Origin of the sequence: Desulfospira joergensenii DSM 10085 (genome assembly GCF_000420085.1) — a bacterium.
Classification (GTDB): domain Bacteria; phylum Desulfobacterota; class Desulfobacteria; order Desulfobacterales; family Desulfobacteraceae; genus Desulfospira; species Desulfospira joergensenii.
Map to the genome: position 1 here is coordinate 2072679 of NZ_ATUG01000002.1, position 57399 is coordinate 2130077.

General features: G+C 51.4%; 60 protein-coding genes (2 of these 60 running past the window's edge). 43 read left to right on the plus strand and 17 right to left on the minus strand.

What is annotated here, in order from left to right; translation table 11 throughout:
• The 6 genes from gatA to F608_RS0122425 form a co-directional block, all read left to right on the plus strand.
• On the plus strand, positions 1-1059 hold the 3' portion of the coding sequence (gatA, locus tag F608_RS0122400; protein WP_022667945.1) for an Asp-tRNA(Asn)/Glu-tRNA(Gln) amidotransferase subunit GatA. It extends 414 nt beyond the left edge of the window; the window shows 1059 of its 1473 coding nt (coding positions 415-1473); its start codon lies off the left edge, out of view; its stop codon occupies positions 1057-1059.
• A 12-nt stretch (positions 1060-1071) separates the two neighbouring features.
• Positions 1072-1257 carry a hypothetical protein gene (locus tag F608_RS0122405; protein WP_022667946.1) on the plus strand — a complete coding sequence of 62 codons (186 nt, stop codon included), beginning with the start codon at positions 1072-1074 and terminating at the stop codon, positions 1255-1257.
• A gap of 5 nt (positions 1258-1262) precedes the next feature.
• Positions 1263-3107 (plus strand): DNA mismatch repair endonuclease MutL, encoded by a 1845-nt coding sequence (mutL, locus tag F608_RS0122410; RefSeq protein WP_022667947.1) that lies wholly within the window; start codon positions 1263-1265, stop codon positions 3105-3107.
• Between the two features lie 335 nt (positions 3108-3442).
• The gene (locus tag F608_RS0122415; RefSeq protein WP_027363025.1) at positions 3443-4711 is read left to right on the plus strand and encodes an alginate export family protein; all 1269 of its coding nucleotides are present in this window, start codon (positions 3443-3445) and stop codon (positions 4709-4711) included.
• Positions 4712-5159: 448 nt separating this feature from the next.
• Complete coding sequence (locus F608_RS0122420) at positions 5160-6683, plus strand: FG-GAP repeat domain-containing protein (RefSeq protein ID WP_208599546.1); 1524 nt, start codon at positions 5160-5162, stop codon at positions 6681-6683.
• A gap of 295 nt (positions 6684-6978) precedes the next feature.
• The gene (locus F608_RS0122425) at positions 6979-8253 is read left to right on the plus strand and encodes an OmpP1/FadL family transporter (RefSeq protein WP_022667950.1); all 1275 of its coding nucleotides are present in this window, start codon (positions 6979-6981) and stop codon (positions 8251-8253) included.
• A gap of 512 nt (positions 8254-8765) precedes the next feature.
• Here the strand turns inward: F608_RS0122425 and F608_RS33035 are convergent.
• Both F608_RS33035 and gatB read right to left on the minus strand, forming a co-directional pair.
• Positions 8766-9419, minus strand: coding sequence for a hypothetical protein (locus F608_RS33035; RefSeq protein WP_022667951.1), 654 nt, complete (start codon positions 9417-9419; stop codon positions 8766-8768).
• 12 nt (positions 9420-9431) lie between these two features.
• Entirely contained in the window at positions 9432-10859 is a 1428-nt protein-coding gene (gatB, locus tag F608_RS0122435) for an Asp-tRNA(Asn)/Glu-tRNA(Gln) amidotransferase subunit GatB (protein ID WP_022667952.1), read from the minus strand.
• 158 nt (positions 10860-11017) lie between these two features.
• Here gatB and F608_RS0122440 point away from each other — a divergent pair, with 158 nt between their 5' ends.
• From F608_RS0122440 to amrB, 6 genes are all read left to right on the plus strand, one after another.
• The gene (locus F608_RS0122440; RefSeq protein WP_022667953.1) at positions 11018-11209 is read left to right on the plus strand and encodes a DUF2065 domain-containing protein; all 192 of its coding nucleotides are present in this window, start codon (positions 11018-11020) and stop codon (positions 11207-11209) included.
• A complete protein-coding gene (gene queA / locus F608_RS0122445; RefSeq protein WP_022667954.1) occupies positions 11209-12285 on the plus strand; it encodes a tRNA preQ1(34) S-adenosylmethionine ribosyltransferase-isomerase QueA in 1077 nt (358 codons plus the stop codon). The genes F608_RS0122440 and queA overlap by 1 nt, the downstream gene beginning before the upstream one ends.
• Positions 12286-12455: 170 nt before the next feature.
• A complete protein-coding gene (gene tgt / locus F608_RS0122450) occupies positions 12456-13577 on the plus strand; it encodes a tRNA guanosine(34) transglycosylase Tgt (protein ID WP_022667955.1) in 1122 nt (373 codons plus the stop codon).
• Positions 13578-13601: 24 nt separating this feature from the next.
• Entirely contained in the window at positions 13602-13949 is a 348-nt protein-coding gene (gene hypA, locus F608_RS0122455; RefSeq protein ID WP_022667956.1) for a hydrogenase maturation nickel metallochaperone HypA, read from the plus strand.
• A 169-nt stretch (positions 13950-14118) separates the two neighbouring features.
• The gene (gene hypB, locus F608_RS0122460; RefSeq protein ID WP_022667957.1) at positions 14119-14784 is read left to right on the plus strand and encodes a hydrogenase nickel incorporation protein HypB; all 666 of its coding nucleotides are present in this window, start codon (positions 14119-14121) and stop codon (positions 14782-14784) included.
• Positions 14785-14973: 189 nt separating this feature from the next.
• Entirely contained in the window at positions 14974-15840 is an 867-nt protein-coding gene (gene amrB / locus F608_RS0122470) for an AmmeMemoRadiSam system protein B (protein ID WP_022667959.1), read from the plus strand.
• On the opposite strand, the gene gltX is transcribed toward amrB, so the two are convergent.
• Positions 15819-17222: a glutamate--tRNA ligase gene (gene gltX, locus F608_RS0122475; RefSeq protein ID WP_022667960.1), complete on the minus strand. Its 1404-nt coding sequence runs from the start codon at positions 17220-17222 to the stop codon at positions 15819-15821. The two genes, amrB and gltX, sit on opposite strands and share 22 nt — an antisense overlap.
• Positions 17223-17441: 219 nt before the next feature.
• On the opposite strand from gltX, the gene rpmF reads away from it, so the two are divergent.
• The 16 genes from rpmF to sat all read left to right on the plus strand — a co-directional run bounded on the left by rpmF (position 17442) and on the right by sat (position 30715).
• Positions 17442-17627, plus strand: a complete 186-nt coding sequence (gene rpmF, locus F608_RS0122480; RefSeq protein ID WP_022667962.1) for a 50S ribosomal protein L32 — start codon at positions 17442-17444, stop codon at positions 17625-17627.
• Positions 17628-17650: 23 nt separating this feature from the next.
• On the plus strand, positions 17651-17884 hold the full coding sequence (gene acpP, locus F608_RS0122485) for an acyl carrier protein (RefSeq protein WP_022667963.1): 234 nt from the start codon (positions 17651-17653) through the stop codon (positions 17882-17884).
• 25 nt (positions 17885-17909) lie between these two features.
• Positions 17910-18353: a ribose 5-phosphate isomerase B gene (gene rpiB / locus F608_RS0122490; protein ID WP_022667964.1), complete on the plus strand. Its 444-nt coding sequence runs from the start codon at positions 17910-17912 to the stop codon at positions 18351-18353.
• Positions 18354-18491: 138 nt separating this feature from the next.
• Positions 18492-19769 carry a serine hydroxymethyltransferase gene (locus tag F608_RS0122495; RefSeq protein ID WP_022667965.1) on the plus strand — a complete coding sequence of 426 codons (1278 nt, stop codon included), beginning with the start codon at positions 18492-18494 and terminating at the stop codon, positions 19767-19769.
• Positions 19766-20230: a deoxycytidylate deaminase gene (locus tag F608_RS0122500; RefSeq protein ID WP_022667966.1), complete on the plus strand. Its 465-nt coding sequence runs from the start codon at positions 19766-19768 to the stop codon at positions 20228-20230. Before F608_RS0122495 ends, F608_RS0122500 begins: the two co-directional genes overlap by 4 nt.
• Before the next feature lie 9 nt (positions 20231-20239).
• Positions 20240-20746 (plus strand): transcriptional regulator NrdR, encoded by a 507-nt coding sequence (nrdR, locus tag F608_RS0122505; protein WP_022667967.1) that lies wholly within the window; start codon positions 20240-20242, stop codon positions 20744-20746.
• Positions 20733-21833 (plus strand): bifunctional diaminohydroxyphosphoribosylaminopyrimidine deaminase/5-amino-6-(5-phosphoribosylamino)uracil reductase RibD, encoded by a 1101-nt coding sequence (gene ribD / locus F608_RS0122510; protein WP_022667968.1) that lies wholly within the window; start codon positions 20733-20735, stop codon positions 21831-21833. The genes nrdR and ribD overlap by 14 nt, the downstream gene beginning before the upstream one ends.
• 11 nt (positions 21834-21844) lie before the next feature.
• Complete coding sequence (locus tag F608_RS0122515) at positions 21845-22507, plus strand: riboflavin synthase (protein WP_022667969.1); 663 nt, start codon at positions 21845-21847, stop codon at positions 22505-22507.
• 62 nt (positions 22508-22569) lie between these two features.
• Positions 22570-23775, plus strand: coding sequence for a bifunctional 3,4-dihydroxy-2-butanone-4-phosphate synthase/GTP cyclohydrolase II (locus F608_RS0122520; RefSeq protein ID WP_022667970.1), 1206 nt, complete (start codon positions 22570-22572; stop codon positions 23773-23775).
• A gap of 154 nt (positions 23776-23929) precedes the next feature.
• Positions 23930-24406 carry a 6,7-dimethyl-8-ribityllumazine synthase gene (ribH, locus tag F608_RS0122525; RefSeq protein ID WP_022667971.1) on the plus strand — a complete coding sequence of 159 codons (477 nt, stop codon included), beginning with the start codon at positions 23930-23932 and terminating at the stop codon, positions 24404-24406.
• Between the two features lie 4 nt (positions 24407-24410).
• The gene (gene nusB / locus F608_RS0122530; protein WP_022667972.1) at positions 24411-24815 is read left to right on the plus strand and encodes a transcription antitermination factor NusB; all 405 of its coding nucleotides are present in this window, start codon (positions 24411-24413) and stop codon (positions 24813-24815) included.
• Positions 24816-24833: 18 nt separating this feature from the next.
• Positions 24834-25454 carry an MBL fold metallo-hydrolase gene (locus F608_RS0122535; protein ID WP_022667973.1) on the plus strand — a complete coding sequence of 207 codons (621 nt, stop codon included), beginning with the start codon at positions 24834-24836 and terminating at the stop codon, positions 25452-25454.
• The gene (pabB, locus tag F608_RS0122540; protein ID WP_022667974.1) at positions 25451-27739 is read left to right on the plus strand and encodes an aminodeoxychorismate synthase component I; all 2289 of its coding nucleotides are present in this window, start codon (positions 25451-25453) and stop codon (positions 27737-27739) included. Before F608_RS0122535 ends, pabB begins: the two co-directional genes overlap by 4 nt.
• A 223-nt stretch (positions 27740-27962) precedes the next feature.
• On the plus strand, positions 27963-28658 hold the full coding sequence (locus tag F608_RS37195) for an OS_HP2 family (seleno)protein (RefSeq protein ID WP_279615102.1): 696 nt from the start codon (positions 27963-27965) through the stop codon (positions 28656-28658).
• Positions 28659-28676: 18 nt separating this feature from the next.
• Positions 28677-29309: an HAD family hydrolase gene (locus F608_RS0122560; RefSeq protein WP_022667978.1), complete on the plus strand. Its 633-nt coding sequence runs from the start codon at positions 28677-28679 to the stop codon at positions 29307-29309.
• A gap of 128 nt (positions 29310-29437) precedes the next feature.
• Positions 29438-30715 (plus strand): sulfate adenylyltransferase, encoded by a 1278-nt coding sequence (gene sat, locus F608_RS0122565; RefSeq protein ID WP_022667979.1) that lies wholly within the window; start codon positions 29438-29440, stop codon positions 30713-30715.
• 110 nt (positions 30716-30825) lie between these two features.
• On the opposite strand, the gene F608_RS0122570 is transcribed toward sat, so the two are convergent.
• The 12 genes from F608_RS0122570 to ffh form a co-directional block, all read right to left on the minus strand.
• On the minus strand, positions 30826-32499 hold the full coding sequence (locus F608_RS0122570) for a Na/Pi cotransporter family protein (RefSeq protein ID WP_022667980.1): 1674 nt from the start codon (positions 32497-32499) through the stop codon (positions 30826-30828).
• Between the two features lie 300 nt (positions 32500-32799).
• The gene (locus F608_RS0122580) at positions 32800-35061 is read right to left on the minus strand and encodes an inorganic phosphate transporter (RefSeq protein ID WP_022667982.1); all 2262 of its coding nucleotides are present in this window, start codon (positions 35059-35061) and stop codon (positions 32800-32802) included.
• 233 nt (positions 35062-35294) lie between these two features.
• Positions 35295-36140, minus strand: a complete 846-nt coding sequence (gene rsmI, locus F608_RS0122590; RefSeq protein ID WP_022667983.1) for a 16S rRNA (cytidine(1402)-2'-O)-methyltransferase — start codon at positions 36138-36140, stop codon at positions 35295-35297.
• 3 nt (positions 36141-36143) lie between these two features.
• Complete coding sequence (locus F608_RS0122595; RefSeq protein ID WP_022667984.1) at positions 36144-36509, minus strand: YraN family protein; 366 nt, start codon at positions 36507-36509, stop codon at positions 36144-36146.
• The gene (locus F608_RS0122600; RefSeq protein WP_022667985.1) at positions 36506-37111 is read right to left on the minus strand and encodes a ribonuclease HII; all 606 of its coding nucleotides are present in this window, start codon (positions 37109-37111) and stop codon (positions 36506-36508) included. The genes F608_RS0122595 and F608_RS0122600 overlap by 4 nt, the downstream gene beginning before the upstream one ends.
• A gap of 17 nt (positions 37112-37128) precedes the next feature.
• Entirely contained in the window at positions 37129-37479 is a 351-nt protein-coding gene (rplS, locus tag F608_RS0122605) for a 50S ribosomal protein L19 (protein ID WP_022667986.1), read from the minus strand.
• Between the two features lie 53 nt (positions 37480-37532).
• The gene (locus F608_RS0122610; protein ID WP_022667988.1) at positions 37533-38099 is read right to left on the minus strand and encodes an RNA methyltransferase; all 567 of its coding nucleotides are present in this window, start codon (positions 38097-38099) and stop codon (positions 37533-37535) included.
• 9 nt (positions 38100-38108) lie between these two features.
• On the minus strand, positions 38109-38867 hold the full coding sequence (gene trmD / locus F608_RS0122615) for a tRNA (guanosine(37)-N1)-methyltransferase TrmD (protein ID WP_022667989.1): 759 nt from the start codon (positions 38865-38867) through the stop codon (positions 38109-38111).
• A complete protein-coding gene (gene rimM, locus F608_RS0122620; protein ID WP_022667990.1) occupies positions 38864-39415 on the minus strand; it encodes a ribosome maturation factor RimM in 552 nt (183 codons plus the stop codon). The genes trmD and rimM overlap by 4 nt, the downstream gene beginning before the upstream one ends.
• A gap of 3 nt (positions 39416-39418) precedes the next feature.
• A complete protein-coding gene (locus F608_RS0122625) occupies positions 39419-39649 on the minus strand; it encodes a KH domain-containing protein (RefSeq protein WP_022667991.1) in 231 nt (76 codons plus the stop codon).
• A 68-nt stretch (positions 39650-39717) separates the two neighbouring features.
• Positions 39718-39966 (minus strand): 30S ribosomal protein S16, encoded by a 249-nt coding sequence (gene rpsP / locus F608_RS0122630; RefSeq protein ID WP_022667992.1) that lies wholly within the window; start codon positions 39964-39966, stop codon positions 39718-39720.
• A 10-nt stretch (positions 39967-39976) separates the two neighbouring features.
• Complete coding sequence (ffh, locus tag F608_RS0122635; RefSeq protein ID WP_022667994.1) at positions 39977-41302, minus strand: signal recognition particle protein; 1326 nt, start codon at positions 41300-41302, stop codon at positions 39977-39979.
• 93 nt (positions 41303-41395) lie between these two features.
• Here ffh and rlmN point away from each other — a divergent pair, with 93 nt between their 5' ends.
• On the plus strand, positions 41396-42439 hold the full coding sequence (gene rlmN / locus F608_RS0122640) for a dual-specificity RNA methyltransferase RlmN (RefSeq protein ID WP_022667995.1): 1044 nt from the start codon (positions 41396-41398) through the stop codon (positions 42437-42439).
• 859 nt (positions 42440-43298) lie between these two features.
• On the plus strand, positions 43299-44024 hold the full coding sequence (locus tag F608_RS0122650) for a hypothetical protein (RefSeq protein ID WP_022667997.1): 726 nt from the start codon (positions 43299-43301) through the stop codon (positions 44022-44024).
• Positions 44025-44165: 141 nt separating this feature from the next.
• Here F608_RS0122650 and F608_RS0122655 read toward each other — a convergent pair whose 3' ends face one another.
• Positions 44166-45194 carry a hypothetical protein gene (locus F608_RS0122655; RefSeq protein ID WP_022667998.1) on the minus strand — a complete coding sequence of 343 codons (1029 nt, stop codon included), beginning with the start codon at positions 45192-45194 and terminating at the stop codon, positions 44166-44168.
• Positions 45195-45218: 24 nt separating this feature from the next.
• Here F608_RS0122655 and nth point away from each other — a divergent pair, with 24 nt between their 5' ends.
• Both nth and F608_RS0122665 read left to right on the plus strand, forming a co-directional pair.
• Positions 45219-45863: an endonuclease III gene (gene nth, locus F608_RS0122660; protein WP_022667999.1), complete on the plus strand. Its 645-nt coding sequence runs from the start codon at positions 45219-45221 to the stop codon at positions 45861-45863.
• Between the two features lie 122 nt (positions 45864-45985).
• Positions 45986-46777, plus strand: a complete 792-nt coding sequence (locus F608_RS0122665; RefSeq protein ID WP_022668000.1) for a PAS domain-containing protein — start codon at positions 45986-45988, stop codon at positions 46775-46777.
• 85 nt (positions 46778-46862) lie between these two features.
• Here the strand turns inward: F608_RS0122665 and F608_RS0122670 are convergent, their stop codons facing one another.
• Complete coding sequence (locus F608_RS0122670) at positions 46863-47063, minus strand: hypothetical protein (RefSeq protein ID WP_022668001.1); 201 nt, start codon at positions 47061-47063, stop codon at positions 46863-46865.
• Positions 47064-47863: 800 nt separating this feature from the next.
• On the opposite strand from F608_RS0122670, the gene F608_RS0122680 reads away from it, so the two are divergent.
• The 11 genes from F608_RS0122680 to F608_RS0122730 form a co-directional block, all read left to right on the plus strand.
• Positions 47864-48376, plus strand: coding sequence for a 4Fe-4S dicluster domain-containing protein (locus F608_RS0122680; protein ID WP_022668004.1), 513 nt, complete (start codon positions 47864-47866; stop codon positions 48374-48376).
• Positions 48377-48393: 17 nt separating this feature from the next.
• A complete protein-coding gene (locus F608_RS0122685) occupies positions 48394-50553 on the plus strand; it encodes an FAD-dependent oxidoreductase (RefSeq protein ID WP_022668005.1) in 2160 nt (719 codons plus the stop codon).
• Between the two features lie 159 nt (positions 50554-50712).
• Complete coding sequence (locus F608_RS0122690; protein WP_022668006.1) at positions 50713-50922, plus strand: hypothetical protein; 210 nt, start codon at positions 50713-50715, stop codon at positions 50920-50922.
• A gap of 34 nt (positions 50923-50956) precedes the next feature.
• Positions 50957-51406, plus strand: a complete 450-nt coding sequence (locus F608_RS0122695) for a CBS domain-containing protein (protein ID WP_022668007.1) — start codon at positions 50957-50959, stop codon at positions 51404-51406.
• Positions 51399-52157, plus strand: a complete 759-nt coding sequence (locus tag F608_RS0122700) for a 2Fe-2S iron-sulfur cluster-binding protein (RefSeq protein ID WP_022668008.1) — start codon at positions 51399-51401, stop codon at positions 52155-52157. Before F608_RS0122695 ends, F608_RS0122700 begins: the two co-directional genes overlap by 8 nt.
• On the plus strand, positions 52154-52528 hold the full coding sequence (locus F608_RS0122705; RefSeq protein ID WP_022668009.1) for a hypothetical protein: 375 nt from the start codon (positions 52154-52156) through the stop codon (positions 52526-52528). Before F608_RS0122700 ends, F608_RS0122705 begins: the two co-directional genes overlap by 4 nt.
• 22 nt (positions 52529-52550) lie before the next feature.
• Positions 52551-54245: a sulfite exporter TauE/SafE family protein gene (locus tag F608_RS0122710; RefSeq protein WP_022668010.1), complete on the plus strand. Its 1695-nt coding sequence runs from the start codon at positions 52551-52553 to the stop codon at positions 54243-54245.
• A 141-nt stretch (positions 54246-54386) separates the two neighbouring features.
• Positions 54387-54980, plus strand: coding sequence for a hypothetical protein (locus F608_RS0122715; protein WP_022668012.1), 594 nt, complete (start codon positions 54387-54389; stop codon positions 54978-54980).
• Entirely contained in the window at positions 54964-55449 is a 486-nt protein-coding gene (locus tag F608_RS0122720) for a hypothetical protein (protein ID WP_022668013.1), read from the plus strand. Before F608_RS0122715 ends, F608_RS0122720 begins: the two co-directional genes overlap by 17 nt.
• Positions 55446-56936 carry a two-component system sensor histidine kinase NtrB gene (locus F608_RS0122725; RefSeq protein WP_027363029.1) on the plus strand — a complete coding sequence of 497 codons (1491 nt, stop codon included), beginning with the start codon at positions 55446-55448 and terminating at the stop codon, positions 56934-56936. Before F608_RS0122720 ends, F608_RS0122725 begins: the two co-directional genes overlap by 4 nt.
• Positions 56937-56964: 28 nt before the next feature.
• Positions 56965-57399: the 5' portion of a sigma-54-dependent transcriptional regulator gene (locus F608_RS0122730; RefSeq protein ID WP_022668014.1), read on the plus strand. Its footprint extends 951 nt past the window's final position; only the first 435 of its 1386 coding nucleotides appear in the window; it begins with the start codon at positions 56965-56967; its stop codon lies off the right edge, out of view.

The window sequence follows — 57399 nt, forward strand, 5'->3', positions numbered from 1 at the left end:
AAGACCCGGAACCCCTGGAACCGGGATCATGTCCCCGGCGGTTCCTCCGGGGGATCTGCCGCAGCCGTGGCCGCCCGGTTCTGCAGCGGAGCCCTTGGAACCGATACCGGGGGCTCCATCCGCCAGCCCGCCTCCCACTGCGGTGTGGTGGGGCTGAAACCCACCTACGGCCGGGTGTCAAGATTCGGCATGGTGGCATTCGGATCTTCCCTGGATCAGATCGGGCCCCTTACCCGGGATGTCAGTGATGCCGCTCTGATGCTGAACCTGATCGCAGGCCATGATCCCAGGGATTCCACCAGCGCCGACAGGGAGGTGCCCGATTTTACCGGGGCCATGGCCGAAGTTGAAAAAAACTCCCTCAAAGGAATGAGGGCCGGGATCCCCAAAGAGTACCTGGGTATGGAAGGGATTGATCCCGAAGTGAGCCGGGTCTTTGAACAGGCAAGGAAAACCCTGGAGGATCTCGGGGTGGAGGTGATCGAGGTTTCCCTGCCCCATTCCGAGTATGTGGTGGCCGCCTATTATATCATTGCCCCCTGCGAGGCCAGCTCCAACCTGGCCCGGTTTGACGGGGTGAGGTACGGTTTCCGGTCGGAAGGCCGGGATGATCTCATCGATATGTACAAGCACACGAAATCAGAAGGGTTTGGTCCCGAGGTGCAAAGACGGATCATCATCGGTACCTATGCCCTTTCGGCCGGGTATTACGATGCCTATTACGGCCGGGCCTCCCAGGTCAGAACCCTGATCATGGAGGATTTTTCAAGGGCCTTTGACCAGTGCGACATCATCCTTTCCCCTGTGGCCCCTACACCGGCCTTTAAGATCGGAGAGAACACAGACGATCCCCTGACCATGTATTTGAGCGATATCTTTACCCTCTCGGCCAACATGGCCGGGGTTCCCGGGCTTTCGGTTCCGGCCGGTTTTTCATCTTCAGGACTGCCCATCGGGTTCCAGATGATGGGAGCCCGGTTTGATGAAATGTCCTTGCTCAGGGCCGGGTACGGTCTGGAGCAGGCACTGGATTTGAAACAAAAATTCCCCGAACTATAGGAGGAGGAAAAGATGTCCAATATTCAGCCCCAGGGAGAAGCCTTGAAAAAGGCCATTGAGTGGATATCGGAAAGGCGGAAAAAAGAACCGGATCTCAATCCCAGCCGCCTGGCCGATGAGGCTGCCCTGCAGTTTGACCTGAGCCCCAGGGATTCCGAGTTTCTTCTCCGGTTCGTAAAAGAGGATGAAACCGGGTAACTCCCATGGCTGAAATCCGGATTCTACCTGATATCCTGTCCAATCAAATCGCTGCCGGAGAGGTGGTGGCGCGGCCGGCCTCCGTGGTCAAGGAACTGGTGGAAAACAGCATCGACGCGGGAGCCCAAAGGATCAGCGTGGAAATCGAAAACGGCGGGAAAAGGCTGATCCGGATTTCGGACGACGGGGCAGGGCTCACCCGGGACCAGGCCCTGCTCTCCATTGAACGGTACGCCACCTCAAAGATCTTTACCCGGGAGGATCTGTTTTCCATTGCCACATTCGGATTCCGGGGGGAGGCCCTTCCCTCCATTGCCTCGGTGTCCAGGTTCTGCCTGGTCACCCGGACCCGTGACAGCGATATCGGCACCCGGATCGATATCTCCGGGGGCAGGCTCTCGGATGTCTCCGATACCGGTGCCCCTCCGGGAACCATGGTGGAGGTGAAGAATCTCTTCTTTAACACCCCGGCCCGGCGTAAATTTTTAAAATCACAGGCCACGGAAACCGGCCACATCGCCGATACCCTGTCCGGCATGGCCCTGGGCAATCCCGGTATCGGGTTCAGGCTGATCATCAATCAAAAACAACTTAAGAATTTTCTGCCGGGCCAGAATAAGTTGGAGCGTTCCCGGGCCGTGCTGGGAAAAGATGCGGCAGACAGGCTTTTCAGACTTGAGGCCCAGGAGAACGATATCTTTGTGACCGGCACCTGTACCCATCCTTCGGTGACCCGGTCCGCATCCTCCCGGATATTTCTCTTTGTCAACAACCGCCTGGTCTATGACCGGGGGCTTATCGCCGCCGTGTTCCAGGGATACCGGGGCCGGATCATGAAGGGGAGGTTTCCCATGGGCACCGTTTATGTCCGCCTTCCCTTTGACCAGGTGGATGTGAATGTTCATCCCTCCAAGCGGGAAATCAAGTTTTTACATCCAGGCCCGGTATACCGCCTGGTGACCCGGGCTGTGGAAAAGGCCCTGGCCCAGGCCCAGGAAAATGTGATTCAATATGCTGGCCAGGGACGGGCAGATTTTACGGACGAGGCGGCTCAGCCCCCAGGGGAAAATGGTCCCCGTATCCCGTTTGATTCCGGACCGGATCCCAGGTCTGCAGAAAACAAACCCTTTGCCTGGCATGGAGCCGGCCTTCCGGAAAAGGTGGAGCAGGCCCCTATCCAATGGGGAGCCAGGGAATCGTACAGGGAGCCCCTGGAAGCTTGCCCTCCTGACCCCCCTCTGCCCCGGGAGCCGGAAAAAAGGGAAGGGGACCCGGAGGACCGGATACGGATTCTCGGCCAGGTCATGAATACCTATATCCTGGCGGAAAAACATGGCTCCCTGATCATGGTGGATCAGCATGCCGCCCATGAGCGGATCGTCTACGAGCAATTGAAGAGACGCCACCAGAGCCTTTCCGTCCAGAGCCAGACCCTTTTGGCCCCTGAGACCCTGGAACTGGGCCACCGGGAGGCCGACCTTCTGTCCGGGGTTCTGGACGATCTGTCCGGCCTGGGGCTTAAGATCGAGCCCTTTGGCCCTGCGACCTTTGCCGTCCGGGCGGTTCCCGCCCTGATCGCGGAAAAGGATATACAAAGTCTGGTTCTGGAGATCGTGGACAGCCTGGTGAATAAAAAGGATTCTGTTTCCGGCTGGTTGGAGGAATGCCTCATCTCCATGGCCTGCCACACAGCGGTCCGGGCCAATAAGGAGATGAATCCAAGGGAAATGGAAAGCCTGCTCCAGGAGCTTTTCACCTGCGACAACCCCATGCACTGCCCCCACGGCCGGCCCACTCTGGTCTCCTTTGATCCGGCCCGCATGGAAAAGATGTTCAAGCGTCAGGTCTGAACCATAAAAATTCTTCACGCGCCTTCTGCTCTTTCTGGCGGATGAATCCTGTTGAATTTTTGTTTCACTACGAAGAGCACAAAGATCGCGAAGGGGTTTTGGGGGAAATTCAGGGCAAATCAGCGTGAAACATGCAGGGAATAAGGAATTTTTATAAAAAAATCCTTTTTTTAACTTGACCCGGGGAATGAATTTGCATATAACCATGGTAATTTCGCTAAGGGTAGCGGAATATGCCTTGCTGCCGGGTGTTCCGGTGCGGGGTTTTAAATGTAATTTTTTTTGTCTTCTTTTTAAAAGGAAGGGAAGATGGAAAAAAAGAAAAGGAGAAAAAGATGAAAAAATTAGCTGTTGCGATTTTCGTGGCCCTTCTGGGCCTCGCATTCACCGCACCCGCCTTTGCACTGGAAAACCAGTTCGGCGGTTACTGGCGTGTGAGAATGTTCAACCAGACCGATTTTGACGGTCGGGACAATCAGGATGGTATCTCTACTGCAGCCACTACCGGTCATATCGAAACGGATAGTACTGACCCCGCCTATGGAACTATGGTTCTGGATGACCCAACTGTTACAAACGCAGATGCCCAGAAAGTAGACACCAGAACCCGTCTGTATTACACAGCTGTTATCAATGACAACCTCAAGTTCGTCAACAAGTTTGAAATGGACGCTGTCTGGGGTGATTCCACTACTTACGGTGATATCGGTGCAGATGCCGTGTCAGTTGAAGTGAAAAATTCCTACGTTGATTTCAACTATGCCGGTGCCAACTTCAAAATTGGTACCCAGGGCGGAACCCTGCATCGTGGATTCCTTTTTGCCGATGACTTCTCCGGTATCACAGCTTCCATGAACGGTTTTACCTTTGTCTATGCCAAGGTTATCGAAACTGGTGACGGTCCGGGTGAAGAAACCCAGATGTATTCCGGTATCTATGGTTTTGATCTTGACGGTGTTAAAATTGCTCCTGCCTTCACCTATGTAGATGAAGCCAATGGTGACGAAGCCTGGTACCTGGGTGTCGACGTTGATGCCATGCTGGGTGGCGCATCTGTCTGGGGTACTTTGATCTACAACGGCGGTGAAAGAGGAACTGCTGATATTGAAGCTTGGCTGACCGCAGCCGGTTTCTCCATGTCCATGAACGACATGGTCGGTATCCATGGTCAGGCTTTCTATGCAACTGGCGAAGATGCTGATACCGATATTAACGGTTTTCAGGATGCTACCACTGGTGCTTCCTACTACTGGGCTGAGATCATGGGTTACGGTGAGTTTGATACCCAGGTATCCGCTGGTATCCCTGTTGACGGTGATATCATTTCCGGTATTTATGCCATCAACTTTGGTATGACCTATGCTGCCAGTGACAAACTGAAATTCACCGGTGACCTCTGGTATGCTGCTCTGACTGAAGACGATGCCAACGGCCAGGACGATCTGGGCGTTGAAGTTGACCTGGTTGCCGACTATGCGCTTGTTGAAGGCATGAACGTTAAATTGATTGCCGCTTATCTGTTTGCCGGCGATGCTACCACTGGTGGCGGATCCAACGACGAAAATCCGATGGAAATCGGTACTATGTTCAGCATCAGCTTCTAAGTCTGACTTAGAGTTTATCTGACTGAATAGTCTTTATGAACCGGGTGTATGAGTTGTTTCATGCACCCGGTTTTTATTTTTAAGCTGTCGACTATCGGCAAAAAACGGCCTGGAACTGCCAAAGGCTGCCTTTATTTTATGCAGATAAGAAGTTGATCCTGAATTTTATTGACAAACAACTGCCGATCCCTGGAAACATTTTAATCGATCCATATCCTTTTTCTTAAGACCTTCCTTGGAAACGCTCCCCTTGTCAGAGGTTCCGTATTTTGTAATCTTTTGCCACTTTTTAATCTTCAGATTGGGGAATCCTGAAAAAGCTGTCTATAGCAGATTCTGTTTATTATATTCCTGAATTGCCAGTGGAAAAACAGCTTGTGAGGCATGAGAAGATGTGGTAGGGTAGCAGGCTGTAATTATTTGATAAACTATAAAATATAGGTGTTTCATGAAGGCGACTTGGTTGCGGTTTAATGTTTTGATCCTGGCTGTTTTATTCAGCTTTCTCCTGTCAGCATCTGCCTGGGCAGAAGTAAAAAAGTTCATGGTAACTCCCATCAGAATTACTTCCCAGGAAGATCTTGGTTTTCTTGAAAAAGGCATCCTCAGGATGCTGGAGGCAAGGCTGAACATCCCTGACCATGCTTCTGTAGTGAAATCTTCCGAGCCAGCCGATTATATTGTAGAAGGGTCAGTTCTGATTTTCGGAGATCAGGTCAATACGGAAATCAAACTGATCAATGCCGCTTCAAAGGAACTCGAGATCGGTTTCAACGAGGTGGGCACCCAAAAAGGAGATGTGCTCAAGCATATTGATCTGTTTACGGAAAACGTCAGGACTCAGGTTCTGGGAATCGCTCCTGCTTCCGGTCTGAAATCCCCCGTGCAGCAGGGTGGATACCAGCAGGTATACCAGGGACCCCGGAATCCTGAAATGTGGCGGGGGCCGGCTCTGAAAAAGGAAATCCAGAGCATCGCTGTGGTCGACATTGATGATGACAAAGAAAATGAAACCCTGATCCTTTCTGACAATGAGCTGGAGATTTATAGGAGGACCCGGGAGGGATTTGCGCCTTTGTGGCAGGGCAGCCTGGATAATTTAGATGTAAAGCATCTTTTTGTGGATGTCATGGATCTGGATAACGACGGGCAGAAAGAGATATTCATCACCGGGGTCCATGAAAAAAATCTGATTCCGGCTTCCTTTATCTATCATTATGATGCCTCCGGATTGACAAAAATCGCCGGCTATCTGAAGTATTTCCTGCGGGTGGTGGATACCAAAGACGGTCCCGTGCTTCTGGGACAGAAGACCCAGGGTAAAGACGAAAGAATGCTGAATACAACAGTTTACCGGATGATCATGGATCAGACCGGTTCAGGCCTTATGACTTCGGATATCTCCTATCCCTTTGCCGAGAATGTTTTTGGAATGGCATTTGGTGATTTTATGAACACGGGGGAAGAGAGTACGGCTGTCCTTGGTCGCGATGGAGTGATTTCAATTTATTCTTCCGAAGGCGCACAAGTCTACAGGGGAAGCGAGGAATACGGGGGAACCCGGGCGGCCATTGATTACAAGGGGATACGCTATACCAAGGACGACGGTATGGTCATGGACAAGCTGTATCTTCAGCAGAGGATCTTTGCCGCAGATCTTTACCAGGAGGGGAAGACCAGTATTGTGGTCGTCAAGAATGTGGACGAGGCAATGGGGCTGCTTGACCGGACCCGGGTTTATCGGAAAGGACATATCGAGTCTCTCCAGTGGAACGAAATCGGCCTGATCAGTCAGGGCCGGACCCAGACCATATCCGGATATATCAGCGATTATACCATTGCTGACATGGACAATGACGGCAAAAAAGAGATCGTCTTTTCCGTGGTGGATCCCACCAAACTCCTGGAGGACAAGAGAAGCCGGATTCTGAGCCAGAGCTTTATCGTGAAAGGCGTCAAGCAGACGTTTTAATGGCACAAAACAACCATAGTGAAGGTTTTGGAGAATCTATAGTCAAAAGCTTTTTAAACTAGGAAAACATCTCTAAAACCCTGTTATGCTTGAAATAAAAAACCTGCCTTTTAGGCGGGTTTTTTATTGAACTGACAAAAAACATTGTTTAGTCAATAAAACGCTTGACATGGGCTCGAACCCAAGATAAACACCTAAGGTAGACAGGCTTCCACAGCCTTGTTTTGCTTGCGGATACGGTCGTTTAAAAGGAGCGGCCACAATATAACAGCAGGTTTTCAAAAGGGAGGAAGAGATGAGGAAAAACATCGTTCAAATCTTGGCACTGGCACTGATTTTAGGGTTTTTACCCCAATTGGCCCTGGCAGGGGGGGTGGATAACAAGCAGAACTGGTCTGCGGCTTATGCTTCAGGCCCCAGCCGGAACGCCGCCATTGACGGGGCCGATATTGCCGCTTACAACCCGGCCGGTATTGTTCACCTTCCGGACGGCCTGACCTGCGAAATTGATGCCCAGTTTATCAACATCAACTATGACCATACCATCGACGGGACCGATTACAGTGTGGACGGCTGGCCCATTGTTCCTTCCCTTTTTACCATCTATAAAAAGGACAAATGGGGATTTTACTTCACTTTCAACGTCCCTGGCGGCGGAGGAGAAGTCGAGTATGAGCAGGGAAACATTATTACTCAGAAAATAGCCAATCAATTTGGGGGGGCTGCTGCGTTTACCAATCAATATGCTTATGTTGAAAGTATTGATTACGGCCTAACAACCGGCTTCTCCTACGCCTTTACCGATAAATTTTCATTTTCTGCCGGTTTAAGAAGGGTGAATACAGAAAAGGATGTCGACCTTCACGGAACCACTGTTGTTCCCGCTCTGATTGCAGCGAACGGCGGCTCTTCTCAGGTTGTCGGCAAGTATGAGCAGGAAGCTGAAGGATATGGTGGAGTTTTTGGGTTGAATTATAAATTTAACAATACCATTAATTTTGGCTTGAGATATGAAACCAAGGTTAGTTTGGATTGGGATACAACAATCCCGGGCGACACATCACCGCTTGGTACAACCCTTTTGACTGCAAATAACAGAGAAGATGGCAAAAGTTATGCCAGGGATCTTCCTGCAGTACTTGGTCTGGGTATGGAATGGAAGGCAACCGATAAGCTGACGGTCAAACCTTCTATTACCTATTATTTTGAAGAATCTGCCGACTGGGGGGATCAGAACAACAAAATCGGGCACGATTCATATGATTTGGCTTTGAGTTTGGCCTACCAGATCAATGAAACATGGTCGGTATCCTGCGGCTATATGTACACCTCCAACGGAATGGATCCCAATGAATACGGCATCATCGAGCAGATGAGCCCGCCGCTGGATTGCAATACCTTTGCCGTTGGCGGAAAATACCGGTACAATGAGAGACTGGCCTTTACCTTTGGCGCCATGGGCAGCTTCTATGAATCCGAAACCGCCAGGGCTGCTGGCACAGCCCCTGAAACCGAATACAGCAAAACCAATTACACCACTGCCGTGTCTGTGGAGTACAGATTTTTCTAAACTGAAAACCTTCAGTTGAAGCGATTAAAGGCAGGTCCGAAAGGGCCTGCCTTTTTTCGTCTGGAGCGGAAAGCCTAAAGTCAAAAGCCGGGGGAAAAGGGAAGGCGGATGGTAACTTTCGAAAGTCTGTATCCTGTTTTATAGCTGTTCTCAAAATAACATTTCGATTCATGCCGGCAGGAGCAAAGATATTGCGCTCATTCTCGAAAATCATCCATAATTTTCTCCGAGGGGGGATCCCTTCTCCAGCGGCTTCCTGCCAGCCGAAGGAATCCAACCCGCCAAAACCTCTGCTCCTCCCAGAGTCTGAGCTCAGTCCAAATGTAAGATAAAAATAAAGGAACATCCTTTTGAGAACCGCTATAAAACCCCTTTATCAACACGATATGTGGTGTAAAAGCTTTGTAGGGATTATAATCATAGTCTATAGGCTTCGATCGATTTTCAAAGGCAATAAAAAAGCACCTGCCGCTGCAGGTGCTTTTTTATCTTTTTACTGAGTTGCCTGTGGATCAGAACAGATACTTCCAGATCTTCCACCCGTAGGATTCTTTGGTTTCCTGCCAGTTTGGATTCTGCATCATGTATTCGGGGTTTTTCCTTTTCATTTTTTCAATATTGGCCTGGCGCTCCTGTTCGATCTTGTCCCAGGTCAGGGTGTCCCGCTGAAAGACTTTTTGATTAATTGTGGCGGCGATCCGGTCTACCTTGTCGATAAGGTTATCGCTTTTTTCAGAGTGCTGGGAAAAGGCCATGAATCTTTTGTTGGCAATATCAAAGATCTTGGTATCAATGCTGAAGGCATTATCGAACTGGGTGATGCTCCCGGTAAGAATAAAATCACTCTGCAGGGTTTGGGCAATTTCTGCGATCTGTTTGTCATCCATTTCAATGCCGGATGAATACCCAAATGCCGCCAGTTTTTTGTCAATTTTGTGCTGGGGCAGGACCATGACATTATCCCGCCATGAGAGCCTTGAATAGAGCATGTGAAGGATGCCCTTGCGGACCGGGGCCATGTCCTGTGCGGCATTGATCTCAAAGGGAACAATGGCGACGGTTTTTAATCCGTCTTTGGCGGCAAAAAGGTTCTGGCCGCCAAAAAGGACCATTGAAAAAAGGATAACAGCCGGGATAACCGGATAAAGGTGGTATTTGGTTTTCAAAATAATCTCCGTTTAAAGTTTTGATTTCAACAGGGGAGCGACCACTTTCGGGTCAGCCTTGCCCCGGGATTTTTTCATGATCTGTCCCATGAAAAAGCTGAACAATTTGGTCTTTCCCTGTCTGTAGGATTCTGCTTCGTCCGGGTTTTCGCTGATGACCTGGGAAACCATGGCTTCCAGTTCCGTCTGGTCGGAGACCTGTTCCAGGCCCTTTTCACGGACAATTTCCATTGGATCTCTGCCGGATTCGGCCATCTCTTCAAAGACCTCTTTGGCGGCCCGGGCATTGATGGTCCCTTTTTCCAGCAGTTTGAGCAGTCCGGCAAAGGCCGGTGCGGAAACCGGGGAAAGGGAAATGTCGATTCCCCTGGAGTTGAGCAGCCCCAGCAGGGTGGTCATGGTCCAGTTGGCTGCCTGCTTGATGTCTTTGAGATCTGAAATAGTCTCCTCAAAAAAATCGGCAAGATCAATGCTTGCCGTGAGTACGCCGGCATCATATTCGGAAAGTCCGTACTGGTCTGTGAACCGTGATTTTTTCTCGTCCGGCAGTTCAGGCATGGCGTCTGAAACCGATTGGATCCACTCTTTATCCACGATGAGCGGGACCAGGTCGGGATCGGGAAAATACCTGTAGTCGTGGGCCTCTTCCTTGCCCCTCATGGAAAAGGTCTTGTTTTTGGAAGGATCCCAGAGCCGGGTTTCCTGGATCACGGTCCCTCCATCGTCCAGAACGTATGACTGGCGCTGGATTTCGTAAAGAATGGCCTTTTCGACATTTTTAAAGGAGTTCAGGTTCTTGAGTTCGGTCCGGATGCCGAATTCTTCCTGTCCAGCGGGACGCAGGGAGATATTGGCGTCGCACCTAAAACTTCCCTGTTCCATGTTTCCGTCGCAGACATCAATATATCTTAGGATGGCATGGAGTTTTCTCAGGTAAGCCCCGGCCTCTTCAGCGCTCCGGATATCCGGCTCACTTACGATTTCGATGAGGGGGACCCCGGTGCGGTTGAGATCCACCATACTCCGGGCCCGGACCGGGTCATGGATCAGCTTGCCGGCATCCTCTTCCATGTGAATCCGGGTAATGCCGATCCGCACGGGACCCCGGCTTTCGGTTTCAATGTCCAGGCGGCCGTGTTCGGCAATGGGGGCTGCATACTGGGAGATCTGGTATCCCTTGGGCAGATCCGGGTAAAAGTAATTTTTTCTATCAAACCGGCTTTCCCGGGCAATGGTGCAGTTGGTGGCAAGGGCCGCCTTGATGGCAAAGGTAACGGCCTGTTTGTTCAGAACGGGCAGGACTCCGGGCATGCCCGTACAGACCGGGCAGGTATTTGCATTTGGGGATCGGCCGAATTCGGTGGAGCAGGAGCAGAAGATCTTGGTCCTGGTTTTCAGCTGGGCGTGGACTTCAAGACCGATAACAGGTTCATACGCCATAAATATCTATTTTCCTATGCTTTTTTTAATTCTTTGTTGCGTAAACATTCTTTATACCGGCAGGCTGTGGATTTGGCAATATTTTTTGCAAGTCTTTTTAATTTTGTTCATCCTGTGCTATATTTGCGAGCCTAAAACTTTTTGAGGATACTCTATTCATGAAATTTTTTCTTTGCGTCCTGGGCATGGTCATGATCGTGGAGGGCCTGCCGTACTTTGCCTTTCCCAACCGGATGAAGGAGATGGTCCAGGTGATCCTGAGTCTTGATGAACAAAGGCTCAGGCGCTTCGGCTTCTTTCTCATGCTGGCAGGGCTTGGCGTGGTCTACCTTGCCATGGGGGCTGTCTGATGTATCTTCTGTCCGACTATGATTATGATCTGCCCGAGGAGAGGATCGCCCAGGTTCCCTGTGAGAATCGAAGCCGGTCACGGCTCATGCATCTGCGCCGTTCGGATCATGGGATCTCCCACTCCCGGTTTGAGGATCTGGCCGGTCTGCTGAAGCCCGGGGACCTCCTGGTGGTCAACAATACCCGGGTGGTTCCGGCAAGGCTGTTCGGAAAAAAAGAGACCGGGGGAAAGGTAGAGGTCTTTGTTCTGGATTATGCCCGGGGCATGGAACGCCTGGAGCAGACCGGTTTTTTCCAATGCGACTGCCTGGTCCGGGCATCCAAGAGTCCTAGGGCCGGGGCAGTACTGGAGTTGGGATCCGAAGAAGGATATGGAATGCAGGCCCGTGTGGAGCAGGTCAAAGGCAATCTGTTCGAGATCCGGTTCCTGGGCGGCAGGGACTTTCCTGAATTTTTAAAGTCTACGGGACAAATTCCCCTGCCTCCCTATATTAAAAGGGATGGATCTTCCAAGGAGCATGGAAACGATGGGGAAACCTATCAGACCGTCTATGCCCGGACCGAAGGGGCCGTAGCCGCCCCCACGGCCGGGCTCCACTTTACCGATGAACTGATCCAGACCCTTGGCGCAAAAGGTATTGAACTGGCATCCCTTACCCTCCATGTGGGATACGGAACCTTTGTGCCGGTAAGGTGCAAGGATATCCGGGAGCATGAAATCCATTCGGAGCTGTTTTCCCTGTCCCCTGAAACGGCGGACAAGATCAACCGGGCCAAAGAGGAGGGAAGAAGGGTGATTGCCGTGGGCACCACATCGGTCCGGACCCTGGAGTTTGCTGCCGATGAAAAAGGATTTGTCCAACCCGGTTCCGGGAGCTGTGATCTCTATATCTATCCGGGATTTCGGTTCAAGTGTGTGGACGCAATCATCACCAATTTCCATCTGCCAAGGTCCACCCTGCTCATGCTGGTATCGGCATTTTATGACCGGGAGAGGATGATCCGGGCTTATGAAACCGCAGTTGAGGAGAAGTATCGGTTTTTCAGTTATGGGGATGCCATGCTCATCGAATGATGGGTATTTGGATGAAATCTCACCCATTTGCGGCGTTGCCGCAGGACTTTAAGATCCTCACGTACAGCACAGTACGCTCCGGTCTTAAAGTCCCTTGCGCCTTGCATATGGGCAAGCCTTTATCCAAATACAATTGCAAGATTTATAAAAATGATCAATTTAAGGAAAGTATGCTGGAGTTTAAATTATTACAGCCGGAACAGGAAGAGGGGAACGGCCGGGCCAGGCTCGGGAGAATAAAGACGGTCCGCGGGATCATTGAGACCCCCATTTTCATGCCCGTGGGTACGGTGGGGTCTGTAAAGGGCATATCCAAAGAAGACCTGGATCACTGCGGGGCCCAGATCATCCTGGGCAATACCTACCATCTTTATCTTCGGCCGGGGTGTGAGGTCATTGAGCACATGGGCGGCCTCCATGAGTTCACCCGGTGGCAGCGCCCCATGCTCACCGATTCCGGGGGGTTCCAGTTTTTTTCCCTGGCCAAGCTGGCCAAATTCACGGACGAGGGAGTGGCTTTTCAGTCCCACATTGACGGGTCCCGCCATTTTTTCTCCCCGGAAAAGGCCGTGGAGATCCAGATGATCCTGGGATCGGATATCATGATGTCCCTGGACTGGTGCATGGGATATCCGGCCACTGAAAAAGAGGCCAGGGAAGCCCTGGAAAAAACGACCCGCTGGGCCGAGCGGGGATATGATTCCTGGCAGGCCAGGGGAGGGGGGAATAACCTTTTCGGCATTGTCCAGGGCGGGATGTTCAAGTATTTGAGATCCCTGTCTGCCGAGCAGATCACAGGCATTGATTTTCCCGGATTTGCCATCGGCGGCCTGAGCGTGGGGGAACCCACCGAGATCATGTACGAGATGGCAGACCATACCCTTCCTTTGCTCCCCGGGGATAAACCCCGATATATCATGGGGGTGGGAACCCCGGAAAACCTGGTGGAACTGGTGGGACTGGGATGCGACATGTTCGACTGTGTCATGCCCTCCAGAAACGCCCGGAACGGACAGCTGTTCACATCCCGGGGAACCATTAATATCCCCAATGCCAGATACCGCATGGACAAGGCCCCCCTGGATGAGGAATGTAAATGCTATACCTGCCGTAACTACTCCAGGGCATATCTCAGGCATCTATACAAATCCCGGGAGCTTCTGTCCTATCGCCTGAACACCATTCATAATCTCTATTATTATCTTGACCTCATGGAAAAAATGCGCCATGCAATAGGGGAGGGGCGGTTTCTGGAATTTAAAAAGGAATTCTACGCCAAAAGAGAGATATAAGAATTTAAGATCGGAGAAGAGGATATGCATGAAATGGGCATCGCCCAGCAATTGGTCCAGATCGCATTGGATGCCATCCCGGATGATATTGAAGATCCCAGGATCGAGGCCCTGAATCTGAGAATCGGAAAACTGGCCTCGGTGGTGGAGCACAGTCTGACCTTCTGCTTTGAAATCATTACCAAGGATACCCCCCTGGAAAATGCCCGGCTGGTAATTGAGGCGGTTCCGGTGAGAATCAAATGCAAAACCTGCGATCACCAATGGGAGGCAGATACTCCCATGTTCCGATGCCCCAAGTGCGAGGACGGGGAGATTGAGATGATTTCGGGAAGGGAGATTGATATTACATCCATGGAACTGGCGGATTAATCGGTGTTTGAACGAAACCTCACCCATCTGCGGCGTTGCTTCAGAATTTTAAGATCCTCATGTACACCAGTACACTCCGGTCTTAAAATCCTTTGCGCATTGCATATGGGCAAGTTTTCGTCCAAACACTGGGGATTGATCAAATAATACTTTTAAGGGGTAAAAATATATGGAAATCAAGATTCAAAAACGGGTATTGGAAAAGAATGAGACCGAGGCGGACAAAAACCGGGCTTATTTCAAGGAAAACAATGTCTTTGTCCTGAACATGATGTCCTCGCCGGGCTCTGGGAAAACAGAGACTTTGTGCAAGTCCCTGGGCCGCCTGATGCCGGGGATCCGTACCGGGGTGATTGTGGGAGATATCTGTACGGCCAATGATGCGGACCGGCTCAAGGTTACCGGAGCCAAGGTGATCCAGATCAATACGGATCAGTTCGGGGGGGACTGCCATCTGGCAGCCCATATGATTGACACATCTGCCAGGGAACTGGGGTGTGAAGACCTGGATCTGCTCATCGTCGAGAACATCGGAAACCTGGTCTGTCCGGCAGAATTCGACATCGGCGAGGATGCCCGGGCCGTGGTGCTCAGCGTCACCGAGGGAGAGGACAAACCCCTGAAATATCCCCTGATGTTCCAGGTGGCCGATATTGCCATTCTCAACAAGGTGGACCTTCTGCCCTATCTTGATTTTGATGCCCCCCTGGCTGTGGAGAATATGAAAAAGGTCCATCCGGGCATGCCCGTTTTTGAAATATCCGCAAAAACCGAGCAGGGGCTTGACCCCTGGCTGGAGTGGCTCAAGTCCAAAGTCAAAGAAAAAATTGGATAGCGGAAACGTCCACTTTTGTCCGATTTCGGCGTTGGATAAAAATTTTAATCCCTCCGGTTAAAATTTTTATCCGCCTTGAACTCGAACAAAATTAAACCTTTTCCTGAAAGGCATGAACGATCGGGAAAAAGGAATGTATTCCGCTTTTGCCTTTCGGCTTTGGGCTTTTGACTGAAAAAAGGAGGCATCATGGAAACAAAAAAAATGGCCTTTTCAGGCTCATGGTATCCGTCGTCGGCAAGCGAATGCGAAACCTCCATTGAAAAGTTCTTAACTGAAGGCGAGGGGCCCCTGCAGGGGGAATTCCTGGCCGGGATCGTCCCCCATGCCGGCTGGTTTTATTCGGGCTCCATTGCCTGCCGGGTCATTGCCAGCCTTCAGCCCCGGGACGGGGAAGAAGTGGATACCATTGTCCTTTTCGGAGCCCATATGCACGAACAGTCCGAGCCCTTTGTCATGGCTCAAGGGCTCATTGAAACCCCCCTGGGCCGGATTGAAGTGGACGAGGAACTGGCAGGGAGTCTGGCGGCCGGTGCCGGCATCCAACCCCTGACCCCGGGCCGGTTTCCCGATGAAAACACCCTGGAGCTTCAATACCCTTTTATCAAACATTTTTTTCCCCGGGCCCGGATCCTGGTCTGCGGGGTGGCCCCTTCTTTTCTGGCTTCTGTTATCGGCAGAACTTCGGTGGAAGAGGCCCAAAACCTGAACCGGTCCATCCGGGTGATCGGATCCACGGACATGAGTCATTACGGGCCTGATTTCGGATTCACCCCGGCCGGAATTGGTCAGAAGGCCGTGGACTGGGTGACGCAAGAAAACGATGCCGGGGCAGTCAAGGCCATGAAGACCATGGACGAAGATAAGATCATCTCCCAGGGGCTGGCCCGCAAGAATATGTGCTGCCCCGGAGCTGCGGCGGCCGCGGCCGCAGCCGCAAAAAAAATGGGCGCAGTCAAGGCGGTTGAACTTGACTACGCCACGAGTTTTGAAAAATCCAGGTCAGATTCTTTTGTGGGATATGCAGGGGTGGTTTATTCCAGGCCCTTGATATAGTCCATTGCCTGGTGGATGCGGTCCACGGTCTTCTCCCGGCCCAGGGCCAGGAGCATCTCAAATATCCCGGGACTCACCGTGGTGCCGGTGACGGCCACCCTCAGGGGCTGGGCAATCTTGCCGAATTTCAGGTCAAGATCTTCCATGATTTTCTTGAATACATTTTCCAGGTTCTCCTGGGTATAGGCATCCAGGGCCTGGATGGCAAGGGCAGCGGCTTCCAGCATTCCCTTGATTTCAGGGGTAAGGAATTTTTTGGCCGCCTTTTCATCCAGCTCAACCTTGTCCAGATAATAGAATCCGGCCCCCTGGGCCATTTCCTTCAGGGTCTTGCTCCGGGGCTGCAGGGTTTCAATGATTCCGTGGGTGAATTCATCGTCCCCGGCGTCAATGCCCAGCTCCTTGAGGTGGGGGATGAGATGGGGGGCCAGTTCCCGGGGGCTCTGGGCCTGGATGTGCTTGGCATTCAGGGCGTTCAGCTTGTCCATGTCAAACATGGATGCGGACCGTCCCAGGTGTTCCAGGTCGAATTTTTCGATCAGGTCCTCCCGGGTGAAGAACTCCTGGTCTCCGTGGGACCAGCTCAGGCGGACCAGGTAGTTGATCACGGCATCGGGCAGATATCCCATGTTTTTGTACTCTCCCACGGACATGGCGCCGTGGCGTTTGCTCAGGCGGGACTTGTCCGCTCCCAGAACCATGGGGACATGGCCAAAGACCGGAAGGGCGGCGCCCAGGGCCTGGTAAATCAGGATCTGTTTGGGGGTGTTGATGAGATGATCATCTCCCCGGATAATGGTGTTGATTCCCATGGTCAGGTCGTCGACCACCACGGCCAGGTTGTACATGGGAGAGCCGTCGCTTCTCTGGATGATGAAATCATCGATTTCCGCATTCTGAAAGGCCGTGCTTCCCTTGACAATGTCCTCCACAACGGTTACGCCCGAGTCTGGTGTGCAAAGGCGGACCACGCTGTTTTCCCCTTTGGAAATTCCTCTTTCCCGGCATCGGCCGTTGTACATGGGTTTTTTCCCCTGGGCCTTTGCCTGCTCCCTCATTTCATCCACCTCTTCCGGGGTGCAGGTGCAGTAATAGGCATGGCCCGAGGCCACCAGTTTCTCAATATACTCTTTGTAGATCTCGTAGCGCCGGGTCTGGAAATAGGGACCTTCATCCCAGTCAATGCCCAGCCATTCCAGGGATTCAAGGATGGCGGCCGTGGATTCATCCGTTGACCTGGCCTGGTCTGTATCTTCTATCCTGAGGACGAATTTCCCTTTGGTCTTTCTGGCAAAAAGCCAGTTGAACAGAGCGGTCCTTGCCCCGCCGATGTGAAGAAAGCCCGTGGGCGACGGGGGAAACCGGGTGATGATCGTATCCATATGTTCTTCCTCTTAAATTGTCAGTTCGGTAAAAAAATAGAAGCCCTAGGTATCATAAAAAGGGGAAATGGGCAATCAATTCCAAAACCAATTCCTGAAAAAATCTTGACTATTTCAATGGATTGGGGTAAATAGATTTGTTTTGTCGGATTTGAATGTGTGTAAGAATCTGAAATAAAATTAGTGGAATAGAGAACATATTAAATTGAGGAGAGAACCATGGCAGTACCCAAACAGAAAAGCTCCAAGGCAAGGGGCAGGAAAAGAAGAACCCATTACAAAACCAGCGCGCCCACAATCACCCTGTGTCCGGAATGCCAGGAGCCCAAGCTTCCCCATGTGGCCTGCCCCGAGTGCGGGATGTACAAGGGCAGAGACGTCACTGCCTCGAGTGAAGACGAATAAAAATAGAAGATAGGAGCCTTAGCATGACAATCGAGACCAAAGTGCAGAAGGTGATTGCCGAGAAGATTCCTGATATTGATATAGATGATGTGGTTCCCGAAGCCTCCCTGATTGAAGATCTTGGTGCAGACTCTTTGACCATTGTGGAACTTGTCATGTCAATGGAGGAAGTTTTTGAAATTGAAATTGATGATGATGATGCCGAAGGCCTGGTGACTGTCCAGGATGCCATCGATTTCATCAAAAAAAAATCTTAATAGAATATAAGGGGATCGGTCAGACATGAGCCGGGAAAACGCCATCATCATCGGAAGTGATCACGCGGCCCTGGAGTTGAAGGAAAAAATCAAAAAATTTCTTTTAGACAAGGGGGTTTCCGTGGAAGACGCCGGTACCCACAGTCCGGCATCGGTCAACTATGCGGATTACGCCAAGAAGGTGGCAGGGGCCGTGTCCCGGGGCGAGTTTCCCAGGGGGATTCTGCTCTGCGGAACCGGTCTGGGCATGTCCATGGCAGCCAACCGGTTTAGCAATGTAAGGGCTGCCCTTTGCTCCGATGTTTTCAGTGTAAAGATGAGCCGGCTCCACAACGATGCCAATATCCTTGTTCTGGGGGGGCGTATCCTGGGGGATATTCTGGCCTTTGAACTGGTTCAGACCTGGCTGGATACCGAATTTGAAGGGGGCAGGCACCTGGACCGGATTGAGTCCCTCGACCGGAATTAGGCCGGAAATAGGACCGGATACAGGCGTTGAAACGAGCCGGGCCGGCCCGTGAGACAAATACGAAAGATTGATCCGGGAAGAAGAATCCAGGCCTGAATACAAACAATTCAAATCCTGCCGGATGGAAGAGTGAGACAAATGGGAAACCAAGACATTTTGGGAAAACCCGGAAAGAACTCTGAACTTTCCGGAATTGATCCGGAAATTTCACGAATTATTGAAAACGAGGCCGTCCGCCAGGAACTGGGCCTGAACCTGATTGCGTCGGAAAATACGGTGAGCCGGGCTGTTATGCAAGCCCAGGGATCGGTCCTGACCAATAAATATGCCGAAGGCTATCCCAGCAAAAGATACTACGGCGGCTGTGAGTTTGTAGACCAGGCCGAGGAGCTTGCCATATCCCGGGTCAAGGAATTATTCCGGGTGGAATATGCCAATGTCCAGCCCCATTCCGGTTCCCAGGCCAATATGGCGGCCTATTTCGCTCTTTTGAATCCCGGCGACCGGATTCTGGCCATGGATCTTTCCCACGGCGGCCACCTTACCCACGGAGCCGAGGTCAGCTTCTCCGGCAGATTGTACGATTTCTGCCATTACGGGCTTTCACCGGATACGGGGACCATTGATCTGAACCAGGTGGAGGACCTTGCCAAAAAACATAAGCCCAGGCTCATCGTGGCCGGGGCCAGTGCCTATCCCCGGATCATAGACTTCAAGGGATTTTCCCAGATTGCAGCGGCCACAGGCGCTCTGTTCATGGTGGACATGGCCCATATCGCGGGTCTTGTGGCCGGCGGGGTTCATCCGTCTCCCGTGGGTCTGGCCGACGTGATCACCTCCACCACCCACAAGACCTTACGGGGACCCAGGGGCGGGCTGATCCTCTCCTCGGAAAAACTGGCAAAGAAAATCGGTTCCCAGATCTTTCCGGGCATCCAGGGAGGTCCTCTCATGCATGTCATCGCGGCCAAGGCCGTGGCCTTTAAAGAGGCCCTGGCACCCGGATTTGCCCAATATCAGGCCCAGGTCGTCAAAAATGCATCCATCCTGGCCCGGGTTTTAATGGACCGGGGATACAAGCTGGTCACCAATGGTACCGACAATCACATGGTATTGGTTGATTTCAGCCAAAAAGAGATTACGGGAAAAGAGGCCGAAGAGCGGCTGGGCCGGGCCAATATCACGGTGAATAAGAACACGGTCCCCAATGAACGCCGGGGACCTTTTGTGACTTCCGGGATAAGGATCGGGGTTCCCCTGGTGACCTCCAGGGGGATGAAAGAGGAGGCCGTTAAAAAGATCGCCCAATATATCTGCGATATCCTGGATGGTGAAGCCGATGTTGAAAAAGTCAAAGTCAAGGTCAAGGATCTCTGTCTTCAGTACCCCCTCTACCCGGAGAAAAATCAGGTATGAAAAATGACAAACGGCCGTCCTGGCATGAGTACTTCATGGGGATTACAGACCTTGTGGCCGGCCGGGCCACATGCACCCGCCGCAAAGTCGGGGCCATACTGGTCAAGGAAAAAAGGATATTGTGTTCAGGGTACAACGGCGCCCCTGCCAAAGTCCCCCACTGCAGGGAGACCGGGTGCCTCAGAGAGAAACTCAATGTCCCGTCCGGAGAAAAACATGAACTTTGCCGGGGGGTTCACGCCGAACAGAATGCCATTATCCAGGCGGCCTTTCACGGGATTCCCCTCCAGGGTTCCGTGCTTTACTGCACCAACCAGCCCTGTTCCATCTGCGCCAAGATGATCATCAACGCCGGTATAAAAAAGGTATACTTCAAGGACGGCTACGACGACACCCTGACCCTGGAGATGTTTGACCAGGCCGGGGTGGAGATGATCCGCCTGGAAGAGCCGGAAGGGTAGGAGACTGCCATGAAATGCCCCTATTGCGGAAATATGAATACCCGGGTGATCGATTCCCGTCCGGGCAAGATCGAGTTTGAGGTCCGCCGCCGGAGGGAGTGCCAGGAGTGTTTCCAGCGGTTTACCACCTACGAGCGCATCGAACAGACCCCGGTCATGATCATCAAAAAGGACAACCGCAGGGAAGAGTACGACCGGGAAAAGGTCCTCAAGGGCATTAAAAAGGCCTGTGAAAAAAGGGCCATCTCCATTGATCTCATGGAAGATGTGGTGGATGCCATTGAAAAGGAGCTAAGGGACGGCAGCGAACGGGAGGTGGCCTCCTCGGTTGTGGGAGAAAAGATTATCCAGGCCTTGAAAGAGGTGGATGACGTTGCCTATGTGAGGTTTGCCTCTGTCTACCGGGAGTTCAAGGATGTGGCGGATTTTATCCAGGAGCTCAAAGGCCTGATTCCCAAGGAGTGCCAGCCCATCGAATTTGACCAGATGTCGGGAAAGGCCGATGACGGATCATGATTACATGCGCAAGGCCCTGGCCCTTGCCTTAAAGGGAAAGGGCTTTACCTCTCCCAATCCCTGTGTGGGCGCTGTGGTGGTCAGGGACGACCAGGTGGTGGGTCAGGGATGGCACCATGGAGCCGGCATGGACCACGCAGAAGTCGAAGCCATTGAGGATGCCCGGGGAAAAACCCGAAACGCCACCATCTACGTTACCCTGGAACCCTGCAACCATTTCGGAAAAACTCCCCCCTGTACCCGCAAGATCGTTGAAAGCGGGATCTGCCGGGTGGTGGTCGGGTGCAAAGATCCCAATCCCTTTGTGAGCGGCGGCGGAATCCAATACTTAAAAGAGCAGGGAATCGAGGTGAAATCCCAAGTCCTGGAGGACCAGGCCCAGACCCTGATCGAAGACTTTATCTGGTATACCCGGAATGACAAACTGCCCTTTGTGATCCTGAAGAGCGCCGCCACCCTGGACGGACGCATTGCCACCTCCACGGGAGATTCAAAGTGGATCACCAACGAGGCGTCAAGGGCCCATGTCCACCGTCTCCGTCACGAAGTGGACGGGATTCTCATCGGCTCCGGTACCCTCCATGCCGACGATCCTTCCCTCACTGCCCGGATTCCGGGGCAGAAGACCAAAGATCCCCTCCGGGTGATTCTGGATACCCGGCTGAATATCCATGAAAACGCCAGGGTCATTACCCAGGAATCCGAGGCCAGAACCATAATTGTCTCCGGCCCCAATCCGCCAAGAGAGAAAAAAAAGCGCCTGGAGCAAAAGGGAGTTCAGGTCTTGGAAGTCGGTCTGAAACAGGGCAGGCTTGATTTAAATGAACTCATGATTAGGTTAGGAAAGATGTCTGTCATGAGCCTTTTGATCGAAGGCGGAGGGCAGGTGGCATCATCGGCATTGAAACAGGGCATCGTCAACAAGGTCTGTTATTTCATGGCTCCGAAGTTTTTAGGGGGAAGTGACGGAATCCCCGTGTTCGGCGGCAAAGGCCCTGAGAAGATCAGCCAGGCCTTTTCATTGAAAAGGGTCCGGGTGGACCGGTTTGATGAGGATATTCTGGTCCAGGGATATATAAAAGGATAGGAACCATAAGATTGTTTACCGGCATCATCGAAAGCTTCGGCACCATTAAACGGGTTGAGTCGGCAGGGGAAGGAAAGATCCTGCAGATCGCCACGGATCTTGAACTGTCCGATACCCGGATCGGGGATTCCATTGCCGTGAACGGGGCCTGTCTTACGGCGGTCCGGCTGGGAAAGAACGATTTTTCAGTGGACGTGGCACCGGAAACCATTTCACGGACGACCCTGAAAACGGCCAGTGCCGGTACCCGGGTCAATATCGAGCGGGCCATGAGGCTGTCCGCCCGGATAGACGGCCACCTGGTATCCGGCCATATTGACGGAACCGGAATTGTTAAATCCCTTACCTCCAGGAGCAATGCCCTGATCCTTGAGGTGAGTGTGGACCCGGATCTGGCCCGGGACATGATCGAAAAGGGCTCCGTGGCTCTGGAGGGCATCAGCCTGACCCTCAACCGGTGCTGGGATACAGGGTTTGAAGTCAGCATCATTCCCCATACCGCCTCGGTGACCACCATCGGACTGAAAAGAATCGGGGACAGGGTCAATATTGAGACGGATATGCTGGGCAAGTACGTCCGGAAAATTTTGACGGGAAACGTCTTAAAAAACCGGATGGGAAAGCCGGACCAGGGAATTTCTATGGAAACTCTGGCCAAAAACGGATTTTTATAGATCAAACTTGAACAGACAGAATAGAACGGGAAGCATCAATTTTTATTTAAGGATTATATACAATGCCGCATTTGACAATCGACCAGGCAATTCAAGATATTAAAAACGGAAAAATGGTCATTCTTGTGGATGACGAAGACCGTGAAAACGAAGGGGACCTGACCATGGCTGCCGAGGCCGTGACCCCAGAGGCCATTAACTTCATGGCCAAATACGGGAGGGGCCTGATCTGCCTTTCCCTGGATTCAAATATCGCAGACCGGCTCGACCTGCCCATGATGGTGGATCAGAACACCTCCCAGTTCCAGACCGGGTTTACGGTTTCCATTGAAGCAAAAAAGGGGGTGACCACCGGGATATCAGCGTCTGACCGTGCCACCACCATTCTCACGGCCGTGGCCGATGACACCACCCCGGCGGACATTGCCCGGCCCGGCCATATTTTTCCTTTGCGGGCCAGGGACGGCGGGGTCATGGTCCGGGTGGGACAGACCGAGGGGTCCGTGGACCTGGCCAGACTGGCCGGGATGAAACCGGCGGGGGTCATCTGTGAGATCATGGATGATGACGGCACCATGGCAAGGATGCCTTCCCTGGAAAAATTTGCCAAGGAGCACGGCATCGGCATCTGTACCGTGGCCGACCTGGTGAATTACCGCCTGAAAACCGAAAGCTTTGTGAAACGGGCCGCCGAGACGGTCATTCCCACCCGCATCGGAGGGGAGTTCAAGATCATCGCCTATGAAAACGATCTGGACAGCCTGACCCATATCGCCCTGGTCAAGGGGGAGATTGATTCGGAAAAGCCGGTTCTGGTCCGTGTCCATTCCGAGTGTATGACCGGGGATATCTTTTCATCCCTGCGCTGCGACTGCCAGGAACAGCTCTACCGGGCCATGTCCATGATTCAGGATGAAGGTGCCGGTGTGATCCTCTATCTCCGCCAGGAAGGCAGAGGAATCGGACTGGTCAACAAACTCAAGGCCTACGAATACCAGCGTCAGGGCATGGATACCGTTGAGGCCAACGAGGTGCTGGGATTTAAGGCAGATATGAGGGATTACGGGGTCGGGGCCCAGATGCTGGTGGATCTGGGGGTAAAGAAAATCAGGCTTTTGACCAACAATCCCAAGAAAATGGTCGGCCTTGACGGATACGGGCTCTCTCTTATCGAGCAGGTGGCCATTGAGGTGGAACCCAATCCCCACAACCAGGGATATTTGAAATGCAAGCAGGCCAAGATGGGGCATCTGCTCCATATGAAATAGTATTTGAACAAAAGCTCACCCATCTGCGGCGTTGCCGCAGAATTTTAAGATCCTCACGTACTCCAGTACGCTCCGGTCTTAAAATTCTTTGCGCCTTGCATATGGGCAAGCTTTCGTCCAAATACGGTGACCAACAATAGATAAAGGAAGAAAAATGCCTCAGATTATAGAAGCCGGGCTCCAGGCCCAGGGAAAGAAATTCGGAATCATTGTTTCCCGGTTCAATGATTTTATCACTTCCAAACTGGTGGAAGGGGCCGTGGATGCCCTGATTCGAAGCGGGGCCGATGACAAGGATATCGACCTGATCAAGGTGCCGGGCGCCTTTGAGATCCCCCTGGCCGCCCAGAAGCTGGCCGGCCTGAAACGCTACGACGCGGTCATATGCCTCGGGGCAGTGATCCGGGGGGCCACCACCCATTATGATTATGTCTGTGCAGAGGTATCCAAGGGTATTGCCGCCGTCAGTCTCGAGGCCGGCATCCCGGTGATGTTCGGTATTCTGACCACGGAGACCATTGAACAGGCCATTGAAAGATCCGGCACCAAAGCCGGAAACAAGGGCTTTGAAGTGGCCCTGGGGGCAATTGAAATGGCAAATCTCAACGCTGCTCTGAACGGAGTGGAATAGGATTATGGGTGACCGCAGGCAGTCAAGGGAACTGGCCCTCCAGGCCCTGTTTTTCCTGGACATCAATAAGGCGGACCAGGGACTTGAAGCCTTTTGTGATGAAAGGACAGAGGAACTGACCGACAATGTAAAACCCTTTTTCATGGACCTGGTCCAGGGCGTGACCAAGGGCATGGATGAGATTGACGACCTGCTGAACAGATATTCCAAAAACTGGAAATTATCCAGGATGCCGGTGGTGGACAGGAATATCATGCGGATCGCCGCATTTGAAATTTTGAAAAGGCCGGACATCCCCCCCAGTGTTTCCATCAATGAGGCCGTTGAAATCGGAAAGAAATACGGCACCCGGGATTCCGGACCCTTTATCAACGGAATTCTGGACAGGATCAGGCTGGAATTCGAATAAATTGAGCAGGAGGCTGTTTTGATTATAAAGAAACTTGAAGTCGGACCGATTATGGCGAATTGCTATATTCTGGGATGTGAAGAGACCAATGAAGCGGTTGTGATCGACCCGGGGGACGAGGCTGACAAGATCCTCATGGAACTGGCCAAATCTGAGCTCAAGGTAAAATATCTGATCAACACCCACGGTCATTTTGACCATGTGGGGGCCAATAAGCGGATGAAAGAAGCGACCAATGCAGTTCTGGCCATCCATCCCGGGGATGAGCCCATGCTCGGGGAGTTGTCCCGTTCAGCATCCATGTTCGGACTGGCAGCGGAAAATTCCCCTCCGCCGGATCTGCTGCTCAACCACGGGGATGAGGTCTCCTTTGGAAAGATCACCCTTCGGGTCATCCACACACCGGGCCACTCCAGGGGAGGGATCTGTCTCTATACCCAAGGCCATCTTTTCGCCGGTGACACCCTGTTTGCCGGCTCCATTGGCCGGACTGATCTTCCGGGCGGAGATTACGATACCCTGATCTCCAACATCAAGGAAAAACTCCTGGATCTTCCAGAGGATACAGTGGTCTATACCGGACATGGCCCGGAAACCAGCATCGGCAATGAAAAGCGAATGAACCCCTTTATCCGATGAACGGGTTTGTCAGGAGCCTGCCGCGCATCACCCGGGTGTGGCAGGAAGAGATCCGGTTTGAACTGCCCTTTGAAAAAATCGGGGCCTGCTTTGCCCATGATCCCGGAACCCTGGTCCTGCTCTCCGGTTCCGACCTGGATTCATCCCAGACCCATATCATGGGAATGGATCCCTGGCTTGAACTGAGGGGCAGGGGAGAAGAGTTTTTCCTTTCCACAGGGGGGAAATCCCACAGGATTGAAGGGGATATCTTTTCCTTTCTCAAGGAACTGACCTCTCATTTCAGGCTTCCCGAAAAATTCGGTTCCTTTCAGGACCTTCCCCTTTGCGCCGGCCTCATGGGATATTTTGCCTATGATTTAAAGGACCGGATCGAGGACCTTCCCAGAACCTGCCGGGACACCCATCTCCCGGATATCTGCCTCTACGCCCCTTCCCTGATCCTGGTCCAGGATCGGTCTTCGGAGCGGATTGTTTTGTCTGTGCCCGTACCTGAAGATGTGGATTTTGATTCATATAGAGACAGGATCCGGTCCCGGTTTTTTCAAAGGATCTCAGGGTTCTCCCCCCAGGGGGAAGAAACGCCGTTTTTTGTGGACGGACGGGGGTTCAGGTCCAGTTTTACCAAACCCGAATATATTCGGGCTGTAAAAAAAATCATCCAATACCTCCGGGAGGGGGATATATACCAGGCCAACCTGTCCCAGAGGTTTGAGACCCGGTTTTCCGGGGACGCCTATGCTCTTTTCCTTCAGTTGTTCAAAAAAAACCCGGCCCCTTTTTTTTCCTTTGTCCATGCCCGGGACCATAAGATCATATCCACCTCACCGGAGCGGTTTGTCCGGGTAAAGGGGAAAAAAGTGGAGACCCGGCCCATCAAGGGGACCATTGCAAGGGGAAAGACCCCCCAGGAAGACGAGGAAAAGGGCAGGGCGCTTGCCTCCAGCATCAAGGACGATGCAGAACTGACCATGATCGTGGATCTCATGCGCAACGACCTTTCCCGGGTCACCCGGCACGATACCGTGGTCGTGACCGAGCATAAACGGCTGGAACCCTACGACAATGTCTTTCATCTGGTCTCTGTGGTCACCGGCGAACTGGAACCGGACAAAACCTGTGTGGACCTGCTCAAGGCGGTTTTCCCGGGCGGCTCCATCACCGGGTGCCCCAAGATCCGCTCCATGGAGATCATCGATGAACTGGAATCGGTGAAACGCCATGTCTATACCGGATCCATCGGGTATCTCAGTTTCCATGATACCATGGATCTTTCCATTGCCATCCGCACGGCCACGGTAAAGGATCAGAGCCTCTACTTCAGTGTGGGCGGAGGCATTGTCTATGATTCTGACCCGGAAAAAGAGTTCCAGGAAACCCTGGACAAGGGAAAAACCCTGTTGGACATCCTGGCCCGGGCCTCCCAGGACAGGGAATTCTTCAGCCCCAGGGCCTGGGTGGCCGGAAAACTGGTGGACCAGGACCGGGCAATGATTCCGGCACAGGATCCCGGGTTTCAATACGGGGCCGGGCTTTTTGAAACCGTCCGGGTGGAAAAGGGAGATCCGCTTTTTCTGGAAGAACACATCAAGCGTATGGAGCAAAGCTGGAGATTTTTGTTCCACTCTTCTCCTCCGGATATTACCTGGCCCCGGGTGGTGGATCTTCTGATCCGGGAAAACTGCCTGGAAACCTCAACCGCGGCGGTTAAGCTGATGATCAGCCTGGCCGATGGGGGGCGGACCGGTGAAAACCAGGCGGTCCCGGCGGCCTTTGCCCGGCCCTATGCTCCACGGCCCGTCCTGCTGGAAAAACAGGGCCTGGACCTGGTTACCTTTCCCCATCCCCGGCAGACCCCCCTGGCCGGCCATAAGACCCTGAACTACCTCTTTTATGAACAGGCAAGGATTCATGCCCTGGAAAAGGGAGGGGATGAGGCCCTGATCCTCAATCCGGATCTTACCGTATCCGAGACCAATACCTGCAATATCCTGATCCGGGACGGAAGAACTCTTATCCTGCCTCTCTCCGTCCATGTGCTTCCCGGCATCACCCAGAAGGTGGTGGCGGACAGGCTGGAAACCCTGGGGGTTGAACTTGTTTCACGGCCGGTTCCTGCCAAGGATTTTTCCTCATATTCCGATATCCTCCTGACCAATTCCCTGGTGGGGGCTGTGAGGGTTCTCCATGTGGACGGACGCGAAATTCGTCACGACCCGGATTTCTGTGAACAGATCAACGGGATCCTGGAAAAAGCCCGTGGAAATCGGAATGGACAGGGGTGATCCTCTGCTGATTCTTCATGGGGGCCGGGTCAGAGGAGAACGGGGATAAGAGGGAAGAAGAGATTACCGAAATATAATGTTTTTCTAGGGTTTGGAATGGCTTTTTCCGGCAGATCAGGGTTGAATTTCGGGCAAATTCCATATACTCTGTCATAAAATTTTCCGGAAAATTGAGAATCCCTGAAAATTTGAGGAGAATGACGATCAAATGAGAACAGAAACAATGAAAAAAATATGGATAATTCTATTTATTTTTTCTTTTGCCGCCCTTTTCAATATCCCCTGTAATGCCTCTCCGACGGCAGTGCTGGTGGATCCGGTGTTTCAATTTCAGCCCCTGCCCGAGGGGCAGGTCCTGACCCATGAATTTATCGTAAAGAACCAGGGGGATACCCCCTTGAATATCACAAAGGTCGTACCTCCCTGAGGCTGTGACAGCCGTGCCTATGACAGGCAGATTCCCCCGGGAGGGGAGGGGAAAATAAAGATCGGGATCAAGACGGCGGGATACGGCGGAAAAACCATGAGCAAGAGAATCCTGGTGCAGACCGATGACCCGGCCCATTCAAAGATCTATCTGACCATTCGGGGAGCCGTGGAAAAAATTGTGGACATCCATCCGAAGACAGTGAGTATGAAGGGGGCTCCCGGGGAGGAATTGGAGACAATCGTCACCATCACGCCCATGGAAAAATATCTCTTTTCCATTCTGGATCTGAAACAGCAGTTTAAAAAGAACATCACCGCTGAACTGATCCAGCCCAACGGGGACGACCGGTCATGGAAAGTCAGGATAAAAAGCAATTCCCCAAAACCTGACACCCTTTATGAGGTCATCACCCTGAATACGGACAGCAAATACCGGCCCAGCCTGAGAATCAGGGTCTATGCCATTTACAGTGGCCAGAAAAAATCCTAACTGGAACCTCTTTTTCCCATGAATATTTCCAAAATCAAGGCGGTTGTATTTGATTGTGACGGTGTGCTCTTTGACACGGGCCTGGCCAATCGAAAATTTTATGATGAAGTGCTGGATAGATTTGATAAACCCGGTCTGACCCGGGAGCAGTTTAAAAATGTCCACATGATGACCGTGGGTGCGGCGGTGGAGTACCTTTTCCCCGAGCTTGAAGATCTCACTCCGGTCTATACATGTTTGAAACAGATCGGTTATCACAAGTTTATTCCGGATATGAAGATGGAAGACGGACTGGTTTCCCTGCTGGAAAAAATAAAGAAAAGGGGATGGGTCCGGGGGATTGCCACCAACCGGACCGATACCATGGAAAAAGTTCTTAAAGAGTTTCATCTGGATCCCTATTTTGATATTGTCGTGACGGCCCGGGATGTGGATAAGGCCAAACCCCATCCGGATGAATTGATTAAAATCATGGACCATTATGATTTGAGTCCCCATGAAATGGTCTTTCTCGGAGATTCAGACTTTGACCGGCAGGCGGCCCGGCGAGCAGGAACCTGGTTTATTGCCTTTCGACAGTCTTCCCTTGATGCGGATGTCCATGTGGATTCCATGGACGGGCTAGGAGATGTTTTACGGTTAAATGAATAAAATTCTTGACAAAATTCTCAATCATCATTAAATCTTACGAGATTTTTATTTGTGATTTTTTATAAATGTTTGGGTAAACATTTATTTTGTTATAGGTTAAATTAACATAAACTAAGGAGAGTGATTGAATGTCTAAATTAGTTGCCCCTCATGGCGGAAAAGGCCTTGTGATTTGCAAGCTTGAAGGCGCTGAGCTGGAAGCAGAACTGAAAAAAGCAGAAGGTCTTAAAAAAATTGAGATTTCTTCCCAGGTAAAAGGTGACCTGATCATGCTGGGTATTGGCGGATTCAGCCCCTTGAACGGTTTCATGACCAAGGCCGACTGGAAAGGCGTGTGTGAAGACTTCCTCCTGGCCGACGGTACTTTCTGGCCTGTGCCCGTAATGCTGGATGCTGCCAAGGACGATGCCGCCGATATCAATGTCGGTGATGAAATTGCCCTGGAAAGAGGCGGCGAAATCTACGCCACCATGAAGATCGAAGAAAAATTCGAGATGAGCGAAGACGATAAAAAATGGGAATGTGAGAAAGTATACAAGGGCCACGGCGAAGAGTCTGCAGATGACGTCTTCTGGAAAATCGCCATGGAAGATCACCCCGGTGTCCAGATGGTTATGGCCAGAAAAGAGTTCTGCCTGGCCGGCCCTGTAAAAGTCCTTTCCGAAGGTGAATTCCCTGAAAAATTCAAGGGCGTATACCTGACTCCCACAGAGACCCGCGCCATCTTTGATGAAAGAGGCTGGGCAAACGTGGCTTCCATGCAGCTGAGAAATCCCATGCACAGATCCCATGAGCATCTTTGCAAGATCGCTTTGGACGTGTGCGACGGTGTTCTGATCCATTCCCTCATCGGTAACCTGAAACCCGGTGACATCCCGGCAGAGGTTCGGATCGAATGTATCGACACCCTGATCAAAGATTATTTTGTTCCCGAGCATGTGGTCAACGGCGGATATCCCCTTGACATGAGATATGCCGGTCCCCGTGAAGGCCTTCTCCATGCCACCTTCCGCCAGAACTACGGTGTAAACAGAATGATCATCGGCCGTGACCATGCCGGCGTTGGTGACTTCTACACCCTGTTTGAAGCCCAGGAGATCTTTGATACCATTCCCCAGCCCGAAGGCGAAGGCAAGGCCCTGCTTTGCGAGCCCCTGAAAATCGACTGGACCTTCTACTGCCACAAATGCGACGGTATGGCTTCCATGAGAACCTGCCCCCACGGCAAGGAAGACAGAGTTATCCTTTCCGGTACCAAGCTGCGTCATGCCCTTTCCAACAACGAGGAAGTGGTTGACCATTTTGGCCGGGAAGAGGTATTGGTTCTTCTGAGAAAATACTATGCATCCCTGACCGAGAAGGTTGAAGTCAAACTTCAGAGTCATGCAGAAGGAAGCAAGATGTAATTGAGATTAAATCTCTTCAGATTTAATCAGGGTATATAAGAAAAACGGCCTTTCCCGATCGGGAAAGGCCGTTTTTGTCTGGGCCCCGGGGGAGAGGTGGAGGAGAGGGATTAAATGATCCGATCCACTCCAATGGCGATATTATAACAATAGTCTCCCATTTTTTCATAGCTTGAGACCAGGGAGATGAAAAAGACTCCGGCATCCACAGAGCATTCCACGTTTCTGAGCCGCTGGATATGGTTGGACCGCATATTCTCCCGCATCTGGTCGATACGGTCTTCAAAGCCCAGGGCATCTTCGTAAAATCCTTCGGGTTTATCCTTCATCCCTTCAACGATATGGTCCAGGAAGAGGTTTGCCTGCCCGGAGATATCGGTGAGATCCCTGAGAGCCTCACCGCTGAACCGGATATTGGCATCGTAGACCTTTTCAAGCATCTTGGATATGCTTTCCATGGCATCTCCGATCCGCTCGATGTTATTGGTGATCCGCATCATCTCGGAAATTTCTTTGGCTTCGGGTTCATTGACCTCTCCCTGGTAGATAGTGGTCAGATAGGAAATGATGATTTTCTGGCAGTCGTCAATATGGGTTTCAACGGCCTCCCGCTCGCCTAAAATATCGTCGTCCCGCCGGGTCAGACAGGTGGATATCTTCATGTTGTTCATCCGGACGTAGTCGGCGTAGTTGATAATTTCCCCCTTTACCTTGGCCAGGGCGCCAATGGGGGAATCCATAAAGCTTGCATCAAACTGGGGAAGTTTATACCGTTCTTTTGAATCTTTTGTCCTGGGGGAGATCAATATGGTGAACCGGACCAGTTTGGGCAGCAGTACCAGAAAGACGATGGCATTGATCACGTTAAACAGGGTATGGCCGTTGGCAATATATCTGGCCACATTGACATACTCGTTGTTGACCGCATCCCCCACGGGCCCGGCCCCCATTTTCAGGGTGAGTGTTTTTACGATTTCCACAAAAAAGGGAAAAATAACAAGGATAATACAGACCCCTGCCACATTGAATATGGTGTGGGCATTGGCGGTTCTGTGGGCCTCTGCGTTTCTGGAGCCCAGGGTTGCCAGCTGGGCCGTGATGGTGGTCCCGATATTTTCCCCCAATACCAGGGCCAGGGCCGTGGGAAAACTTAAGAGACCGGAGGTGGCCAGGGCCATTGTCAGTCCGACCGTGGCCGATGAAGATTGAACGGCCACGGTGAGCAGGGCTCCCATGGATACACAGAGTAAAATCCCTCCGATGGTGTCCGTGGAAAAGGTGGTGAAAAAGGAGATAAACTGGGGATCGGTTTTAATGGGGGCCAATCCGTTTTTCATGACGCCCATGCCAAAGAAAAGCAGGCCGAACCCAAGGATGATATCACCGATATGCCGGTATTGGCGCTTCTTGGAAAAATACTTTAATCCCACACCCAGGGCAATGGCCGGCAGAGCCGCTTCGGTCAGTTTAAATGCAATGAGCTGCCCGGTGATGGTGGTGCCCACATTGGCCCCGATAACCACCCCGACCGCCTGTTCAAGGGTCATGATTCCGGCACTGACAAATCCGATCAGCATTACCGTGGTGGCGGATGAAGACTGGACCATGGCCGTTACCCCGGCACCGGTGATACAGCCCAGAATTCGATTGGAGGAAATTGCTTCTAAAATGCTTCTGATCTTTTGACCGGCAGTGGCCTGGAGCCCTTCGGTCATCATTTTCATGCCGAGAATAAACAACCCCAGCCCGCCCAGCGTTTGGATCAGTATCCCTGCTATATCCACCCGTTCCTCCCCTAAGATTTCCCGGCTAACCCGAACCTAACACAAATCTAATCGATCCTTAATAATTGGGCACTGGTATACTCTAATTCGATAAATATTTCAATCCGGAGAATGCTCTTGGATACAAGACCGGGGGAATTTGATTAACCCTTTTTCCAATGGGGTGTTGCATTAGGTAACGGGTTTCAAGCCATGGAAATAAATTGGGTTTTCAGGGAAAGGTTAACCTGCCGGCTGAAAATAAAAAAGGCCGGTATCAAAAATATACCGGCCTTTTTTATTTTTATCAGGGATGAGTTCTTATTTGCAGGCTTTCTGGGGATCATCCAGGGGAAAGGCCTCGTTAAAGATCTCCAGCAGTTTTACCGTCTGTTTGGCCATCATTACGCAATTGCCTGAAATGGCATAGAACATGATGCTCAGCCGGGTTTTGGAGGATTCTTCACGGATCCGTTCGATCTGATTGGCATTGTAATCATCCACAAGTTCCCGCAGATAGTGGAATTGGGCTCCGATATGATGGCAGTCCACAATATTTTTTTTGCTGAAGGCCATTTCCACCTGTTCCAGGATATAGAGGATTATCTTTTTGATTTCCTTGAGTTCTTCGATCTGGGCCGGCAACAGTCCCTTATGCCTGTTGGCCACATGCATGGTGCAGCGGATCACCGTATCCCGGTGCCCGTCGGACAGTTTCTGCAGGCGCCGTATGATCTGGTAGTAGTTGTAAGACACCTCGTTTTCTTCCCTCTGCAGAAGGCGGAGCACCTTAAAGATATTGGCAATGATGATATTGGTGCCCATCTGGAACTGCTTGGTCTTTTTGCGCTGGGCCCGAAGACTTTCCAAATCTTCTTCAAACAGGGCATCAAAGGTGATAACAAAGGACTCTCTGATCCCCCTGAGCTGGTAGGCCAGGTGGTCAAAGGTCTTGGATACGGATTCCTGGAAATCTTCCACTTTTTCCAGGTGGAAGATATTCATTTCCTCTTTGGTTTTCTCATGGCCCTCATGGCGTTTTTTGTTTTTCCATATCATGAATCCCACAAATGCCATGAGGCAGATAATTCCGGGCAGGTTAAAGTGATAGATGATATTGGCTGCAATAAAGGAGACCACAAAGGCGATCAGGGCGGTCATAAACCATCCGCCGACCACGGTAAGAACGCCCGTGATCCGGTATACCGCACTTTCCCTTCCCCAGGCCTGGTCGGAAAAAGAGCTGCCCATGGCCACCATAAAGGTGACATAGGTGGTTGACAGGGGGAGTTTAAGGGAGGTGGCAAAGGAAACCACGGCCGAGGCCACCATCAGGTTTACAGAGGCCCTGATAAGATCAAAGTGGGGTTTTTCCTTGATGGCCACGTGAACGGTTTCCGACTTCGGGGTTATCCGGGCGGCAATGGCCTTGCGGACGGCATGGGGGGTAAGGGTCCTGACGGAATTGAAAAGGCTGTCAAAAAGATTGACAATACGTCTGGACAGCCAGACCGATTCAAAGCGTTCCATGCCCTCATCCTGCTGGCCCAGGCTGATTTCGGTTTCAGTTACGGTTCGGGCTTTTTTGGATATCCACAGGGTGATCACCATGATGGTTCCGGCAATGAGCATGATACTGGTCTGGGACTGCACCTTTTTGCTCAGGGCCTCCATGGTCACGTTCATGGGATCTGCCGAGGCCAGGGCGTTTTGAAATGCATTCAGTCCTGCCAGGGGCACACCGATGAAATTGACCAGGTCATTGGCGGCAAAGGCCATGGCCAGGGCAAAGGTCCCCACCAGAACAATGAGCTTGAGAATATTCACCCTGAATATACTTAAAAGAATCTGGAAGATCACGGCGGAAACCACAAATATGCCGGCCATGATTGCCAGGGAGTTTCCTTTTATCCAGGTTACGGTCTGGGCATCCATGAAAGTGGCCCCTTTGGAGCCCTTGACCAGGATGAAAAAGGTGATGGCGGTCATGGCCATCCCTCCCCACAAGGCCCCGTAGCGTTTCAGGCGCTCTTCATAGTCAAAGGTAAATATCATCCGGGAGATAAACTGCATAATCGCCCCGGAAGCAAAAGCCACCACAATGGACAGGAGGATTCCGCCCACAATGGCCATGGCCTTTGCCGTATTGATATAATCCCACAGGCCCAGGCCGTTGCTTGTCTGGGCCATGATTTTCAGAAAGGAGAGGGCCACCGCGGCACCCAGAAGTTCGAACACGATGGATACCGTGGTGGAGGTGGGAAGTCCGTGGGTGTTGAACAGGTCCAGAAGAAGGATATCCGTGATCATGACCGCCAGAAAAATCGTCAAAAGCTCGGGCATGGTAAAAAATTCCGGATGAAAAATTCCCTTTCTCGCCACTTCCATCATGCCCCCGGAAAAGGTGACCCCGGCCAGGATGCCCAGGCTTGCAATGATGATTATGGTCAGAAAGGGTGCCGCTTTGGATCCAATGGATGAATTTAAAAAATTCACCGCATCATTGGTGACTCCGACAACCAGATCAAAAATGGCAAACAGGATCAGCATCCCTGCAATGACATAGTAGATTTCAATGCCCATGGCGTTATTCAGGTCCTTTTATCTTGGAAAAATGCTCCATATGGAAAAATGGATGAAAATGAATATGGTCTAATTTAAGATGTGATTTAATGATTTTCTTGTATCTTGCTAACCTTGGCCTAATAATCAGGCCTGTTTTTAAGCTAGTTCAGCCGATTTTTCAAGATCTCGGCTCATATCCTAACACAATCCTAATAATTGGGACAGGAACTATTTTTTGGGAATGAAGCCGGTTATGAAGCGGTGTTTTTGAGGCTCAGAATCGTATCGTAGACGGTCTTTTTGGAAACATTAAAGGTGGCGGCCAGTTCTTTTGCCAGGTCCGAGGTTTTCGGATTTTCTTTTAATCTGTCCAGGATGACGGCCTCCAGTTCATCCGGGGAAAGAGAATTCTGGTCCGGGTCCTGTCCCTGGATAAAAAGAACGCATTCGCCCTTGACCTGGTCCCGGGTCTCAAGACAGAGCAATATCTCGGACAGGCTGCCCCGCAGGTACTCTTCATGGCGTTTGGTCATTTCCCTTGTCAGACAGGCATTCCGGTTTCCAAACAGATCAACAGCCCTTTTAAGAAGAGTCTTGATCCGTTTGGGGGATTCGTAAAACACCAGGGTGGCGGTCTGGGGTTTCAGGCGGTTGAGTGCCTGGTTCATCCTGGCCTGTTTCCTGGGCGGGAAGCCGCAGAATAAAAAAGAATCCGTGGGCAGTCCTGAAACGCTTAACCCGGCAATGGATGCACTGCATCCGGGCACCGGTATGACAAAAATATCATTTTCAGCAGCCAGCCGGACCAGTCTGTATCCGGGATCGGAAATGCAGGGGGTTCCGGCATCGGTTATCAGGGCAATGTTCTTCCCCTCTTGCAAATGGCTGAGGATCTGACCCGATCTTCTCTCTTCGTTGTGTTCATGGCAGGAAATCATGGACGTCCGGATCCCGTAATGGTCGAGAAGTTTTTTTGAATGACGGGTATCCTCGGCAGCAATGAGGTCTGCCTCCTTAAGAATCCGGATCGCCCTAAAGGTCATGTCCTCCAGGTTTCCCAGGGGGGTGGCCACAATATATAAGGTGCCTGGTTTCAAAATTTATCCGGCCTGGAATGCATTGGGAATCAGGTTGATCTGCCAGTCTCCGTTGGAAGGGATCATTTCAATCACATCAAACCGGGCCCTCTGATCCGTGAGTTTCTGTTCTTTGAGGAAAAAAGAGGCTGTGTTGATGATTTTTTTTTGTTTGGCCGGATTGACTGCCTGCCTGGGCAGGGCCTTTTGGATTTCACTCCGGGCCTTGACTTCAATAAAGCATAAGACATCCTTGTCCCGGGCAATGATATCGATTTCTCCGAACCGGGTTTTATAATTGGTCTCGACAAGAATGTAGCCCTGTTTTTTCAGATATCGGGCGGCCTGTTTTTCACCGCTTTTGCCCAGGTCCTGCCTGGCCCGGCTCATGGGGCCTTTACTCCTCGGAAGGTTTTCCGGTGTACGGGACAGGGCCCGTGTTCAAGGATGGCCTGTTTGTGGGCCTTGGTGGGATATCCCTTATGCTTTGCAAATCCGTAAACCGGATAGGTCCTGTCCAGATCCTCCATGATCCGGTCCCGGGTCACCTTGGCGATGATGGAGGCCGCGGCAATGGAGATGCTTCTTGAGTCCCCCTTGACCAGGGCCTGCTGGCCGATTTTCGACTCCGGGTCCATGTCCAGGGTGAACTTGCCGTCGATGAGCAGAAAATCAGGAAGAATGGCAAGCTTCTCTGCGGCCCGTTTCATGGAAAGCAGGGATGCCCGGAGGATATTGATCCGGTCGATCTCTTCATGGTCGCAGATGCCCACCCCCCATGCAAGGGCCTGGGCCTGGATGACCGGAAAGAGGGCGTCTCTTTTTTTAGGGGATAATTTTTTGGAATCGTTGATGCCCGGACAGTGGAAATCCGGGGAAAGGATTACAGCAGCAGAAACGACAGGGCCGGCAAGGGGTCCCCTGCCGGCCTCATCCAATCCTGCGATATGCCTGTATCCTCTACCTGTTAAATCCTTTTCAAACTGCCACATGGGAGTCGAAACAGGGTTTAGGCAAAACGTTTTTCTTTGATCCTGGCGGCTTTTCCGCGCAGGTTTCTCAGATAGTAGAGCTTGGAGCGGCGGACCTTGCCCCGGGTAACCACTTCAATTTTGTCGATAATCGGGGAATACAGGGGGAAAATTCTTTCAACCCCGACACCGCCGGAAATTTTTCTTACAGTAAACCGGGCGCCGGCCATTCCTTTTGTTTTTTTGATGACCACACCCTGGAATACCTGGATGCGCTCTTTCTCGCCTTCCCTGATCTTAACATGCACTTTTACGGTATCCCCTGAATCAAAATCGGGGATATCAAGGCGCATCTGTTCTCTTTCCAATTTTTCTATTACGTTTGTCATGTTTCCTCCTGGTTCCTTTCCTTTCGGCTGAACAACCCAGCCGTACTGAATGTTCAGTCGTTGGTAATCCTGTCTAAATATATGGATGCAGCAGACCGGACAGAAAGGTGATTATATGCCCCCGGGCCGTTAATGGGTGCAAGCCTCAGATTGCATGAATCGATAAACCCTTCTGTCAGCCCCCATGCCGTGCCAAAGGCCAGAACATGGGATGCATTGTTCTTTAATCTTGTCTTCAGTTCCCGGGGGGTGATGCAGTCTCCAGAATCTCTGGCACTGGTGGCAATGGTCACCACCTCCCGATTGTCTTTTTTTTCAATTTCCTCCAAAGCCTGTTCAAAGGTCCGGGTGACCCGGATCATTTCAAGGGCTTCTTTCCTGGAGGGGTTTAGCTCTCCTCCCTTTCCATGGGTCCAGTGCCGGATGATCTGGTCTGCCAGTTCAACCTGGTCCTCAAAGGGCGTCACCACGTAATATCCCCGGACGCCGAAGGTCCGGCAGGCCCTTGCAATATCATGGAGATCCATGTTGGTCAAGGCCGATCCGATTTCCATGTTTTTCCGGTTCATAACCGGATAATGGACCAAAGCCAGATAAAGGTTGTCCGCAGGGGCTGCCATTCAGGGTCTCTAGACCGATTCTCCGGCCAGGGCCTTCAGTTCTTGGGCCCATTGGAGCAGGACCTTTTTTTCCTCTTTTGACGGCCGGGTCTGTTCGAACAGGTCCGGCCGGTTCAAAAAGGTCCGGGTCAGCCCGGATTTCAGCCGCCATTGGGCCACTTTTCCATGGTCCCCCGAAAGAAGGACCTCAGGAACCTTGATTCCCTCAAAACGTTCCGGCCGGGTATACTGGGCATGTTCAAGCCGGCCGTCCACAAAAGAATCTGCAAGGGGCGAGGCTTCACTTCCCAAAACTCCCGGGATCAGACGGGCCGTTGAATCAATAATGGCCATGGCTGCCAGTTCTCCCCCTGTCATAACATAATCCCCGATGGACATCTCCTCATCCACAAAAAGGGAATGAACCCGTTCATCAATTCCCTCATACCGGCCGCAGACAAAGATCAGGTCCTGATTTTCCTCTGCCATCCGGCAGGCGTCTTCCTGGTTAAACCGCTTGCCCTGGGGGGTCATGAGGATCACCTTTGCCCGGGGGGATTTTTCCCGTGCAGACCGGATTGCCCGGCCAAGGGGCTCGGGTTTCATAACCATTCCGCTGCCTCCCCCATAGGGCCTGTCATCCACTGTCCTGTGCCGGTCCGTGGCAAAATCCCGGATATTGATGCTCTCTCCGGAAATCAGCTTCCTCTCCATGGCCCTGCCGATCATGCCGTGGTCAAAAAAAACCTCCACAAGTTCGGGGAAAAGGGTCAGCACTGTGAACTTCATTGATCAATCACCTGATCAAATCCCGGAGGAAGCCGTGTCCCCATGATCTTATTCTCCATGTCCACGCTCTTAACAAAGTGACGGTGCATGGGAATCAGGGCCTCCCGGCCGGTTTTTTTGTCCTTGACCACCAGAATATCATTGGCCCCGGTGGGGAAGATTCTCTCAATAATTCCTAAACTTCCCAGGTTCTCATCGATCACCTCAAGGTTGTAAAGATCTTCCCAGTACCAGGTATCTTCCTCAAGTTCAGGAAGTTCGTCCCTGGGAATCAGAATCTCCCACCCGATAAGCTCTTCGGCATCTTCCCTTGTATCCACACCCTTGAAGGCCAGGAGAAGTCCTTTTTTTCTGGGGGAAACCTTTTCAATGGTAAAAGACCTGCATTCCCCGGAGATCTTGGAAGAAAGATCATCGGGCCTGACCCTTACCTGCCCCCCCTTTTTAAAGGTATCCAGGGATTCGGCAAAGGATCTGACCTTGAGGTTTCCGCCAAGACCGTGGACCCCGGTGACCTTGCCGATGGTTAGCAGGCCGTTTTTATCCATGGTCTATTCGATGATCTCCAGAACCGTCCTCTTTTTGAGTTTGGTGCTGGCCGCACTTAAAATGGTTCTCATGGCCCGGGCGGATCTCCCCTGTTTCCCGATTACCTTCCCCAGATCCTCTTTTGCCACCTTGAGTTCCAGTACAGATGTCTGATCTCCGACAATTTCAGACACCTGAACCTGGTCAGGATTGTCCACCAGTGCTTTGGCAATGTACTCTATCAGCTCTTTCATAAATCCATCTCCTTTTACCGTCTTGGGGGTGGGGGTGAGAATACTCAAGGTTTTTCAGTGGCGGTTCCTTATGCAGAGGCCATTCCCTGTTTCTTCAATATGCTCTGGACCGTGGTGGAGGGTTTGGCCCCTTCTCCCAGCCAGTATTGAATTCTTTCCTGCTTCAAATTAATGGCGGCCGGTTCGGTCATGGGATCATAGGTTCCCAGTACTTCGAGGAACCTGCCGTCCCTGGGGCTTTCAAGGTCGGCGGCCACAATTCTGTAAAAAGGTTTCTTTTTGGTGCCTTTCCGGGTCAACCTGATTCTTACGGACATATTTTTCTCCTTAAAACGGAAGCATGCCTTTTAAAGACCGCATGCCGCCTTTATTAAATTTTTTAATCATTTTCATGGACTGGGTATAGCTTTTGAGGAGTTTGTTCACTTCCTGGACGCTTGTCCCGGAGCCAAGGGCAATTCTCTTTTTCCTGGATGCCTTGATAATGGCATGCTGATCCCTTTCCTGGGGGGTCATGGAATTGATGATGGCCTCGATTCTTACAAATTCCTTATCACTGATATTCAGCCCTTTGAGTTGTTTCTTATTCATCCCGGGCAGCATGCCGAGAAGGTCCTTGATGGATCCCATTTTCCGGACCGATTTCATCTGGTTCCTGAAATCCTCAAGGGTAAACGCATTTGCCCGAAGTTTTTTCTCTATCGCCTTGGCTTCCTTCTGGTCAACGGCATCCTGGGCTTTTTCAATAAAGGAGAGGGTATCCCCCATCCCCAGTATCCTGGATGCCATCCTGTCCGGATGAAAGGGTTCAAGTGCAGTTGATTTTTCACCCACACCGATGAACTTCAAGGGTTTCCCGGTGACCGCCTTGATGGAAAGGGCGGCTCCGCCCCTGGCATCTCCATCCATTTTGGTCAGGATAAATCCGTTCAGATCCAGACGCTTGTCAAAGGACCCGGCAATGTTCACCGCATCCTGTCCGGTCATGGCATCTGCCACCAGGAGAATCTCCGAAGGATTCACCCCTTTTTTTATGCCCTCAAGCTCAGCCATGAGCTCTTCGTCCATGTGCAGCCGGCCGGCCGTGTCAAGGATCAGGGTGTCGCATCCCTGTTCTCTTGCGGCCAATTGCGCATCCTGGCATATCTTCAGGGGCTTCATATCCGTTGAAGAATCAAACACCGGGACTTCCAACTGCTTCCCGATTTTTTTCAACTGATCAATGGCTGCCGGCCGGTAAACGTCCACGGGAACGAGAAAAGGCTTCCTGCCCTGCTTGCGCAGGTGGCGGGAAAGCTTTCCTGCCGTAGTGGTTTTACCGGATCCCTGCAGACCCACCAGCATGATTGACCCCAGGGTCTTGCCGTCAAGATTCAAATCCTGGTGTTCAGACCCCATCATTCTGGTGAACTCTTCATTGACAATCTTAATGACCTGCTGGGCAGGGGTCAGGCTCTGCATGACCTCCTGGCCGATGGCCCTGGCTTTGATGTCTGAAATCACCTTTTTGGCAACCTTGTAATTGACATCCGCCTCAAGGAGTGCCATCCTGACCTGTTTAAGGCCCTCCTCGATATTGGCTTCGTTCAGGGTGCCGTGACCTTTTAATTTTTTAAAGACTGAATCCAGCCTGTCACTCAAGTTGTCAAACATAAAAGCGTCGGTCCAAAGTGTCAAATCAAATCATTGAAATTAGACTATATTCCGTGATATGTCAAGAAAATAAAAATTTAAAGCAGGGATTATATGGCAGAAAATATACTGGACTACACCCGGGACGAGCTGGCTCAATGGCTTGAAAACAGAGGCGTCAGACCCTTCAGGGCCGGGCAGATTTTCAAGTGGATCTACCTTCGCCAGGCCAGGGATTTTGATGAGATGACCGACCTTGGCAAGGAACTGCGGGGAACGTTAAAGGAAAATTTTGTTCTGAGCCGCCTGGTCCTGGAAGAAAAGCAGGTTTCAAAGGATACCACGGAAAAATACCTGTTCCGGCTGGAGGACGGGACCCATATCGAATCTGTCCTCATCCCGGAAAAGGATCATTTCACCCTTTGTGTTTCCTCCCAGGTGGGCTGTGCCATGGACTGTCAATTTTGTCTTACGGCTCGGGGCGGGTTTGTACGGAACCTTACGGTTTCCGAGATCATCTCCCAGGTCAGGGATGCCCGGTTTTTTCTCATCGAAAGGGGAATTGAGCCCCTGAGCCTGTCCAATATCGTGTTCATGGGCATGGGAGAGCCTCTTGCCAATTACGAGAATCTGATCCGCTCCCTGGGCATTATCACGGATACGGATTTCGGCATGAAGTTTTCCCCCCGCAGGGTGACCGTATCCACCTCCGGGCTGGTACCCAGGATATCCGACCTTGGAAATCAGACTGACGTTAACCTGGCCGTTTCCCTGAACGCCGTGGATGACAAAACTCGGACAAGGCTTATGCCCATCAATAAGAAGTATCCCTTAAAAGACCTGCTCAGGGCCTGCAAAGATTTCAAGATGAAGCCCAGGAACAAGATCACCTTTGAGTATATCCTTATCAGGGGGGTGAATGATTCCGACAAGGATGCCCAGACCCTTGTCAGGCTGTTAAGCCCTTTAAGGGCCAAGGTCAACCTGATTCCCTTTAACCAACACCCGGGCTGTGATTTTAAGCGGCCGGATAAGGAACGGGTCTCTTCCTTTCTCCAGATCCTGCTGGACCGGGACATGACCGCCATTGTCCGGAAGAGCAAGGGGGACGATATACTAGCGGCCTGCGGCCAGCTCAAAGCCAAGATGTTTGGATAAAGGTCCACCCATCTGCGGCGTTGCTGAAAAAATCTAAGATCCTCACGTACAAAAGTACGCTCCGGTCTTATATTCTCTTGCGCCTTGCATATGGGTAAATTTTTATCCAAACATGGGGGCCGAGTTGCAAAATGTGAAGTCGCCGTTTTCAGGGGAGTTGCCCATGTGTTTTTTTCAGGGTATAAAATGTCCCTTCAGAAAAATTTAAATCGGTATTGGGATCTCGTCGGTTTTTCCCTCTCAACAAAACCAAATTTAAATTGAACGGACAGGCATAACCCGGCAGGGAGAGGCAAGGGGTGTTCCGCTAAATCATCTGCTCCCGTCCATGGGAGCAGATGAAGCTGAAAAGCCCGTGGTTTTCCCATCCTGGGACCCCGGTCTTTTAAGCCGCTTAACCCCTTGCCTTCCCTGTCTGATCCTCCAGGCGTGCCAAAATTGATCCTCTTCAAAGGTCATGCTGGCAGGGAGGCTGTTGAGGGCTGCAAGCGGAGTCATCGGACGGGATTCTTTACAGGCTCTTGGCCGTGCTTCTATGTTAAAAAAGGGGAACTGATTGAACGAAGTGAGTTTTCCCCTTTCTTAAGAAGTGCAGGTTAGAGCCTGTTAGAATCGTTCGCCCTGCGGAGCTGCGGTCCTTGACGGTCGGTTAGAATAGTGTCTTTCTCTCAAATTTACACTTGTATTTCTGGGTTAGGAATGATTATCTCCAAATTATCCTTAATATGCGGTTTCTTTCCAATGGGGAATGCACCAGGTGGATTTCTCGGACGTCTTGGTCAACTTTTAAAAAAATAGCACAAAGATGTTTTAAAAGCTCTAATAGTCCATTTTAAAGAATGATTGAATAGGAAAATCAATGATTAATTACCAGGAATTACCACCAGGTTGGGGTAATGATTCCTTGTCGAAATATCTTGAACAGGCTTATAAAAATACACTTGCATCGTTTGTGAATTTAAGAACCGAATATCAAGTTTTGCATGATATTGTTAACAGTTTTGGGAAAATTATTGATCACATACAAAAAACCGAAGATTTGTACTATTCTTTTTTCATAATGCGGGTTCAATGTTCTTTTATGGGAAGTATAAGCCTTGCCCTCGCTGGGCAAACGTTTGAAACTTATTTGGTTTTACGAGGTTGTCTTGAAGTTAGTCTATATGGCCTTTATATCTCCCAAAGTCCTAAAAGACTGCAAATATGGCTAAATCGAGAGAAAAATGAAGAAAAAAAAGAACGATGTAAAAAAACATTTTCTGCGTACAATACTTTGGAATGCCTTAGAAAAATTGACAACGAGACCTTTTGCATCGCACAAAAATTATATGATTTGACCATCGATCTTGGTGCTCATCCGAATGCAACAGGAGTGCTGTCAGCGATCAAAGCTTGTAAAGACGAAAAAGCCGTTGTTTATAAAACTCATTGTCTTGCAGCAGGCGACACACAAATGATGTTGAGCTTGAAAACATGCGCTCAAGTTGGAGTTTGTTCTTTGCAGATATTTAAAAATATATTCCCTCAAAAATTTGACATTTTGGGAATTTCTGAAGATTTAAATCGCCTCAAAGCGGGCTTGTGATCTAATAAGTATTTAATTTTAATATATGATATTATAAGTGCAATCTTTCAGTCAACTACCGAAAAGTCTACTCAATACTTTATCAATTTGAGAGCCGGGATTTAAAATTTAAGTTGAACTGTTTGTATGAGTTCGTGATATTCAGATCATCAAGTCCTGGAATTCGGAAGAGACCGGGGTAGTTACCTGAATGAGGGATTCTTTTTCGTTTTGAATAATTCTTACTTCCGAAGGAGTGCCGGGTTTGGCCTTGGTGTAGGAGGCCAGCATGGCTGCGGCAGTCTGCACTTGTTCCCGGCCGAACTTTCCGGTTAAAACCGCATCCGGGCCGGGCAGGGAGGTATGGCGGAGCCGAAGATCCTTTTCCGGGTCAACCAGGGAAAGGATGTTTTTGTTGTCTGCTTTGTTTCTTCCCATGATGAGTTTGCATTTGTCTGTGCTTTCCGGAGAGTTGAGCCTGAAATGACGCCCGTGCTTGAGCAGATGGATCTGCCGCACTTCACGGGTTTCCTGGACAAAGAGAAGGTCCCTGAGCCGTTTGGAAAAACCAGGATCCGTGAGCAGGCATCCCCCGGCAGGGGAGGGGTAGTCACGGATTTTGAATTCCCGGGCCATGTCCATCTGAATTTTCCTGGACCGGCCGTTAATGCCCAAAAGCGTTTCCCTGTTCACCAGGCCCTGTTTTTCCATGGGGGTTTCCGGCAGGCACAGGGCGCTTAGGGGCCTTAAGATATATCCGTCCATGCCTGAATTTTTCTCAACATATCTCAAGGCATTTTTGGTCTGGGATTTGGGGCGCTGCCCCACCACCTCACCGGAAAAAAGAAAATGAAATCCCCTTTCTTTCATCAGGTCTCCGGCCTTGGCAAACATCAGGGCATGGCAGTCCATGCAGGGATTCATGTTTTTGCCGTACCCGGCCCTGGGCGCCAGGAGCATTTCCATGTAATCTTGGGTGATGTCCCGGGTAATGAGTTCGATTCCGGTCCGGGCAGATGCTTTCCGGGCGGATTCCGATGAAAAGAACGGGGTCTCAAAACTGACCCAGGTGACTTCAATACCCTGTTTTTTCAGCACCAGGGCCGAAAGCATGCTGTCCAGCCCTCCCGAGCAGAGGCCCAGTGCTTTTATCCGGGGGCTTGTCGATCTTGTGATTTTATCCTGATTCATATATAAAAGCAGCTTATAAAAACGATGAAAAAATCCAATATTAAAATTCTGCTAAAGAGACTAAGCAGGCGGTATCCGGTTGTCAAGACCCAGCTTGAGCATCAGACGCCGTTCCAGCTTCTCATCGCCACCATCCTTTCGGCCCAGTGCACCGACCGCCAGGTGAACCAGGTAACCGGGCCGCTGTTTGCCGAGTTTCCCACGCCGGAAGCCCTGGCCGGGGCTCCCCTGGAGAATATCAAAAAGATCATTTTCTCCACCGGGTTTTACAATAACAAGGCCAAAAACATCAAAGCCTGCGCCGGGGCTCTGGTGGATCGGCACCAGGGCGTGGTCCCCGGGGATATCGAATCCCTGACTCGGCTTCCCGGGGTGGGCAGGAAAACGGCAAATGTTGTCCGGTCAGTCTGTTTCGGCATTCAGACCATTGTGGTGGATACCCATGTCCACAGGATTTCCCGGCGGCTGGGGCTGGCGGATCATAAGGATCCGGTCCGGGTGGAGTTTCAACTCATGGACATCATTCCCAAATCCTCCTGGAATGATCTCTCCCTGCAGCTGATCTATTTCGGCCGGGAGATCTGCAATGCCAGAAAACCCCAATGCAATGGCTGTCCCCTTTTTGACATCTGCCCTTCGGGTAAAAGTCTGGGAGCCGGTACAAACTGATCTTGATTCTTCAGCCGGGATTATGATAGAAATGTGGAAAATCCTGTAAAGGCCCCGTCTTTATTTTGCAGAAGCAGGATTCACTGAACTCCTTAGAACAATGGGTTTAAAAGCCGCCAAAAATGGATAAAACTTCTCTTTTTTCTGAAAGTTTCAGTCTTCTGGACAGCATTCCCATTGGTGTTTGTGTCATCGATAAAGACCATGATATTGTTTTTTGGAACAGATGCCTTGAGGCGTGGACAAAGAAAACAAGAAAAGAGGTTGCCGGCAGGAGTCTTGGCGATGTCTATCCCCATTTTAATAAAGAGGATTTCAAGGGCCGGATCAATACGGTTTTGGCAGAGGGAGCACCGCTTGAATTTTCCTCCCAGGTCCACGGACTTCTTTTTCCTTCCGCCCTTCCCAATGGAAAGTCCAGGATTTTCCAGACCACGGTATCCCGGGTCTCCATTCCCGGTGAGCCGGGCTTTTTCGCCCTGTTTGCCGTTGAGGATTTTACCCAGGCGACCGGCAGGATAATGGATTTCAGGAAGATCCAGGAAAAGGCCGAGCATGAAATCGAGCACAGAAAATCCATGGAGGCGGAACTTCGGGCTGCCAATGAGAAGATTGTTCAGCAGCAAAAGGGGGTGATTGAGGAGGAGCGCCTTAAGGTCCTTCTCCAGATGGCCGGTGCCACGGCCCACGAACTCAACCAGCCCCTGATGATTCTCCTGGGAAACATCGAGCTTTTAGAAATGGATCAAAACGATCCTGAAAAGATGGCCGTTCATATCTCAAAGATAGAACAGGCCGGCAAGCGCATGGCCGATATCGTCAGAAAGATCCAGGAGGTCAAGCGGGTTGCCAAAAAACCCTATTCCGGCGGGGATGAAATCATCGATTTTGACTCCCCGTCCCAGAAACCCTGATCCTTGAAAAGCCCTGATTGTCAACCTTTACCCGGACATCCCCGAGGATTGCTGAAGACAGATTTTTTTGGCTGCAACTCCAGGATTAAAGAACCTGCAGCCTGATATTGTGACCTTCAATGGTGGCGTTTACCGCCTTGATCAATTCGCCGGTACTGACATTGGCCGTCAGCTTTCCCTGCCTCTCTTCTATCTCAATCCCGCCGATGTTTGTTTTTGTCAGTTTCAGCAATACGCCGAGGCCGAATGTTTTTGTTATTTCAAAGGGTTTGTCCAGGTCTTTCATTTCGGTTTTGCATCCTTACTATTTTACCGCCCTTTTGAATTCAGGGCTTTGGTTTTTCATTTCATTTTAAGCAAACAAGTTTCATTGAAATAGCTCAGCAACTTCTGTGCCAATCTTGTTAGTCCTGTAATTAAAGGGGTTTGCAAGATGGATTGGGTTTTGGGGTCTGAAAATCTTACAAAATTGAATGCAGATTGATTACAAAATTGAATTTTTTAAGATCCATATAAAGTGCCGCCCTAAATCGCATTTTTGTATCATATCGGGCGGTCCGGCATGGAGGCGGGAGGCAGGTTTTGATTGTCTGGGGGCAGAGGCGGATTGCACCAGAAGGGTATCGTTCTTATCCGGGTCCAAGGTTGGCTGAGGGGAGGGCCGTCTTCCCTGAATGCTCCGGTCCGGTAATTCCAGGAAATTGGATTCTGTGCATTAAAAAAAATGCAGCGCAATGAATTTATTGCACATTCCAATGCCTGTCCCCGGGGAAAAAAAATCACGGCAGACTCCGGAAAATCCTTTATATCCACTGTTTCAAGAGGTTTGACGTTCCTGTTTTATACCCGGATGCCGGCAGGGGAATATTCGAATGCCGGATCTAATTAATTATTTATTATTTCAAGGTGTTATTATCCAAGTCCCCACTATTTTGACTGTAAAAAAGCCATTGGCATGCTTATCGCAGTCTTTTCAACAGATGGCCTGAAAATCGCCATGGAAAAAGAGCACCGGGATTATAGTGCAGCCCGGTCAAAAGAATAAATAGAAAATGGTAATTCACAATTGACAGCCGGAGGCGTTGAATGAGCAAATACTACCTGTTCCAGGACAATAAAAAATGTATTGGATGCCATACCTGTGAGATCCAGTGCAAGTCCAATAAACATCTTGCCATGGGACCCAAGCCCTGCCAGGTCATCCAGGTGGGGCCCAAAACCATTGGATCCGTACCTAAAATTTCGTTCATCTTCATGTCCTGTTTCCATTGTGAGAATCCCTGGTGTGTGTCTGCCTGTCCCACCGGCGCCATGCAGAAAAGGCCTGAAGACGGGATTGTCTTTGTTGAAAAGGATCTCTGTGTCGGGTGCAAGACCTGTGTGTCTGCCTGCCCCTGGGGAGCACCCCAATGGAATCAGGAAACCGGGACCGTGGTCAAATGCGACTTCTGCATGGACCGGATCGACCAGGGGCTTGAGCCGGCCTGTGTCTCCACCTGCACCACTGGCTGCCTCAAATTCGGCCAGGTGGAAGAGATGAGTCAGATCCGCAGGGAAAGGCATGCCAAGGCAATGGCATCCTTTGAAGACACCGTCTAGTCCATAAGGAGCATTATATGGCTGAAAATACCTGCCCGGTCAGGGAAACCATTATCTATCTTTCAGGATGCATCGGTCCGGAAGGGCTGACAGATCCGCGGGGAAGACGGATTTCAGAACAGATCCTGCACATGGCCGAAGAGATTTCCGAGGGGGCGGCCGGTCCGGACCACCTGGCTGCCATTGATTCCCTGATTGAGGAATATGCCTATGATCGAAACCTTGGGCAGAATCTGGAAACGGCCGGGGTTCTTAAACAGATCCTCAAGACCCACAGGGAAGTTTTCATCAGCCATATTGAATCAAAGAACTGTCCTTCCCACGACTGCGGGAAACTGGCCCCTTCCCCCTGCCAGATGGCCTGCCCGGCCGGTATTGATGTTCCCACCTATCTGAGCCTCATTGCCGAAGGCAAAGATGCCCAGGCCATTGAGGTGATCCGGCGGGACAACCCTTTTCCCTGGGTGTGCGGCCTGGTCTGCACCCGGCCCTGTGAGATGATGTGTGTGAGGGGCAGGATCGATACCCCGGTTTCCATCAAGTTTGTAAAGGCCTTTGCCGCCGAGCGGGCCATGTCCCAGAGGGCCTATGAGAATCCCGAGAAAAAAGAGGCCAACGGCAAAAAGGTCTGCGTCATCGGCGCCGGTCCCGGTGGTTTGTCCGCTGCCTATTACCTGGCGCTCATGGGCTACCAGGTCAAGGTGATCGAGGCATTGCCGGTTCCGGGGGGCATGATCATGGTGGGAATCCCGAGATACAGGCTGCCCAGGGAGGTCATTGACCGGGAAGTGGGCATGATCGAGGACCTGGGGGTGGAGATCTGCTATAACACACGGTTCGGTGAAGATGTCACCTATGAAGAATTGAAAAATGAAGGCACAGACGCCTTTTTCATCGCCATTGGCGCCCACAAGGCATGGGATCTGGGTATTGCAGGGGAAAAAGAGTTTTCCAGGGCCATTGATGCCGTAACCTTTCTCAAGGATGTCGCCCTGGGGGACCGGCATCTGCCGGGCAAGCAGGTGGTGGTCATCGGCGGGGGCAACGTGGCCATTGATGCGGCCCGGACCTGCCTGAGACTGGGGGCCCAAAAGGTGAGTATCGCCTATAGGCGGACCCGGACCCAGATGCCTGCGGATATCGAAGAGGTGGAGCAGGCAGAGGAGGAGGGGGTTGAATTTTTGTTTCTGACCATCCCCAAATCCATCTCCGGGGAGAATGATACCATTACCGGGCTGGAATGCATCAAGGCGGAGCTGGTGAAGCAGAAAGGATCGGACCGGCTTTCCCCGGCACCCATCCCGGGCAAGGATTTCACGGTTCATGCAGACTGTGTGATCAGCGCCATCGGCCAGTATGTGGATGATTCCGGGATGAAGGCATTTGAAAAGATCAACTGGACCAAGAGAGGGACCATTGAGGTCAACCATGCCAGCATGGAAACCGGGATGCCCGGGGTATTTGCCGCCGGAGACGCCGTATCCGGCCCGGCCACGGTGATCGAGGCCATTGGCGGCGGGAAACGGGCTGCCGAGGCCATTGACCGATACCTCAACGGCATTCCCCAGCCCAGGATGCCGAAAATTCCGGTCCGGTACAATATTGAACCGGTCATGGAGATGTCGGCTGCCCGGAAGATGACCCTGAAGCGGCCTTCCATGCCCATGCTGAATATGGACAGGCGCCGGACCATGTTCCAGCAGGCAGAACTGGGGTATGACGAGGAGGCCGTCCGAAGGGAAGCCGGCCGGTGCCTGCGGTGCGATATCTGCAGACGGTGCGGAAAATGCGTGGAGATCTGCCGGGACAAAATGGGGATCGACGCCCTTCAGATGGGATATCTGGATTTTGATCATCCCGTGGAAACCGATTTCAGGACCACATCTGAACGCTGCATCACCTGCGGGGCCTGTGCAGCCAATTGCGAGAACCATGCCCTGGTCATTGAAGAGAAACAGGGACAGCGCATGCTCAAGCTCTGCGGCACCATACTCAACAGCCAGGAAATCCAGTATTGTGAAGAGTGTAATGCCATTCTGCCCTCTGCGGAATATATGCAGTTTATCTCCAGGAAAACCGGCAATATGACCCAAATTACCCAGGACAGGCTGTTGTGCAATGAGTGCCAGCGCAAGCTGAGCGCCAAAATCAATGTAACCACCCGGCCGATACCTTAAAAAAGCTGAAGGTAAAGGCTAGGTCTGAATGGATGGAATAACGACCATGGACCGACCAAGATTCGCCCGCAAAATCCATAACAGTTTTGAAGAGTACAGCAGGCAATCTAACCGTCTTCAGCCTAAAAACCTTCAGCCTTTCATAGATAAGGAGGGATCATGCAGTTTCAGCGCGGAAATAAAATAGAGGTATTTCAGAAGTCCGGGGACGAGGCCTGGGAACCGTATATGGATGATTTTATAGGACTCCACGGATATGTGACCGACCCGGATACCAATATCAATGATCCCGAAGCCCTGATCGAGGTGAGCCTGGAGGGCAAGGGCACCCACAGACTGCCCCAGGACTGCCTGAAACTGGTCGAATAAGGCAAAATTTTCAGGAAATACGGAGAAAACAAGGATGAAGGTTAAAGCTCTTTTGGAAGACGGAAAAGGCGGATTCCATACCATCGCCCCGGATCAGAATGTGGATCAGGCAGTCAAACTCATGTCAGGATACCATGTTTCGGCCCTCATGGTCATGGACGGGGATCAGTCCTGCGGGGTCTTTACCGAACGGGACCTGGTCCGGTCCCATATTCTTTTCCCGGGAAAGGAGATCTGTGACATCCCCATCCGGGACGTGATGACCGACAAACTCATCGTTGCCGAACCCCGGGATACCCTGGAAGATGCCATGGGCATGATGATTAAAGCCGGGATCCGGCATCTGCCCGTGGTTGAGGATGGGAAGATCGTCTCTGTGATGGCCCTGGAGGATCTGGTAAAAAAACATGTCAAAGTTCTGACCCGGGAACTCCACTACCTCAAAGATTATATTTCAGATCTCCAGGACGCAGCCCATGATTGAAATTCGTATTGATGACAGGAAAATTGAGGCACAGGAGGGGCAGACCGTTCTCAGTGCGGCCAAGGAAAACGGAATTAAAATCCCCCATCTCTGCTTTCATCCGGCGTTAAAACCCTCGGGTTCATGCAAGCTCTGCGGGGTTGAAGTGGCCTCGCCAACGGGGAAGCAGGTGGTGATGCTCTCCTGTATCATGAAGGTGAAAAAAGGCCTGGAGGTGAAGACCGATTCCCCCCTGGTCATGGAGGCCCGGGAAAAGGCCTTTAACAAACTCCTGCAGATGGCACCCGACTCGGGCCGGATCCGGGCATTGGCCAAGGCCTATGATGTAAAGGTGACTCCGCCTCCCAACGGGTGTATCCGCTGCCGGCTGTGCATCCGGGTCTGCAGTGAAATCGTAGGGGCCAAGGCCCTGAAAATGGAGAAAACTCCAGAGGGTCCCCAGGTGGTTCCCCGGGCCGGCCAGTGCATTGGCTGCGGTACCTGCGCCAATCTCTGTCCCACCAACGTGATCCGGGTTCTGGATGAGGGAAATGTCAGGACCATTTTTATCAAGGAGATGATCGCAGGCCAGCACACCCTTGGAAGATGCGAGGCCTGCGGAAACACCTATGCCACGGAAAGTTTTCTCCGCCACGTGGAGGAAACCACCCAGGGACATCCGGACACTAAAGAGCATCATCATCTCTGTCCTTCCTGTGTCAAACTGATGTCCAACAGGGCCTTAACTGAAAAGGAAAGGGTGAAGAAATGACCATTTCAGCCTTAAAATCGGTCTGCATCGGGGTCGGGGGATCATTGATCCTGGCGGCTTTTTGTTCGACCTTTATCACAATGGAGAAGATTTTTTTTATTATGCCTCTTTTTGTCGCCTTTAACGGAGCAATGACCGGTTACAGGCTGGTGGAGGCATTGACGGACAGAATTCACAATACAGGGCTTTTCAGCTTTGTTCTGGGAATCGGGGGCGGAGCCCTGACCTTTGTGGCCGTGAATGCGGCCGGTTCCCTGTTGCCGGGCGGGTGGTTTGCCCTGGGTGTCTTGGATCTGTTTGTCTATATGATTGTTTCAGGTGTGACAAGTTATCTGGGGGCCAAACTGGCCGTCAGGTATTTTAAATTATAGTTAAATTTATAAGGAGAGTTAGATGAAGAAATTTTTTAGGGGTTTCATTTTGACGGCATTGGTTTTGGCGTTCGCCGCCACCGGAAGCCATGCGGCCAACAGCATTTCGGCAGGATCCTACAAGGCCGGCGATATGGTCGAGTTCTCGGGTAAGATCGAACCGGGTCAGGACCTCTACATCGCCGTTTCCCAGCAGGATATGTTTGCCCCCAAGGATACCAGCGGGGTTCACGAAATCAAGAAATTTAAAAAAGCATATGAGAAGGGCGGGTTTACCAAAGAAACAAGCATTCCTCCCCTCTATTACCTGATCACCAATGTGCCGGAAAAATTCGGGAAAGTGGATAAGAAAAAATTCGGCGGTCCCTCGGTTCTTCTGGGAAAAGGCAACGGAATCTACTCCACCACCATGTTTTACCTGAAAAAGAATTTCAATGACGTGGATGCCCAGGCCAGGGCCATGCTGGGTCCCATCAAGAGCGACGACCAGTGGAATTTTTTCAGGTGGGCCAATGAAAACAGCTACGGGATCAACACCATTGTCAAAGAAGGCAATCGGATCGGAAAAGTGGTTATCTTTTCCAGAAGCGTGATCGGTGACCAGTCCAGCGGCAACTACTGGGACAAGGGCACCAACGTGAAACTGGACAAGGCCACGGGTGAATATACGGTTTCCTTTAAGTCCTTTCGCCATACGCCTCCCGATACCCAGTTTGACGTTTATGTCAACGGAGCCAAGATCGGGGACTATAAAATTGAGAAAAACGGGTACTGGCTCACCAAGGGCTTTCGGTACATGAACCCCCTGTGGATCGTCATCGGGGCCATCCTGGTGGGGACCTACTTCTCCATGATCGGTGCGGCCGGCGGCATGCTCATGGCCGCCTTCCAGGTGCTTGTGGTCAATACCATGGGGCCCGTGGGCATCAACGCGGCCAACGTGCTCAAACCTTCCAACATGGCCCTGACCCTTTTCTCCCCCCTGGGATCCTTTTACCGGTATGCCGTGGTTGAAAAACGGGTGGCATGGCCCGTAGGTCTTTCTTTCGGCGTGGGCATCTTTATCGGTTCCATCTGGCTGGGCAAATACGTGTCTGCAGTTCTTCCCATGAAGGCCTATAAGGAATGGCTGGCCGTTCTGGTGGTGATCATGGGGATCAAGACCCTCATGGAGATGCGCCCGGCTGCCATGGCAAAGAGAAAAAACATCAAGGCCATGACCAAGAAGTTCAACGAAGAGATCGCCAAGGCCAAAGCCGAGGGCAGGTCCGCTGAAATGGGCAGCATCGAGCCCGTGAAAACCGGCCTTACAGATTACCGGTTTAAATTCTGGGGCGAGGAATTCAGGATCAATCCCCTGTTGTTTGCCATCCTGGGTCTGGCCATTGGTGTGGTTTCCCGGTCCTTCGGTATCGGCGGCGGCTTCCTCCTGGTGCCGGCCATGACCACCCTTGGGGCACTTCCCATGTACGTGGCCGTTCCCATCTCCCTCATTGGTACCTGTTTTTCCAGTGTGGGCGCCTTTATCGGCTATCTCATGACCGGATATCTCCCGGACATGACCCTGGCCGTTGCCATCATCATCGGCGGGTTTGCCGGCGGCATGCTGGGCTCCAGGGCCCAGAAGATGTTCTCGGAGATGACCCTGAAGGTTGTTCTGGCCATTACCCTGTTCTTCCTGTTCTTCAGATTCTTTAAAATTGAAATCTGGATCTAGAGTATAGGAAAGATCATTCTTGAAACCCGTGGTCCGACACCCTATAATACCCGGAAGGGGCAGGGCGTCGACCACGGGTTTTTAAATTGTGTTTGTTCAAGCATAGCGTTTCCATGAGTGGCTGATATATAGAAGGATTTTATGGATGCATTTTTAGACAGGGCCTGGGAGCAGATCAGCATCTTTCTGGAGAATCTGGTTCTTTTTCTGGACGGCCTGGCTTCCCCCCTGGAAAGATTCGGTCCGGGTGTGGTGATCTTTGTCCTTGCTTTTTTTACGGTCCTGTTCACGAGATTCATGTCACGGATCTTTGTGACCCAGAGGTATCGATCCCTGGAAAAGGAGTTTGAGCACTGGCAGGGGGTGAGGCAGGAGGCCATGAAACATCCGGACCCGGAAAAGGGCAAAGCACTGGCCAGGAACATCGACCAGGCCCGGTTGAACCGGGTCTATTACGATTATTTTTTTGAAGGCCTTTTAAAGGGGCTGTTCACCAATATCCTGCCCATTCTTCTCATGGCCGCCCATGTCACCACCGTGTATACACCCGGAACTCTGCTGGAACGCTTTGGAGACCAGTGGGTCCTGACCGCAGACCTGTTCGGAACCCGGGTCAATTTCAGTTCCATGTTCTGGTTCGTGGTCTGCGTGATCTTTTCTTTTGTGATATATGGGGTTTTTAAAATTTCCATCCACGCATGGAAAAAAAGGGCCGGTCATGATTCTGTGGATTAAGAGAAGCCCGGGTTTGAGAGCCCTGATCTGGGCCGTCCTGGTCCTGGCTCCGGTAAATGCCCATGCCATTCAGCTCCATGCGCATTCCGAGGGCATCATTACCCATCAGATGGGGCATCTCTTTTTTTTGTTTTCCATGGTCATGCTCATGTTCATCATCCGGGGCAAGGCCCTGGACCGCCAGAAAGGATGGCGGCTGATCCAATTTTCCGCCCTTTTTTTTATCCTGTGGAACCTGGATGCAGTGGCCGCTCATTTTTTTGACAACCAGATCCGGGCGGTGAAACTGGAGATCCAGGATTTTTACCGGATCAAGGTGGTTGCCCAAAACGGATCAAAGATCCTGACCTGGGTCTATTACGGGCTGAAGCTGGACCATCTCTTCTGTGTCCCGGCCATGTTCTTTCTTTACATGGGGCTGTCCAGCCTGGTGGATGATCAGCGCCGGCAGGCAGAGGACGAGAAATGACAGGCTATTTTCTCCCCATACTGGCCGTTGATATTCTGGGGTCTGTGGCCATGGTAGTGATCTCCCTGCTCTGCCTTTACAAGGCCAGAATCCTCAGATCCACCGATCCGGATAACGCCTTGTTTCTATATCTGATGTGGATCACCACCGGGTTTACCATTTTTGCCATATCCAGGTCCTTTGGCCACATCCTGCGGCAGTTCCTGGTGCTCACCGCCAATGAGCAGACCTGGCAGGCCATCTCTGCCTATTCCGGCAGTGTGAATACGGCTACCTTCATGCTGGTAGGGTTGATCACCCTCTTTTTTAACCAGACCTGGAATATCAACCAGAAGATTCTTTCCTCCAGAAAGAGGCTGGAGGCAGCCCATGGGAAACTCGTGGATCTGAATCAGACCCTGGAGCACAAGGTGATCCAGAGAACCGAAAAGCTGACCTCCAGCGAGCACAAGTGCAGGCGGATCTTTGAGCAGTCCCTGGATACCATCATCGTCACGGATCATAAGTTCCAGATCATGGAGATCAATCCGGCCGGGATCGCCCTGACCGGATACGGGCGGGAAGAGATAATGGAAATGGGTCTGGGCGGTTTTTTCTCCCACGCCTCGGACTGGGAGCAGCTCAGCCGGAAAATTGCCGCCAAAGAGTATATCCTCAACGAAGAGGCTGAATTTTCAAGGAAAGACCAGGAATCCCTGCTGGTCCTGATTACCGGAGGCGTGGATTACGGGGCATTCGGGTGTGCCAAAACCCATCATTTCATCATCAAGAACGTGAATGAAAAGCGACAGATGGAAAGACAGATCGCCCAGGCCGACAAACTGGCCGCCCTGGGAGAGCTGTCCGCCGGTGTGGCCCATGAGATCAACAATCCCCTGGGCATTATCCTGGGATACGCCCAGCTTCTGCTCAAGGAATCCCCAGAGCACCAAGAGGATTTAAAGATCATTGAAAAACATGTAAAAAACTGCAAAGGTGTGGTGTCGGATCTGCTCTCCTTTTCCCGGAAAGGATCTTCCGAACAGGGGATGGTGGATGTCAACAAGGTCATTGATGACGTGGTTAAATTTTTGTCAAACCATTCCGATTTCAGGAATATTGAGATCACCCTGACTCCCGACACCGGGGACCGGCTCAATGTCCGGGGCAATGAACAGGAACTCTCCCAGGTGCTGATCAACCTCATGATCAACGCCTGCCACGCAGTGGATAAAAAGGGGCGCATTCAGATCCGCACCATGAAGGACATGGATGAGAAGATCAGCATCATGGTCAGGGACGATGGAAAGGGAATTGAAGAAAGGCATCTGTCCAAGATCTTTGATCCCTTTTTTACCACCAAGCCCGTGGGCCAGGGAACAGGCCTGGGACTTTCCGTGGGCTACGGCATTATCAAGCGCCACCACGGGGATATCCGGGTTCAAAGCCGGAAGGGGAAGGGAACGGTTTTTACCATTCTCCTTCCCGCAGGTGAAACCAAGGCATGAGGTGGTTTAAGAAAACCAGAGGATGAGAATGAAGGCAAATATACTGGCAGTTGACGACGAAAAAGACATGACCCGGCTGCTCCAGAGAACCCTTGAGCCTGAAATCGACTGTAAAGTGGCCATGGCCTTTTCAGGAGCAATGGCCCTGTCCATCCTGGAGCAGGAAGAGTTTGACCTGGTGATCAGCGACATCCGGATGCCGGGCATGGACGGGTTTGAACTTTTGGAGAGCATCAGAAAAAAATATCCGGACCTGACCGTTGTCATGCTGACGGCATTCGGAAATATCGAATCCGCGGTCAAAGCCATAAAAAGGGGCGCCTATGATTTCATCCCCAAGCCCTTTGAACAGGGAGAGATCATCTTTAAAATCCGGAAAGCCCTGGAAAGAAGCCTGCTCATCCGGGAGAACAAGCGCCTGTTAAGGGAAAACCAGGACTCCACCTTTGAGATCATCGGGAAG

Coding starts and splice junctions, on each gene's coding strand:
- F608_RS0122405 (WP_022667946.1), top strand. CDS start 1,072: ATGTCCAATATTCAGCCCCAGGGAGAAGCCTTGAAAAAGGCCATTGAG.
- mutL (WP_022667947.1), top strand. CDS start 1,263: ATGGCTGAAATCCGGATTCTACCTGATATCCTGTCCAATCAAATCGCT.
- F608_RS0122415 (WP_027363025.1), top strand. CDS start 3,443: ATGAAAAAATTAGCTGTTGCGATTTTCGTGGCCCTTCTGGGCCTCGCA.
- F608_RS0122420 (WP_208599546.1), top strand. CDS start 5,160: ATGAAGGCGACTTGGTTGCGGTTTAATGTTTTGATCCTGGCTGTTTTA.
- F608_RS0122425 (WP_022667950.1), top strand. CDS start 6,979: ATGAGGAAAAACATCGTTCAAATCTTGGCACTGGCACTGATTTTAGGG.
- gatB (WP_022667952.1), bottom strand. CDS start 10,859: ATGGCGTATGAACCTGTTATCGGTCTTGAAGTCCACGCCCAGCTGAAA.
- F608_RS0122440 (WP_022667953.1), top strand. CDS start 11,018: ATGAAATTTTTTCTTTGCGTCCTGGGCATGGTCATGATCGTGGAGGGC.
- queA (WP_022667954.1), top strand. CDS start 11,209: ATGTATCTTCTGTCCGACTATGATTATGATCTGCCCGAGGAGAGGATC.
- tgt (WP_022667955.1), top strand. CDS start 12,456: ATGCTGGAGTTTAAATTATTACAGCCGGAACAGGAAGAGGGGAACGGC.
- hypA (WP_022667956.1), top strand. CDS start 13,602: ATGCATGAAATGGGCATCGCCCAGCAATTGGTCCAGATCGCATTGGAT.
- hypB (WP_022667957.1), top strand. CDS start 14,119: ATGGAAATCAAGATTCAAAAACGGGTATTGGAAAAGAATGAGACCGAG.
- amrB (WP_022667959.1), top strand. CDS start 14,974: ATGGAAACAAAAAAAATGGCCTTTTCAGGCTCATGGTATCCGTCGTCG.
- gltX (WP_022667960.1), bottom strand. CDS start 17,222: ATGGATACGATCATCACCCGGTTTCCCCCGTCGCCCACGGGCTTTCTT.
- rpmF (WP_022667962.1), top strand. CDS start 17,442: ATGGCAGTACCCAAACAGAAAAGCTCCAAGGCAAGGGGCAGGAAAAGA.
- acpP (WP_022667963.1), top strand. CDS start 17,651: ATGACAATCGAGACCAAAGTGCAGAAGGTGATTGCCGAGAAGATTCCT.
- rpiB (WP_022667964.1), top strand. CDS start 17,910: ATGAGCCGGGAAAACGCCATCATCATCGGAAGTGATCACGCGGCCCTG.
- F608_RS0122495 (WP_022667965.1), top strand. CDS start 18,492: ATGGGAAACCAAGACATTTTGGGAAAACCCGGAAAGAACTCTGAACTT.
- F608_RS0122500 (WP_022667966.1), top strand. CDS start 19,766: ATGAAAAATGACAAACGGCCGTCCTGGCATGAGTACTTCATGGGGATT.
- nrdR (WP_022667967.1), top strand. CDS start 20,240: ATGAAATGCCCCTATTGCGGAAATATGAATACCCGGGTGATCGATTCC.
- ribD (WP_022667968.1), top strand. CDS start 20,733: ATGACGGATCATGATTACATGCGCAAGGCCCTGGCCCTTGCCTTAAAG.
- F608_RS0122520 (WP_022667970.1), top strand. CDS start 22,570: ATGCCGCATTTGACAATCGACCAGGCAATTCAAGATATTAAAAACGGA.
- ribH (WP_022667971.1), top strand. CDS start 23,930: ATGCCTCAGATTATAGAAGCCGGGCTCCAGGCCCAGGGAAAGAAATTC.
- nusB (WP_022667972.1), top strand. CDS start 24,411: ATGGGTGACCGCAGGCAGTCAAGGGAACTGGCCCTCCAGGCCCTGTTT.
- pabB (WP_022667974.1), top strand. CDS start 25,451: ATGAACGGGTTTGTCAGGAGCCTGCCGCGCATCACCCGGGTGTGGCAG.
- F608_RS0122560 (WP_022667978.1), top strand. CDS start 28,677: ATGAATATTTCCAAAATCAAGGCGGTTGTATTTGATTGTGACGGTGTG.
- sat (WP_022667979.1), top strand. CDS start 29,438: ATGTCTAAATTAGTTGCCCCTCATGGCGGAAAAGGCCTTGTGATTTGC.
- F608_RS0122580 (WP_022667982.1), bottom strand. CDS start 35,061: ATGGGCATTGAAATCTACTATGTCATTGCAGGGATGCTGATCCTGTTT.
- F608_RS0122595 (WP_022667984.1), bottom strand. CDS start 36,509: ATGAGCCGGGCCAGGCAGGACCTGGGCAAAAGCGGTGAAAAACAGGCC.
- F608_RS0122600 (WP_022667985.1), bottom strand. CDS start 37,111: ATGTGGCAGTTTGAAAAGGATTTAACAGGTAGAGGATACAGGCATATC.
- rplS (WP_022667986.1), bottom strand. CDS start 37,479: ATGACAAACGTAATAGAAAAATTGGAAAGAGAACAGATGCGCCTTGAT.
- F608_RS0122610 (WP_022667988.1), bottom strand. CDS start 38,099: ATGGCAGCCCCTGCGGACAACCTTTATCTGGCTTTGGTCCATTATCCG.
- trmD (WP_022667989.1), bottom strand. CDS start 38,867: ATGAAGTTCACAGTGCTGACCCTTTTCCCCGAACTTGTGGAGGTTTTT.
- rimM (WP_022667990.1), bottom strand. CDS start 39,415: ATGGATAAAAACGGCCTGCTAACCATCGGCAAGGTCACCGGGGTCCAC.
- F608_RS0122625 (WP_022667991.1), bottom strand. CDS start 39,649: ATGAAAGAGCTGATAGAGTACATTGCCAAAGCACTGGTGGACAATCCT.
- rpsP (WP_022667992.1), bottom strand. CDS start 39,966: ATGTCCGTAAGAATCAGGTTGACCCGGAAAGGCACCAAAAAGAAACCT.
- ffh (WP_022667994.1), bottom strand. CDS start 41,302: ATGTTTGACAACTTGAGTGACAGGCTGGATTCAGTCTTTAAAAAATTA.
- rlmN (WP_022667995.1), top strand. CDS start 41,396: ATGGCAGAAAATATACTGGACTACACCCGGGACGAGCTGGCTCAATGG.
- F608_RS0122650 (WP_022667997.1), top strand. CDS start 43,299: ATGATTAATTACCAGGAATTACCACCAGGTTGGGGTAATGATTCCTTG.
- F608_RS0122655 (WP_022667998.1), bottom strand. CDS start 45,194: ATGAATCAGGATAAAATCACAAGATCGACAAGCCCCCGGATAAAAGCA.
- nth (WP_022667999.1), top strand. CDS start 45,219: ATGAAAAAATCCAATATTAAAATTCTGCTAAAGAGACTAAGCAGGCGG.
- F608_RS0122665 (WP_022668000.1), top strand. CDS start 45,986: ATGGATAAAACTTCTCTTTTTTCTGAAAGTTTCAGTCTTCTGGACAGC.
- F608_RS0122670 (WP_022668001.1), bottom strand. CDS start 47,063: ATGAAAGACCTGGACAAACCCTTTGAAATAACAAAAACATTCGGCCTC.
- F608_RS0122680 (WP_022668004.1), top strand. CDS start 47,864: ATGAGCAAATACTACCTGTTCCAGGACAATAAAAAATGTATTGGATGC.
- F608_RS0122685 (WP_022668005.1), top strand. CDS start 48,394: ATGGCTGAAAATACCTGCCCGGTCAGGGAAACCATTATCTATCTTTCA.
- F608_RS0122690 (WP_022668006.1), top strand. CDS start 50,713: ATGCAGTTTCAGCGCGGAAATAAAATAGAGGTATTTCAGAAGTCCGGG.
- F608_RS0122695 (WP_022668007.1), top strand. CDS start 50,957: ATGAAGGTTAAAGCTCTTTTGGAAGACGGAAAAGGCGGATTCCATACC.
- F608_RS0122700 (WP_022668008.1), top strand. CDS start 51,399: ATGATTGAAATTCGTATTGATGACAGGAAAATTGAGGCACAGGAGGGG.
- F608_RS0122705 (WP_022668009.1), top strand. CDS start 52,154: ATGACCATTTCAGCCTTAAAATCGGTCTGCATCGGGGTCGGGGGATCA.
- F608_RS0122710 (WP_022668010.1), top strand. CDS start 52,551: ATGAAGAAATTTTTTAGGGGTTTCATTTTGACGGCATTGGTTTTGGCG.
- F608_RS0122715 (WP_022668012.1), top strand. CDS start 54,387: ATGGATGCATTTTTAGACAGGGCCTGGGAGCAGATCAGCATCTTTCTG.
- F608_RS0122720 (WP_022668013.1), top strand. CDS start 54,964: ATGATTCTGTGGATTAAGAGAAGCCCGGGTTTGAGAGCCCTGATCTGG.
- F608_RS0122725 (WP_027363029.1), top strand. CDS start 55,446: ATGACAGGCTATTTTCTCCCCATACTGGCCGTTGATATTCTGGGGTCT.